This window comes from Ascidiimonas aurantiaca (assembly GCF_037646345.1).
Taxonomy (GTDB): Bacteria; Bacteroidota; Bacteroidia; order Flavobacteriales; family Flavobacteriaceae; genus Ascidiimonas; species Ascidiimonas aurantiaca.
Map to the genome: position 1 here is coordinate 115,344 of NZ_JBBEWR010000002.1, position 55,617 is coordinate 170,960.

At 39.9% G+C, this 55,617-nt stretch carries 65 protein-coding genes (1 of these 65 cut by a window edge); 49 read left to right on the forward strand and 16 right to left on the reverse strand.

What is annotated here, in order from left to right; all coding sequences use genetic code 11:
* From WAO84_RS02965 to WAO84_RS02990, 6 genes are all read right to left on the reverse strand, one after another.
* Nucleotides 1-130, reverse strand: partial view of a TrmH family RNA methyltransferase gene (locus tag WAO84_RS02965; RefSeq protein WP_340063964.1) — the 5' portion only. It extends 68 nt beyond the left edge of the window; the window shows 130 of its 198 coding nt (coding positions 1-130); the start codon lies at nt 128-130; its stop codon lies beyond the left edge, outside the window.
* A 158-nt stretch (nt 131-288) separates the two neighbouring features.
* Nucleotides 289-477: a hypothetical protein gene (locus WAO84_RS02970; RefSeq protein ID WP_340063544.1), complete on the reverse strand. Its 189-nt coding sequence runs from the start codon at nt 475-477 to the stop codon at nt 289-291.
* A gap of 639 nt (nt 478-1,116) precedes the next feature.
* Nucleotides 1,117-1,851, reverse strand: a complete 735-nt coding sequence (gene rlmB, locus WAO84_RS02975) for a 23S rRNA (guanosine(2251)-2'-O)-methyltransferase RlmB (protein WP_340063545.1) — start codon at nt 1,849-1,851, stop codon at nt 1,117-1,119.
* A 131-nt stretch (nt 1,852-1,982) separates the two neighbouring features.
* Entirely contained in the window at nt 1,983-2,849 is an 867-nt protein-coding gene (locus WAO84_RS02980; RefSeq protein WP_340063546.1) for a hypothetical protein, read from the reverse strand.
* Between the two features lie 20 nt (nt 2,850-2,869).
* Entirely contained in the window at nt 2,870-4,528 is a 1,659-nt protein-coding gene (locus tag WAO84_RS02985) for a SusD/RagB family nutrient-binding outer membrane lipoprotein (RefSeq protein WP_340063547.1), read from the reverse strand.
* Nucleotides 4,529-4,546: 18 nt separating this feature from the next.
* A complete protein-coding gene (locus WAO84_RS02990) occupies nt 4,547-7,831 on the reverse strand; it encodes a SusC/RagA family TonB-linked outer membrane protein (RefSeq protein WP_340063548.1) in 3,285 nt (1,094 codons plus the stop codon).
* Between the two features lie 554 nt (nt 7,832-8,385).
* Between WAO84_RS02990 and rpsL the strand changes: the two genes are divergently transcribed.
* The 42 genes from rpsL (at nt 8,386) to WAO84_RS03200 (ending at nt 34,924) form a co-directional block, all read left to right on the forward strand.
* Nucleotides 8,386-8,766 (forward strand): 30S ribosomal protein S12, encoded by a 381-nt coding sequence (gene rpsL / locus WAO84_RS02995; protein WP_340063549.1) that lies wholly within the window; start codon nt 8,386-8,388, stop codon nt 8,764-8,766.
* Between the two features lie 22 nt (nt 8,767-8,788).
* Nucleotides 8,789-9,265: a 30S ribosomal protein S7 gene (gene rpsG, locus WAO84_RS03000; protein ID WP_340063550.1), complete on the forward strand. Its 477-nt coding sequence runs from the start codon at nt 8,789-8,791 to the stop codon at nt 9,263-9,265.
* Between the two features lie 24 nt (nt 9,266-9,289).
* Nucleotides 9,290-11,416, forward strand: a complete 2,127-nt coding sequence (fusA, locus tag WAO84_RS03005) for an elongation factor G (RefSeq protein WP_340063551.1) — start codon at nt 9,290-9,292, stop codon at nt 11,414-11,416.
* 11 nt (nt 11,417-11,427) lie between these two features.
* Nucleotides 11,428-11,733, forward strand: a complete 306-nt coding sequence (gene rpsJ, locus WAO84_RS03010; protein WP_121062851.1) for a 30S ribosomal protein S10 — start codon at nt 11,428-11,430, stop codon at nt 11,731-11,733.
* Nucleotides 11,734-11,821: 88 nt separating this feature from the next.
* Nucleotides 11,822-12,439, forward strand: a complete 618-nt coding sequence (rplC, locus tag WAO84_RS03015; RefSeq protein ID WP_340063552.1) for a 50S ribosomal protein L3 — start codon at nt 11,822-11,824, stop codon at nt 12,437-12,439.
* A complete protein-coding gene (rplD, locus tag WAO84_RS03020) occupies nt 12,439-13,068 on the forward strand; it encodes a 50S ribosomal protein L4 (RefSeq protein ID WP_340063553.1) in 630 nt (209 codons plus the stop codon). Before rplC ends, rplD begins: the two co-directional genes overlap by 1 nt.
* A gap of 8 nt (nt 13,069-13,076) precedes the next feature.
* Entirely contained in the window at nt 13,077-13,367 is a 291-nt protein-coding gene (gene rplW / locus WAO84_RS03025) for a 50S ribosomal protein L23 (RefSeq protein WP_340063554.1), read from the forward strand.
* Between the two features lie 14 nt (nt 13,368-13,381).
* Nucleotides 13,382-14,206, forward strand: coding sequence for a 50S ribosomal protein L2 (gene rplB, locus WAO84_RS03030; RefSeq protein ID WP_340063555.1), 825 nt, complete (start codon nt 13,382-13,384; stop codon nt 14,204-14,206).
* 12 nt (nt 14,207-14,218) lie between these two features.
* Complete coding sequence (gene rpsS / locus WAO84_RS03035) at nt 14,219-14,497, forward strand: 30S ribosomal protein S19 (RefSeq protein WP_013621716.1); 279 nt, start codon at nt 14,219-14,221, stop codon at nt 14,495-14,497.
* A gap of 9 nt (nt 14,498-14,506) precedes the next feature.
* Entirely contained in the window at nt 14,507-14,914 is a 408-nt protein-coding gene (gene rplV / locus WAO84_RS03040; RefSeq protein WP_340063556.1) for a 50S ribosomal protein L22, read from the forward strand.
* An 8-nt stretch (nt 14,915-14,922) separates the two neighbouring features.
* Nucleotides 14,923-15,639: a 30S ribosomal protein S3 gene (gene rpsC, locus WAO84_RS03045; RefSeq protein WP_340063557.1), complete on the forward strand. Its 717-nt coding sequence runs from the start codon at nt 14,923-14,925 to the stop codon at nt 15,637-15,639.
* A gap of 19 nt (nt 15,640-15,658) precedes the next feature.
* Entirely contained in the window at nt 15,659-16,078 is a 420-nt protein-coding gene (rplP, locus tag WAO84_RS03050; RefSeq protein WP_340063558.1) for a 50S ribosomal protein L16, read from the forward strand.
* 13 nt (nt 16,079-16,091) lie between these two features.
* Entirely contained in the window at nt 16,092-16,283 is a 192-nt protein-coding gene (rpmC, locus tag WAO84_RS03055) for a 50S ribosomal protein L29 (RefSeq protein ID WP_340063559.1), read from the forward strand.
* A gap of 16 nt (nt 16,284-16,299) precedes the next feature.
* Nucleotides 16,300-16,557, forward strand: coding sequence for a 30S ribosomal protein S17 (gene rpsQ, locus WAO84_RS03060; RefSeq protein WP_340063560.1), 258 nt, complete (start codon nt 16,300-16,302; stop codon nt 16,555-16,557).
* A gap of 2 nt (nt 16,558-16,559) precedes the next feature.
* Entirely contained in the window at nt 16,560-16,928 is a 369-nt protein-coding gene (gene rplN / locus WAO84_RS03065) for a 50S ribosomal protein L14 (protein WP_340063561.1), read from the forward strand.
* Between the two features lie 11 nt (nt 16,929-16,939).
* Nucleotides 16,940-17,254: a 50S ribosomal protein L24 gene (gene rplX, locus WAO84_RS03070; RefSeq protein WP_340063562.1), complete on the forward strand. Its 315-nt coding sequence runs from the start codon at nt 16,940-16,942 to the stop codon at nt 17,252-17,254.
* Between the two features lie 2 nt (nt 17,255-17,256).
* The gene (gene rplE, locus WAO84_RS03075) at nt 17,257-17,808 is read left to right on the forward strand and encodes a 50S ribosomal protein L5 (RefSeq protein WP_340063563.1); all 552 of its coding nucleotides are present in this window, start codon (nt 17,257-17,259) and stop codon (nt 17,806-17,808) included.
* A 3-nt stretch (nt 17,809-17,811) separates the two neighbouring features.
* Entirely contained in the window at nt 17,812-18,081 is a 270-nt protein-coding gene (rpsN, locus tag WAO84_RS03080) for a 30S ribosomal protein S14 (RefSeq protein ID WP_340063564.1), read from the forward strand.
* 20 nt (nt 18,082-18,101) lie between these two features.
* Nucleotides 18,102-18,500: a 30S ribosomal protein S8 gene (rpsH, locus tag WAO84_RS03085; RefSeq protein WP_340063565.1), complete on the forward strand. Its 399-nt coding sequence runs from the start codon at nt 18,102-18,104 to the stop codon at nt 18,498-18,500.
* 18 nt (nt 18,501-18,518) lie between these two features.
* On the forward strand, nt 18,519-19,061 hold the full coding sequence (gene rplF, locus WAO84_RS03090; protein ID WP_340063566.1) for a 50S ribosomal protein L6: 543 nt from the start codon (nt 18,519-18,521) through the stop codon (nt 19,059-19,061).
* Between the two features lie 11 nt (nt 19,062-19,072).
* Complete coding sequence (gene rplR, locus WAO84_RS03095) at nt 19,073-19,429, forward strand: 50S ribosomal protein L18 (protein WP_340063567.1); 357 nt, start codon at nt 19,073-19,075, stop codon at nt 19,427-19,429.
* Between the two features lie 7 nt (nt 19,430-19,436).
* A complete protein-coding gene (gene rpsE, locus WAO84_RS03100) occupies nt 19,437-19,961 on the forward strand; it encodes a 30S ribosomal protein S5 (RefSeq protein ID WP_340063568.1) in 525 nt (174 codons plus the stop codon).
* A gap of 19 nt (nt 19,962-19,980) precedes the next feature.
* On the forward strand, nt 19,981-20,160 hold the full coding sequence (gene rpmD, locus WAO84_RS03105; RefSeq protein WP_340063569.1) for a 50S ribosomal protein L30: 180 nt from the start codon (nt 19,981-19,983) through the stop codon (nt 20,158-20,160).
* Between the two features lie 18 nt (nt 20,161-20,178).
* A complete protein-coding gene (gene rplO / locus WAO84_RS03110; RefSeq protein WP_340063570.1) occupies nt 20,179-20,631 on the forward strand; it encodes a 50S ribosomal protein L15 in 453 nt (150 codons plus the stop codon).
* 15 nt (nt 20,632-20,646) lie between these two features.
* Nucleotides 20,647-21,993 (forward strand): preprotein translocase subunit SecY, encoded by a 1,347-nt coding sequence (gene secY, locus WAO84_RS03115; RefSeq protein WP_340063571.1) that lies wholly within the window; start codon nt 20,647-20,649, stop codon nt 21,991-21,993.
* A gap of 3 nt (nt 21,994-21,996) precedes the next feature.
* Nucleotides 21,997-22,212, forward strand: a complete 216-nt coding sequence (infA, locus tag WAO84_RS03120) for a translation initiation factor IF-1 (protein WP_011710675.1) — start codon at nt 21,997-21,999, stop codon at nt 22,210-22,212.
* Between the two features lie 11 nt (nt 22,213-22,223).
* Complete coding sequence (gene ykgO, locus WAO84_RS03125; RefSeq protein WP_074978891.1) at nt 22,224-22,340, forward strand: type B 50S ribosomal protein L36; 117 nt, start codon at nt 22,224-22,226, stop codon at nt 22,338-22,340.
* 3 nt (nt 22,341-22,343) lie between these two features.
* The gene (gene rpsM / locus WAO84_RS03130) at nt 22,344-22,718 is read left to right on the forward strand and encodes a 30S ribosomal protein S13 (protein WP_340063572.1); all 375 of its coding nucleotides are present in this window, start codon (nt 22,344-22,346) and stop codon (nt 22,716-22,718) included.
* 13 nt (nt 22,719-22,731) lie between these two features.
* A complete protein-coding gene (gene rpsK, locus WAO84_RS03135; RefSeq protein ID WP_340063573.1) occupies nt 22,732-23,124 on the forward strand; it encodes a 30S ribosomal protein S11 in 393 nt (130 codons plus the stop codon).
* A 96-nt stretch (nt 23,125-23,220) separates the two neighbouring features.
* Complete coding sequence (gene rpsD / locus WAO84_RS03140) at nt 23,221-23,826, forward strand: 30S ribosomal protein S4 (protein WP_340063574.1); 606 nt, start codon at nt 23,221-23,223, stop codon at nt 23,824-23,826.
* 21 nt (nt 23,827-23,847) lie between these two features.
* Nucleotides 23,848-24,840 (forward strand): DNA-directed RNA polymerase subunit alpha, encoded by a 993-nt coding sequence (locus WAO84_RS03145; RefSeq protein ID WP_340063575.1) that lies wholly within the window; start codon nt 23,848-23,850, stop codon nt 24,838-24,840.
* A 27-nt stretch (nt 24,841-24,867) separates the two neighbouring features.
* A complete protein-coding gene (gene rplQ, locus WAO84_RS03150; RefSeq protein WP_340063576.1) occupies nt 24,868-25,386 on the forward strand; it encodes a 50S ribosomal protein L17 in 519 nt (172 codons plus the stop codon).
* A gap of 101 nt (nt 25,387-25,487) precedes the next feature.
* Nucleotides 25,488-26,606, forward strand: coding sequence for a glutamine-hydrolyzing carbamoyl-phosphate synthase small subunit (carA, locus tag WAO84_RS03155; protein ID WP_340063577.1), 1,119 nt, complete (start codon nt 25,488-25,490; stop codon nt 26,604-26,606).
* A complete protein-coding gene (gene eno / locus WAO84_RS03160) occupies nt 26,603-27,892 on the forward strand; it encodes a phosphopyruvate hydratase (RefSeq protein ID WP_340063578.1) in 1,290 nt (429 codons plus the stop codon). The genes carA and eno overlap by 4 nt, the downstream gene beginning before the upstream one ends.
* Nucleotides 27,893-28,044: 152 nt before the next feature.
* Entirely contained in the window at nt 28,045-29,328 is a 1,284-nt protein-coding gene (locus WAO84_RS03165) for a citrate synthase (RefSeq protein WP_340063579.1), read from the forward strand.
* A 75-nt stretch (nt 29,329-29,403) separates the two neighbouring features.
* Nucleotides 29,404-30,318, forward strand: coding sequence for a dimethylarginine dimethylaminohydrolase family protein (locus WAO84_RS03170; protein ID WP_340063580.1), 915 nt, complete (start codon nt 29,404-29,406; stop codon nt 30,316-30,318).
* Nucleotides 30,319-30,412: 94 nt separating this feature from the next.
* The gene (gene ctlX, locus WAO84_RS03175; protein ID WP_340063581.1) at nt 30,413-31,348 is read left to right on the forward strand and encodes a citrulline utilization hydrolase CtlX; all 936 of its coding nucleotides are present in this window, start codon (nt 30,413-30,415) and stop codon (nt 31,346-31,348) included.
* Nucleotides 31,349-31,765 carry an RrF2 family transcriptional regulator gene (locus WAO84_RS03180; protein ID WP_340063582.1) on the forward strand — a complete coding sequence of 139 codons (417 nt, stop codon included), beginning with the start codon at nt 31,349-31,351 and terminating at the stop codon, nt 31,763-31,765.
* A gap of 77 nt (nt 31,766-31,842) precedes the next feature.
* A complete protein-coding gene (locus WAO84_RS03185; protein WP_340063583.1) occupies nt 31,843-32,079 on the forward strand; it encodes a DUF2061 domain-containing protein in 237 nt (78 codons plus the stop codon).
* Nucleotides 32,080-32,084: 5 nt separating this feature from the next.
* The gene (locus WAO84_RS03190; RefSeq protein ID WP_340063584.1) at nt 32,085-32,717 is read left to right on the forward strand and encodes a phosphoadenosine phosphosulfate reductase domain-containing protein; all 633 of its coding nucleotides are present in this window, start codon (nt 32,085-32,087) and stop codon (nt 32,715-32,717) included.
* 33 nt (nt 32,718-32,750) lie between these two features.
* On the forward strand, nt 32,751-33,671 hold the full coding sequence (gene cysD, locus WAO84_RS03195; protein WP_340063585.1) for a sulfate adenylyltransferase subunit CysD: 921 nt from the start codon (nt 32,751-32,753) through the stop codon (nt 33,669-33,671).
* Between the two features lie 5 nt (nt 33,672-33,676).
* On the forward strand, nt 33,677-34,924 hold the full coding sequence (locus tag WAO84_RS03200) for a sulfate adenylyltransferase subunit 1 (protein WP_340063586.1): 1,248 nt from the start codon (nt 33,677-33,679) through the stop codon (nt 34,922-34,924).
* Between the two features lie 146 nt (nt 34,925-35,070).
* Here WAO84_RS03200 and WAO84_RS03205 read toward each other — a convergent pair whose 3' ends face one another.
* On the reverse strand, nt 35,071-36,534 hold the full coding sequence (locus tag WAO84_RS03205) for a MoxR family ATPase (protein ID WP_340063587.1): 1,464 nt from the start codon (nt 36,532-36,534) through the stop codon (nt 35,071-35,073).
* A 37-nt stretch (nt 36,535-36,571) separates the two neighbouring features.
* Nucleotides 36,572-37,696 carry a vWA domain-containing protein gene (locus WAO84_RS03210; protein WP_340063588.1) on the reverse strand — a complete coding sequence of 375 codons (1,125 nt, stop codon included), beginning with the start codon at nt 37,694-37,696 and terminating at the stop codon, nt 36,572-36,574.
* Nucleotides 37,697-37,866: 170 nt separating this feature from the next.
* Between WAO84_RS03210 and WAO84_RS03215 the strand changes: the two genes are divergently transcribed.
* Genes WAO84_RS03215 through WAO84_RS03225 form a run of 3 tightly spaced genes read left to right on the forward strand, consistent with a single transcriptional unit; the run spans nt 37,867 to nt 40,853 of the window.
* Entirely contained in the window at nt 37,867-38,550 is a 684-nt protein-coding gene (locus tag WAO84_RS03215) for an N-acetylmuramoyl-L-alanine amidase (protein WP_340063589.1), read from the forward strand.
* Complete coding sequence (locus tag WAO84_RS03220) at nt 38,540-40,003, forward strand: M14 family zinc carboxypeptidase (protein ID WP_340063590.1); 1,464 nt, start codon at nt 38,540-38,542, stop codon at nt 40,001-40,003. The genes WAO84_RS03215 and WAO84_RS03220 overlap by 11 nt, the downstream gene beginning before the upstream one ends.
* A complete protein-coding gene (locus WAO84_RS03225; protein ID WP_340063591.1) occupies nt 39,978-40,853 on the forward strand; it encodes a phosphodiester glycosidase family protein in 876 nt (291 codons plus the stop codon). Before WAO84_RS03220 ends, WAO84_RS03225 begins: the two co-directional genes overlap by 26 nt.
* Here WAO84_RS03225 and WAO84_RS03230 read toward each other — a convergent pair.
* Nucleotides 40,847-42,307, reverse strand: a complete 1,461-nt coding sequence (locus WAO84_RS03230) for a BCCT family transporter (RefSeq protein ID WP_340063592.1) — start codon at nt 42,305-42,307, stop codon at nt 40,847-40,849. The genes WAO84_RS03225 and WAO84_RS03230 overlap by 7 nt on opposite strands.
* A gap of 317 nt (nt 42,308-42,624) precedes the next feature.
* On the opposite strand from WAO84_RS03230, the gene WAO84_RS03235 reads away from it, so the two are divergent.
* Nucleotides 42,625-44,154 (forward strand): SulP family inorganic anion transporter, encoded by a 1,530-nt coding sequence (locus WAO84_RS03235; RefSeq protein WP_340063593.1) that lies wholly within the window; start codon nt 42,625-42,627, stop codon nt 44,152-44,154.
* Nucleotides 44,155-44,289: 135 nt separating this feature from the next.
* Here the strand turns inward: WAO84_RS03235 and WAO84_RS03240 are convergent, their stop codons facing one another.
* From WAO84_RS03240 to WAO84_RS03250, 3 genes are all read right to left on the reverse strand, one after another.
* Nucleotides 44,290-45,090: a hypothetical protein gene (locus tag WAO84_RS03240; protein ID WP_340063594.1), complete on the reverse strand. Its 801-nt coding sequence runs from the start codon at nt 45,088-45,090 to the stop codon at nt 44,290-44,292.
* A 233-nt stretch (nt 45,091-45,323) separates the two neighbouring features.
* Nucleotides 45,324-47,567 (reverse strand): TonB-dependent receptor, encoded by a 2,244-nt coding sequence (locus WAO84_RS03245; protein WP_340063595.1) that lies wholly within the window; start codon nt 47,565-47,567, stop codon nt 45,324-45,326.
* Nucleotides 47,568-47,688: 121 nt separating this feature from the next.
* Complete coding sequence (locus WAO84_RS03250; protein ID WP_340063596.1) at nt 47,689-48,090, reverse strand: hypothetical protein; 402 nt, start codon at nt 48,088-48,090, stop codon at nt 47,689-47,691.
* A 209-nt stretch (nt 48,091-48,299) separates the two neighbouring features.
* Between WAO84_RS03250 and WAO84_RS03255 the strand changes: the two genes are divergently transcribed.
* From WAO84_RS03255 to WAO84_RS03265, 3 genes are all read left to right on the forward strand, one after another.
* On the forward strand, nt 48,300-48,992 hold the full coding sequence (locus WAO84_RS03255) for a protein-L-isoaspartate(D-aspartate) O-methyltransferase (protein ID WP_340063597.1): 693 nt from the start codon (nt 48,300-48,302) through the stop codon (nt 48,990-48,992).
* Between the two features lie 437 nt (nt 48,993-49,429).
* A complete protein-coding gene (locus WAO84_RS03260; protein WP_340063598.1) occupies nt 49,430-50,092 on the forward strand; it encodes a LytR/AlgR family response regulator transcription factor in 663 nt (220 codons plus the stop codon).
* 138 nt (nt 50,093-50,230) lie between these two features.
* Nucleotides 50,231-51,385 carry an acyltransferase family protein gene (locus WAO84_RS03265; protein WP_340063599.1) on the forward strand — a complete coding sequence of 385 codons (1,155 nt, stop codon included), beginning with the start codon at nt 50,231-50,233 and terminating at the stop codon, nt 51,383-51,385.
* 13 nt (nt 51,386-51,398) lie between these two features.
* On the opposite strand, the gene WAO84_RS03270 is transcribed toward WAO84_RS03265, so the two are convergent.
* The 4 genes from WAO84_RS03270 to WAO84_RS03285 all read right to left on the reverse strand — a co-directional run bounded on the left by WAO84_RS03270 (nt 51,399) and on the right by WAO84_RS03285 (nt 55,481).
* Nucleotides 51,399-52,562 (reverse strand): retropepsin-like aspartic protease, encoded by a 1,164-nt coding sequence (locus tag WAO84_RS03270; protein ID WP_340063600.1) that lies wholly within the window; start codon nt 52,560-52,562, stop codon nt 51,399-51,401.
* A gap of 11 nt (nt 52,563-52,573) precedes the next feature.
* Nucleotides 52,574-53,254, reverse strand: a complete 681-nt coding sequence (locus WAO84_RS03275; RefSeq protein ID WP_340063601.1) for a hypothetical protein — start codon at nt 53,252-53,254, stop codon at nt 52,574-52,576.
* A gap of 114 nt (nt 53,255-53,368) precedes the next feature.
* Nucleotides 53,369-54,325 carry a LytR/AlgR family response regulator transcription factor gene (locus WAO84_RS03280; RefSeq protein WP_340063602.1) on the reverse strand — a complete coding sequence of 319 codons (957 nt, stop codon included), beginning with the start codon at nt 54,323-54,325 and terminating at the stop codon, nt 53,369-53,371.
* 442 nt (nt 54,326-54,767) lie between these two features.
* Nucleotides 54,768-55,481: a pirin family protein gene (locus tag WAO84_RS03285; RefSeq protein ID WP_340063603.1), complete on the reverse strand. Its 714-nt coding sequence runs from the start codon at nt 55,479-55,481 to the stop codon at nt 54,768-54,770.
* Nucleotides 55,482-55,617: the final 136 nt, after the last annotated feature.

Sequence of the window (55,617 nt, forward strand, 5' to 3'; positions counted from 1 at the left end):
GAGAACCTATGGTTCCCTTCATGGGTAAACGGGTCAATTGGTCTGCGGTTTTTAAAATGGCATTAGACACAACACTGTCTTCTACTCCCATGACTAGGGCAAGCGGAACAGTAAGATCGGACTCATAAATGGTATCTGAGGCTTTTTCTGTAGCGGCTACTACTTTTTACACCTGAAGCCCGTAGATAATGCAACTATCTCAAAAAGAATACGGAATACTGGAAAAGAACAGAAAAGAGAAAGAATAGTAAAAAACTTGTCTTTCTCCTTCAAAGAGTTAAACTGGTATTATCCCTCCCACACATATTGCCAACTACATTGTACTGAACCATCATCATTCCCATGCTCTGGAAAGTGTTCAGTATCTACCACATAGCCTCCTTCACAAACCCATTTACGTGACCAAGCACCCCCATTAATTCTTTGTAGTTGTTCTTTGCTTAAAAGTTGTCCAAGGTTTAAAAATTTTTCTAGCATAATAGATTTGGTTTAAAGTTTATACTATTGAAAGATAATAAAAATAAAAACTAACTAAAAACAGCAAATAACGAAAACTTATGATAAATCAATTAGCAAAAGAGATTCATTCGAATGATGTAGAAAAAGGATTCTTATGAGGACAAAAAACATTAGTAAAATGCCGGCTTTGATTCATTCAGAAATGAGCGAAGCGTTAAAAACTGATAAAAAATATAGGTATTGCGAATTAGACAATGAAAATTGGATGATTCATGGCGTGACTTTAAGAGAGTATTTGCAATGTGATGATATACGGTTATTATCTGTTTTTGAAATGTCAATTAAGACACTTTCGAGGATGAGCTTGCACATACCAAAAAGGGCAGAGGAGCACTGCATAGGGTGTTTAAAATACCTTATGCACAACCTGATGGTAGAACATTTCAATCAGGTGGGCGATGAAAATCACTTATATTCTAGGCAGGGGTCGGGTCTTTTTTACCTGTGTGCTATCCATCTACTTATGCAGCCAATACGTGGCAGGTTGTTGCTATCGAACACCATTGGACGGAATTATAATATATCCAAAACACTTATAGTAAAAACTATGGTTTAGTTTTTTAAAGCCAAAAAGAGCGAAGATCATTATCAGACAGGCTAATTTCTCTGGCGTAGTACTTCGTATAAGAATGCACCGCATGCTACGGAAACATTTAGAGAACCTATGGTTCCTTTCATGGGTAAACGGGTCAATTGGTCTGCGGTTTTTAAAATGGCATTAGACACACCACTGTCTTCTGCTCCCATAACTAGGGCAAGCGGAACGGTAAGATCGGACTCATAAATGGTATCTGAGGCTTTTTCTGTAGCGGCCACTACTTTTACTCCTGAGGCCTGCAGGTAGTACACAGCATCTTTTAAGTGGTTTACTTTACAGATGGGAATATTAAAAATAGCACCTGCAGAGGTTTTTACGGTATCAGCAGTAATGGGGGCACCACCTTTAGAGGGCAGTATGATGGCATGGACTCCCGTACATTCAGCAGTTCGTATAATAGCTCCCAGGTTTCTTACGTCGGAAAGGTGATCTAAGATAAGGAACAAAGGGGTAACGCCTGTTTCAAATACATGGGTTACCACATCTTCCAGATTGTGAAAGTCAACCGGAGCTATTTGCGCTACGATTCCCTGATGGTTCCCTTTGGTAAGTCTGTTGAGTTTTTCCAGAGGCACATAAGAGGTACTGATGTGGTGCTTGCGGATAAGAACCTCCAGTTCATTAAAAACAGGGCCGCGTAAGCCTTTCTGAACAAAAACCTTATCGATTGTTTTACCGGAGTTTATAGCTTCTATCACAGCACGAATGCCGTAAATGGTAGTTTGATGTTGCATAGGGCGCAAATATAGGTAAAAGCATAATTATACTTTTAGAAAGGAGCTTTATTGGAAACAAAAAGCTGCCCGGGAGGGCAGCTTCTCTACAGTATAATAAAAAATAATGGTTTGAATAAACTTTTACAAGCTTATCCATTACAAATGTTGAGGACAATTTCTCCCGGAGTTGGTCCGGGTCCATCGGCCGCAGCGGTTTCCCCGGTGGGCGCAATAAGGACGTACGAATGTTCATCTTCAAAGCTGCCTGGGGTGTATGTAAAGGTTAAAGAGGTGGTTCCCGGGGGAACGTTGATAGTAAATACACCTACACTTCCATCTTCTATAGTATAATCGGTACTTACCCCGTCAATGGTTACGGTAATAAATGCACCGTCCCAGCCGTCTCCAAAACTATCTTCTATGGTGAGTTCATAATCACCGGGAACGGGTGCTGTGGGTACACATTTTATATCCACACCATAACGAAACGGAGATCTGAAAAAGGATCCTGACTGCACAGTACCGGCAGCATCTGCAAAGCTAAAAGACCGGCCATCGGTTAAATTAAGAACAAACCGGAAATTAAAACGATCTCCGCCAAAGAACTGCCCGGTGCTTAACCCTACAGCATTTTTTACTTCCTCAAGACTAATGGAATACGTGGCTCTGGGCAGCCCGAAGGGCCCTTCGCTAAATGCACTGGCTTCAAGTGTGGTAAGCATAACTTCGTCTTTAGAGAAGTCCGTACCATCGGCATCATTATTATCGATAAAAGTAACCAGTACATCAACTGACTCCAACAGGCCCCCGTTTTGGGTATCCTGTTCTTCAAGTGTAACAATAAACTCTGAGCTTTCGTCAAAGACATTAAAGGTGCCACTGGTAATCTCAACTGTTCGTAAAATGGCACCTCTGGTTGTATTTTCAAACAACTTATCAATGGCATTATCGTCATTGCTGCAAGACAGTGCCAGGGCAGAGAGACCTAATGCGACTATTTTATTTATTTTTCTCATTTCTTGACAATTTTAAATTATTAGTTGGCAACGGGAAACCCTGGAGATCCCGGATTCGTATCCCAAAACACTTGTTCGGTAACATCGTTTCTAGGTTGAATAGATGAGTTGTTAAGTGCATTGGCCGGATAACGTAATGATCGCATAAACCCTCCTGGTTGTGGCTCTCTGTTAGGTTGTAAGGTGGTAGGGAACCCTGTTCTTCTATAAAAATTATAATTAGGGGTACCGTTTCCGAAAGCAGCAACCCAAAATTGTTCAGAAAGAATATTCCATCGATCCTCATCAGAGCCTGCTGCGCTAAAGTCTGCGTTAACATTATTTATATAATCTTGAATATCGGTGGATGTGGGTGCAAATGAAAGATCAGCGTCTCCATCCAGGCCTCCAAATGTTACTACTTTGGCTATAGATTTTTGCAATCCATCCAGCACAAACTGCTGTGCCCCGCCAGGGTCATTATTTATCATGGCTACTTCTGCCCTCATAAAATCTACCCAAGAGGCCAACATGATCGGAGTAATTCCTGCACCACCGCCACCCAGGCCTTGTTCTACTCCTTCAAAACGATCATCGTCAAACATACCGGCAGCAGGATACACACCGTAAATAGTTCTCAGCAGCCCGTCTGGTGGAATACCTTCATCATCACCGTGGTCGCGACCCCAATATCCATTGGGCAGACTACAGAACGTAAACCCTCCGTCAACGTAATGCAGAGGCGCATCTTGTAAAGAGCAGCGCAGACTTTCTTCATCTGGTGCCGTACCACCTTCTCCGGGCATAACGGCTACCTGGCGGTAGAAATAGTAGCGTAATCTGGGATCATTACTCTCCTGCATATAATTCATTAACCAGTTTGACATATAGGTTATTCCCCCGGTAGGAGTATAATTATCTGCATAACTGGGATGGCGATTGTCGGGTTGTGCTTCGTTGGTGCCCCAGGGAAACTCAAAATCATCTGCGGTATCTGTAATATAATCTCCGGAAGTAACTATGGCATTAAACTGATTTAGTGCATCGGGATTAACGAGACGACTCTGGAGATAGATCTTCATTTTGAGTGTATTCACCAGTTTTATCCACTTGTCATAATCATTATTGTAAAAGAAATCATTTTCTGGTTCTGATGACGGGTCATCCAGATTGAAGTTGATAATTGCCTGATCGAGAAGTGCTAAAGCGGCTGCATAAATATCTTCTCCGTTATCTAATTTAGGATTCAGATTTTCTGGTGCCTGAACAGCTTCTTCGTAGGGTACATCACCAAAATAATCTACCAGAGTAACCATAAGGTCGGCTTCTATTACATTGGCAATGGCAAGGTGTCTGTATTGTCCGGCTTCGGTTGCCAGAGGTTGCATTGCCCGTATATCGGCAAGGACCTCGCGGTAGGCATCATCCCATTCATCATCAAAATCTACGGGAGCGAAGGCGTTGAGATAGTTTCTTTCCAGTAATACATCCATACGTACAAGACGGCTTCCTGTAAAGCCAATATTGTCTATGAAATCTCCATATCTAAGCTGAATGGCGGTCAGAAAGAAGTCCACATTAGCCTGTTCCGGAGTGAGGAAGTTCGGGTTTTCTGTCAGATCAAGTTCGGTAGTTTCGCATGAGTTTAAAACCAAACCTGAAAACAGTATCAGCGTTATAAACTTATATATTCTTTTCATTGTTATTGTTTTTAAGTTTTAGAAAGTGGCTTTTAAACTAAACCCATATCTTCTGGAACTTGGACCGTTCAGGAAATCGAATCCCTGTGCATTACCCACACCGGCCCCCGCTACATTGGGATCAAAGTTTACACCATCGGGTGTGTTAATGGCATCAAACCAAAGGTTAAAACCTGAGACTGTGAAAGAGAGTGAGCCAAAAGGTGTTTTTTCAAGATATTTACTGGGTACTGAATAACCCAGAGAAACTTCCTGTAAGCGTATTACTGAGGCATCATAGATATTTAACTCGGCAGGGCCAAAAAGAACATTGTCAAAGTAATAGCCTGAATTGTTGATCTGTACATTATTAGGCTGTCCGTTTTCCTGTACTCCGGGAAGTATAAAGGTATTCTCTCTATCAACGGTATCTGTGGTTAGACCACGACCCAGCAGGGTAGCGATGGTTTGACTGTAAATATCACCGCCGTGAACGTATGTAAGAAGGAAATTGAAATTGAAATTTTTGAATGAAAAACTATTTGAAATGTTAAGGTTCCAGTCAGGAATGGCATCTCCAATAACAAAGTTCCCTTCTTCGATAATATAATTTCCCTGGCTGTTTACTACGAAGTTACCGTCATCGTCTCTTTGAATACGGCTCCCGACAATGGATCCCAATGATTCACCTTCTATGGCAGCATTGGCAGCAAGCCCGTTAATACCGGCATATACCAGTAATTGAGCGTCGTTTTGTCCCAGATCATTCACGACCACTTCGTTGGTGGTCCAGTTGGTGTTAATGCTCCAGTTGAGTCCGCCTTCTTCAGATGAGCGGAAAATATCAACCCCCAGGTCAATTTCAAGACCGTTACTTTCAATTTCTCCAATATTGGTTTGTGTAAAGGTGAAACCTGTAGAGGCATCAAGGTCCTGATCTACGATAAGATCACGGGTAATACGTGTATAATAAGAAGCATCTAATGAGACTCTGTTTTTAAATAAACGGGATTCAATACCTATTTCAATTTCATCAAGTCTTTCCGGTTTCAGATCGGGATTTCCTAAAAAAGGATCGGTGGTATTAGATACTATGAAAGAACCTCCGTCATCTACCCATCTTTGTGTATCAAGACGCAAACGGGAAGCCACGGGATATCCGGTAGGAAAGTTGGCAGAGGTTCCATACCCGGCACGTATTTTCAGGTAGTTTACATAATCGTTATTCTTTAACGCATCGACAATGCTTGTGGGAATAAACGAGAAGCTGGCACTTGGGTAGAATATGGAACGATTATCCTGTGTTAAATTGGAAACCCAGTCATTCCTTCCGGCAAGGGTAAGGTAGAGCCATCGGTCATAATCAAAATCTACCTGCCCGTAAATACCGGTTATATTTCGTTCCTGGAAAAACTGTATTTCATCTTGTAACTGGAAGTTAAAGTGTCTGAACACGTCAAATACCTGTTGGCCTGCACTCCTTACACCATTTCTATCGAGTACTTCTCTACGGGTAGTAGCCCCCAGGTTGAAAGACATACCTACTTTATCTGACAGTTGATATTGTCCTGAAAGTATGAAGTTGTGATCCCAGATGGTATTGGTGTCATTCCAGGTCTGGTATATTCCACTTCGCAGGATCACATCATCAGAGACCCCTCCTTTATTCTGTTGGTTTATATTATTGGTACTACTCACATCTACTCCCAAACGATAAAGGATGTTTAGGTTGTCATTGATTTCATATTGAATGGTACCGTTACCAAAAATACGGTTGGTTATTTGTTGAACTTTAGCGTTAAAAACGGTCCATAACGGGTGTTGTATACTGTTATTTTGACGGTAGTAAACACTGGCTCCGGTGAGTGGGTTTTCATAGGGAAGTCCCATCACATCCACACTTCTGGGAGTAAAAAAGATATTTGAGAATACTGAAGAACCGGTACTCCCTTCAAAACTTCCCACTACTCCAAAAACAGCATTCCCATCACCGGCAGCTACCGGAGGAGATCTGAAATCGGTACGTGTATAGTTTAGGGTACCGTTAACACTGAATTTATTGTTTAGATCGGCTTTACCACCAATACCAAAAGTATTTCTTATTACTTTGTTTTCTGGTGTAAAACCTTCATCATCCAGGTGGCTAAAGTTAATATTGAAGGCATACCTGCCGTCATCGGAAGCACCTCTGTAGTTAATAGCGGTTGTTTTTGCCACTCCGGTACGGAAGAAATCTTCGACACTGTTATAAGGTCTCCATTCGTAGCGAACTCCGTCAAATTCAGGAAATGCCTGAGGAATACCGGTAGATGCGGCAGCGGTTGAATAAGGGTGAGGTAAGGTGCCATTCTCATCAAATGAGGCGCTGTTTCCCCATCCGGCAATACCATCTCTTTGAAAACTGGGCCCCCAGTTACTAAAAAACCAACCGAAAGACTGATCAAAACCGTTCCCGTATTCATTTTGATAATCAGGCATAGAAGCGATTTCATTGAAGAAAAGCGAGGAGGTAACGGTTACTTCACTTTTTTTGCGTGAAGCTCCGGCCGCACCGTTTTTGGTAGTGATGAGAATCACCCCGTTTCTACCGGCTGTTCCATACAGGGTGGCCGCCGCCAGACCTTTTAACACGTTAATGGTTTCAATGTTATTGGGGTCCAGATCAAAAAAACGACTGGAACCTAAATTACCATTAAGGAAATCATTCCCTGCGTTATCATCACCATCGGCTGCACCTGCGGTGTTGGTATCACTATTAAAAGGTACACCATCTACAATAAACAGCGGTTGGTTACCACCGCTAAAAGAGCTAAGCCCTCTAATAATAATGTTGGTACCCGACCCCGAAATACCACTTTGTGCGGTGATTTGAATACCAGAAGCTTTACCGGTTAATACTCTACCAAGATCTCCCTCGGCCCGTTGCTCCAACTGATCGGCTTTTACCTCAGACACTGCATACCCCAGTGCCTGCTTTTCTCTTTTGATACCCTGGGCGGTCACGATGACCTCTTCAAGTGCCTGGGCATCTTCTTCCATTTGTACATTAATGGTATTGGAGGAACCAACGACTCTTTCTGCAGCTTTTTGGCCCACGTAGGTAAATAGAAGTGTTTGCCCTACTGAAGCCTGAATGGTATAATTACCATCAAAGTCTGTTTGAGTACCATTGGTAGTTCCCTTTACGATAATATTTACCCCCGGTAAAGGAACGCCTGCTTGGTCAGTAACCGTACCTGAGATAGTCTTTTCTTGCGCAAAGGAAACATGCACAATTAATAACGCCAGAAAAAGCGTTAGTAATCCACTAAACTTTGTTCTCATTTTTTAAATTATTTGAATTAGCTATGACCAAAAGTCATAAATTCAAGTTAAAATTCCAATTTTTTTGTGAAGAAAAAGTTAAATGGATTGAGAATTCATAATGATTCAAAAAAAACATTAATAAAATGATAATACAATAAAGGCCTGATTTTTACACATAAGATAGTGTTATATACATACTTAACTGTTTAAAAATGTAGATTTTACAATTAAACTTTAAGGTTTTTTCGTGTTAATAATTTATTAGTTAAAACGGAAAAACAAGAAAGAAATCTTTTTGGTAATGAAAAATGGGTTTTCTGAAAAATGAGGAAGAAGGGTGTTTTTTTTCAATAAAAAATGCTTTTTTTTGTATGCATATATCTTAATTGAGTGCTGTCTTTTTTTCTGTTTGAAATCAAAATGGAAGCCCACTGCTTTAAGCATCGTTTTTTATAATATTAATAGTCGTTGAAAATTAATCTCTTATGGTTTGAATAGTTTAAAAATATTTCTACCTTTGCAACCCTCAAAAACGAGGGTTTTTTATATTTATATTAACTGTAAAGTAATTTATGCCAACAATTTCACAATTAGTACGAAAAGGAAGAGCCAAGATTACCAAGAAGAGTAAATCGGCTGCTTTGGATTCGTGTCCTCAAAGAAGAGGTGTTTGTACGCGTGTTTACACTACTACTCCTAAGAAACCAAATTCGGCCATGCGTAAAGTGGCCAGGGTACGTCTTACGAATGGTAATGAGGTTAATGCGTACATACCCGGAGAAGGCCACAATCTGCAAGAGCACTCGATAGTATTGGTTAGAGGCGGAAGGGTTAAGGATTTACCCGGAGTTAGATACCACATTGTTCGTGGTGCGTTGGATACAGCCGGTGTTGCCGGCAGAACTCAGCGCAGATCTAAATACGGAGCTAAACGCCCTAAAGACAAAAAGTAATACAAACTTTTAACGAAAAGAAATGAGAAAAAGACAGGCTAAAAAAAGACCTCTGTTGCCAGATCCCAGGTTTAATGACCAATTAGTGACCAGGTTTGTGAATAACCTTATGTGGGATGGTAAGAAGTCTGTAGCGTTCAAAGTATTTTACGATGCTATTGACATTGTAGATGAAAAGAAGAACAACGAAGAAAAAACGGCCCTTGAATTGTGGAAAGATGCATTATCTAATGTAATGCCTCATGTAGAAGTGCGAAGCCGAAGAGTTGGGGGGGCAACCTTTCAGATCCCTATGCAAATACGACCAGATCGTAAAGTTTCTATGGCTATGAAATGGTTAATAGGGTATGCCAGAAAGCGAAATGAAAAGTCCATGTCGCAAAAACTTGCGGCCGAAATTCTTGCTGCTGCCAAAGAAGAAGGAGCGGCAGTTAAGAAACGAGTAGATACTCATAAAATGGCTGAGGCAAACAAAGCATTCTCTCACTTTAGATTTTAAAATTCCTTATAGAATTAAACAAAAATGTCAAGAGATTTAAAATTTACTAGAAATATAGGTATTGCTGCGCATATTGATGCAGGTAAGACCACTACTACCGAGCGTATTTTATTTTACACCGGAGTGAGTCATAAAATAGGAGAGGTGCATGATGGTGCAGCTACTATGGACTGGATGGAGCAGGAGCAGGAGCGTGGTATTACTATTACTTCCGCTGCTACTACTTGTACATGGAATTTCCCAACGCAACAAGGGCAATTGACCAAGGAATCAAATCCTTATCATTTTAATATAATAGATACTCCCGGCCACGTAGATTTTACTGTGGAGGTAAATCGCTCTTTGAGGGTTTTAGATGGCTTGGTGTTCTTGTTTAGTGCGGTTGACGGGGTAGAGCCTCAGTCAGAAACTAACTGGAGGCTTGCAGATAATTACAAAGTACCTCGTATGGGCTTTGTAAATAAAATGGACCGCCAGGGAGCAAACTTCCTTAATGTTTGTAAGCAGGTAAGGGAGATGCTTAAATCTAATGCAGTACCTATTGTTTTACCTATAGGTGATGAGGCAGATTTTAAAGGGATCGTAGATCTTATTAAGAATAGAGCCATTGTATGGCACGATGATAACTTTGGTTCTACTTATGATATAGTCGATATTCCTGAAGATATGACTGATGAGGTGAAGGAGTATCGCGCTGCACTTATTGAAGCGGTAGCAGAATATGATGAGGCACTTATGGAGAAATTCTTCGAAGACGAAGAGTCTATTACCGAAGATGAGATCCACAAGGCGCTTCGTGCAGCCGTTATGGATATGAGTATCATTCCTATGGTGTGTGGTTCTTCTTTTAAAAATAAAGGAGTTCAGTTTCTTTTAGATGCTGTTTGCCGTTATTTGCCTTCGCCTATTGACAAAGATGCTATTGTAGGAATCAATCCGGATACAGAGGAAGAAGTTTCCAGAAAACCCGATCCTAAGGAGCCTTTTAGCGCACTTGCTTTTAAGATTGCTACAGACCCTTATGTAGGGCGTCTTGCATTTTTTAGAGCGTATTCAGGTAGGCTGGATGCCGGTTCATATGTGCTGAATACACGCTCCGGAAATAAAGAGAGAATTTCACGTATTTACCAAATGCATGCCAATAAACAAAACGCCATTGAGTATATTGAGGCGGGAGATATAGGCGCAGCGGTTGGTTTTAAAGATATTAAAACAGGTGATACCCTTTCTAATGAAAAACATCCTATTGTTTTAGAAAGTATGGTATTCCCCGATCCGGTTATTGGTATTGCGGTAGAGCCCAAAACCAAAGCTGATGTTGATAAGCTGGGTATGGCACTCGGAAAGCTTGCCGAAGAAGATCCTACTTTTCAGGTGAAAACCGATGAAGCTTCCGGGCAAACCATTATATCTGGTATGGGAGAACTTCACTTGGATATTATTGTAGACCGACTGCGAAGAGAATTTAAAGTAGAAGTAAGTCAGGGACAGCCTCAGGTAGAATACAAAGAGGCAATTACAGCTTCGGCAGATCACCGTGAAGTTTACAAAAAACAGACCGGTGGCCGTGGTAAATTCGCAGATATTGTATTTACTATGGAGCCTGCTGAAGAAGGTAAATCAGGTCTTGAGTTCAAAAACGAAATCAAAGGAGGTAATATACCAAGAGAATATATTCCTTCTGTTGAAAAAGGCTTTAAAGAGGCTATGAAAAATGGTCCTTTAGCTGGTTTTGAAATGGATTCTATGAAAATTGTTCTTAAGGATGGTTCTTTCCACCCTGTGGATTCTGATTCACTTTCTTTTGAACTGGCAGCCAAAATAGGTTATAAAGCAGCAGCAAAAGCAGCCCGCGCTGTTCTTATGGAGCCTATCATGAAGCTGGAAGTACTAACTCCAGAAGAAAACATGGGGGATATTGTAGGTGATCTTAACAGAAGACGGGGGCAGGTTAATAATATGGATGACCGGGCCGGATCTAAAGTGATTAAGGCAGAAGTGCCTCTTTCTGAAATGTTTGGATACGTTACTTCCCTAAGAACACTTTCTTCCGGTAGAGCAACTTCTGTTATGGAATTTTCGCATTATGCTGAAACTCCTTCTAACATCGCAGAAGAAGTTATTAAAGCAACTAAAGGAGTAACCGCCTAATACTATTGAAAATGAGTCAGAAAATCAGAATAAAACTGAAATCATACGATCACAGCCTGGTAGATAAATCTGCAGAGAAGATCGTTAAAACGGTAAAAACTACCGGAGCAGTAGTAACGGGTCCGATTCCGTTACCAACACACAAGAAAATATTTACGGTATTGCGTTCACCGCACGTAAATAAAAAATCAAGAGAACAGTTTCAGTTAAGCTCTTATAAAAGACTTCTGGATATTTACAGTTCTTCTTCTAAGACCATTGATGCGCTTATGAAACTGGAATTGCCCAGCGGAGTAGAAGTGGAGATTAAAGTGTGATATCGTAAAGAATAAAAAGATTCAGGATCGATGGTCGTATTGATCCTGAATTCTTATGAATAATAACTATTTATTTAATATTTAATTTATGTCTGGGTTAATAGGTAAAAAAGTAGGCATGACCAGTATTTTTGACGAGAACGGGAAAAATGTTCCCTGTACCGTTATTGAAGCTGGTCCATGTGTAGTTACCCAAGTCAGAACCGAAGAAGTTGATGGGTACAATGCTCTGCAACTTGGTTTCGATGACAAGGCAGAAAAGCGTGCTAATAAGTCCGAAATGGGACATTTTAAGAAAGCAGGCGTATCTCCCAAGAAAAAAGTTGTTGAATTCCAGGGTTTTGAAGGTGATTACAAGTTAGGTGATACCGTTATGGTAGATCACTTTATAGAAGGAGAATTTGTTGATGTATCAGGTACATCAAAAGGAAAAGGGTTTCAGGGAGTTGTTAAAAGACACGGTTTTGGAGGAGTTGGTCAGGCCACGCATGGTCAGCACAACCGTCTCAGAGCTCCGGGATCTATTGGAGCGTCTTCATATCCTTCCAGAGTATTCAAAGGAATGCGTATGGCAGGAAGAATGGGCGGTGAGAAAGTAACAGTTCAAAACTTAAGAGTATTGAAAGTAGTTCCTGAAAAGAACCTTATTGTAGTAAAAGGTTGTGTTCCGGGACACAAAAATGCTTATGTAATCATTCAGAAGTAATGGAATTATCAGTATTAGATATAAACGGAAAAGAAACCGGTAGAAAAGTAACGCTTTCTGATGAGGTTTTCGGTATAGACCCCAACACGCATGCTGTTTATCTTGATGTAAACCAATACCTGGCCAATCAACGCCAAGGTACGCATAAAGCTAAAGAGCGTGCTGAAATTGCAGGGAGTACCCGTAAGATAAAGAAGCAAAAAGGAACAGGTACTGCCAGAGCCGGTAGTATAAAGAATCCTCTTTTTGTTGGTGGAGGTAGAGTTTTCGGGCCACGTCCTAGAAGCTATTCAAAAAGTCTTAATAAAAATGTAAAGAAAATTGCTCGAAAATCGGCTCTTAGTATAAAGGCCAAAGAGCAATCTATAGTGATACTTGAAGACTTTAGTTTTGAAGCTCCCAAGACCAAAGATTTTGTCAATGTTTTGAAAGCGTTGGGATTAGAAAATAAAAAATCTTTGTTTGTGTTGGGCGATTCAAATAATAATGTATATTTGTCGTCACGCAATTTAAAGACCTCTGAGGTTGTAACTAGCTCAGAATTAAGTACTTACAAAATAGTTAATGCAAATAATTTAGTGTTTGTAGAGGGTGCTTTAGAAGGAATTGAATCGAATTTAACTAAATAAGAAGCCAAATGAGTGTGTTAATAAAACCCATTATTACGGAGAAAATGACCGCTGAAAGCGAAGCGTACAATCGCTATGGTTTCATTGTAGATTCAAAAGCAAATAAGCTGGAGATTAAAGATGCCGTTGAGTCGGCTTATGGCGTATCTGTCGAAAAGGTAAGAACCATGAATTATGGTCCTTCCAGAAAAACCCGCTACACGAAAACCGGTATCCAACATGGAAAAACCAGTGGTTTTAAGAAAGCCATTATTCAGGTAGCAGAAGGTGATGCCATTGATTTTTATAGTAATTTATAAACTGAAGACAACAAATGTCAGTTAGAAAATTAAAACCGATTACCCCGGGGCAGCGTTTTAGAGTAGTAAACGGATTTGACGCGATTACTACTGATAAGCCGGAGAAAAGCTTGCTTACTCCGTTAAAAAAGTCTGGGGGAAGAAACAGTCAAGGAAAGATGACCATGCGCTACAAAGGTGGTGGTCATAAAAGAAAGTACCGTATTGTTGATTTTAAGAGAAACAAAGTAGGTGTTGAAGCTACGGTAGATTCCATTCAATATGATCCTAACAGAACTGCCTTCATAGCATTAATAGTTTATGCAGATGGAGAAAAGAGTTATATCATTGCTCAGAACGGATTACAGGTAGGTCAAAAAGTAATTTCCGGGACCGGTTCGGCTCCGGAAATTGGAAATGCGATGCCTCTTAGTGAAGTGCCTCTTGGTACTATAATTTCTTGTATAGAGCTTCGCCCCGGTCAGGGAGCGGTAATGGCTCGTTCTGCAGGTGCCTTTGCTCAGTTAATGGCGAGAGAAGGTAAGTATGCAACTATTAAGCTTCCTTCCGGAGAAACCCGTATGATAATGTCAGATTGTCTGGCTACCATAGGGGCGGTGTCAAATTCAGATCACCAGTTAATTGTGTCTGGAAAAGCCGGTAGAAGCAGATGGTTGGGTAGAAGACCAAGAACCAGACCGGTAGCTATGAACCCTGTTGACCACCCAATGGGTGGTGGTGAAGGAAGAGCTTCCGGAGGACACCCAAGATCAAGAAAAGGTCTGCCTGCCAAAGGTTTCAGAACACGTTCTAAAACCAAAGCGAGTAATAAGTATATTGTAGAACGTAGAAAGAAATAAAAGTAGAAAAAGATGGCACGTTCATTAAAAAAAGGACCTTACGTTCACTATAGTCTTGAAAAAAAGGTTCAGCAAAACGTAGAATCCGGTAAAAAAGCAGTTATCAAAACCTGGTCTCGTGCTTCTATGATTACCCCGGATTTTGTAGGTCAAACCATTGCTGTTCACAATGGCCGCCAGTTTGTTCCGGTATATGTTACCGAGAACATGGTGGGGCATAAGTTAGGAGAATTTTCACCAACACGTTCTTTTAGAGGGCATGCTGGTGCAAAAAATAAAGGAAAAAAATAACAGGAAGCCATGGGAGTTCGTAAAAAAGAAAGAGCAGCGCAAATAAAAGAAGCCAAACGTAATGTGGCATTTGCAAAGTTAAATAACTGCCCTACTTCGCCTAGAAAAATGAGGCTTATGGCTGATTTGGTGAGAGGTGAGAAAGTAGAAAAGGCACTTGCTATTTTAAAATTTAGTCAAAAAGAAGCATCCCGAAAACTGGAAAAACTTCTTTTGTCTGCTATAGCTAACTGGCAGGCTAAAAATGAAGAAACCACTTTGGAAGAGGCAGATCTTTTTATTAAAGAGATCAAAGTAGATGGAGGCGCCATGTTGAAAAGACTGCGTCCTGCACCTCAGGGGAGAGCACACAGAATAAGAAAGCGCTCCAATCATGTTACACTTGTGCTTGGAGAATCTAATAATACACAAAGCTAAGATAGATAATGGGACAAAAAACAAATCCAATCGGAAATCGTCTGGGTATTATCAGAGGATGGGAGTCCAACTGGTACGGAGGTAATGACTACGGCGATAAACTTGCCGAAGACGATAAGATACGCAAGTATGTTCATGCGCGTCTATCAAAAGCTAGTGTTTCAAGAGTGATTATTGAGCGTACACTTAAGCTTGTAACCGTTACTATCACCACTGCAAGACCCGGTATTATTATTGGTAAAGGCGGCCAGGAGGTAGACAAGCTGAAAGAAGAGCTTAAAAAGATCACAGAGAAGGAGGTTCAGATCAACATCTTTGAAATTAAAAGACCCGAGTTAGATGCCAATCTTGTAGCAGCAAGCATTGCACGTCAAATTGAGAGTAGAATATCTTACCGACGTGCTATAAAAATGGCTATTGCTGCCGCTATGAGAATGAATGCCGAAGGAATTAAGGTTATGATCTCAGGACGTTTAAACGGTGCTGAAATGGCACGTTCGGAAACGTATAAAGACGGAAGAATTCCGTTATCCACTTTCAGGGCTGATATTGATTATGCATTAGCCGAAGCGCATACTACGTATGGAAGACTGGGAGTAAAGGTGTGGATCATGAAAGGCGAGGTTTACGGCAAAAGAGAATTATCTCCTCTGGTTGGTATGTCCAAAAAGCAAGGAGCTAAAAACACAGGAGCCGGAGCTAAAAAAGCCCGCCGAAGAAAGTAATTTTTTAAAGTAAAGAAAAATGTTACAGCCAAAAAGAACCAAATACCGTAAAATGCAGAAAGGCCGTATGAAAGGGGTTTCTCAAAGAGGGAACCAGCTTTCAAATGGTATGTTTGGTATTAAATCATTGGATTCGTCATTTATCACAGCTCGGCAAATTGAAGCAGCTCGTATTGCAGCTACCCGTTATATGAAAAGGGAAGGGCAATTATGGATAAAGATCTTCCCGGACAAGCCTATTACCAAGAAACCTCTCGAGGTACGTATGGGTAAAGGAAAAGGTGCGCCGGAATATTGGGCCGCTGTGGTAAAACCAGGCAGGATCATGTTTGAAGTTGGAGGGGTACCTTTAGATGTAGCCAAAGAGGCATTACGTCTGGCAGCTCAAAAACTTCCAGTAAAAACCAAGTTTGTCGTAGCTAGAGATTATGCTGCTTAACAAGTATTGATTTATGAGACAGTCAGAAATTATAGAATTATCTACTGCTGAGCTAGAAGAAAAGCTTGGTGAATTCAAAAAGAATTACGCAGACTTAAAAATGGCTCATGCCGTAACACCTCTTGAGAACCCTCTTCAACTTAGAAAAGTAAGAAGAACGGTAGCAAGACTGGCCACTGAGCTCACAAAGAGAGAATTACAATAATTCGATCCTGCTTACGATGGAAAAAAGAAATTTAAGAAAAGAAAGAATAGGTGTGGTAACCAGTAACAAAATGGAGAAGTCCATAGTTGTTGCCGAGGTTAAAAAAGTAAAACACCCTATGTACGGAAAGTTCGTGTTAAAAACTAAGAAATACGTTGCGCACGACGAAAAGAACGATTGCAACATTGGAGATACCGTAAGGATCATGGAAACACGTCCGCTCAGTAAATCCAAAAGTTGGAGATTAGTTGAAATCATTGAAAGAGCGAAGTAATTATGGTACAACAAGAATCAAGATTAAAAGTAGCTGACAACACCGGGGCCAAAGAAGTTTTGACTATCCGTGTTTTGGGAGGTACAAAAAGAAGATATGCCTCTGTAGGTGATAAAATCGTAGTTACTGTAAAAGATGCTACTCCTAACGGAAGTGTTAAAAAAGGGCAGGTTTCTACAGCAGTGGTGGTTCGTACCAAAAAGGAAGTAAGAAGACCAGATGGTTCTTATATCCGTTTCGACGATAATGCTTGTGTTCTTTTGAATGCAACCGGCGAGATGAGAGGAACTCGGGTTTTTGGTCCTGTGGCAAGAGAACTTCGCGATAAACAATTTATGAAGATCGTATCATTAGCACCTGAGGTGCTTTAAGACATTTTAAAATGGTAAAGCTAAAGATAAAATCAGGAGATACCGTTAAAGTAATTGCCGGAGACCACAAAGGGTCAGAAGGTAAGGTACTCAGGGTAGATCGTGAAAAGAACAAGGCTATCGTTGAAGGCGTAAACCTGGTGTCTAAACACACCAAGCCCAGTGCTCAAAATCCTCAGGGTGGTATTGTTCAGAAAGAAGCTCCTGTTCATATTTCAAACCTGTCGCTGTTAGACCCTAAGTCTAAAGAGCCTACCAGGGTTGGAATAGAGGAGAGAGATGGTAAAAAAGTGAGAATCGCTAAGAAATCTAACGAAGTAATATAGTTATGGCTTACATTCCAAGATTAAAGCAAGAGTACAAAGAAAGAGTAGTCGGTGCGCTTATGGAAGAGTTTGCATACAACAACGTAATGCAGGTTCCTAAGCTTCAAAAGATTGTGATAAGCCGTGGAGTAGGTGCAGCTGTAGCTGATAAAAAGTTAATAGACCACGCTGTGGAAGAATTAACTACTATATCCGGTCAAAAAGCAGTTTCTACAGTTTCAAAGAAAGACGTAGCATCTTTTAAGCTTCGAAAAGGTATGCCTATTGGCGCCAAAGTAACCCTTAGGGGTGAAAGAATGTATGAGTTTTTAGACAGGCTCATTACTTCGGCTTTGCCAAGGGTAAGAGATTTTGGCGGCATTAAAGCTACCGGATTTGACGGTAGAGGAAATTATAACCTCGGTGTTACCGAGCAGATTATTTTCCCTGAGATAAATATCGATAAAGTGAATAAGATCGCTGGTATGGATATTACATTTGTAACCAGTGCTGCTACAGATAAAGAAGCAAAATCATTACTAAGCGAATTAGGATTACCTTTTAAAAAGAATTAAAGTATGGCTAAAGAATCAATGAAAGCCCGTGAGGTAAAGAGGCAAAAACTGGTTGCAAAATATGCTGAAAAAAGAAAGGCTTTAAAAGAAGCCGGAGATTATGAGGCATTGCAAAAGCTCCCTAAAAATGCTTCGCCTGTACGTTTACACAACCGTTGTAAACTTACCGGAAGACCCAGAGGCTATATGCGTACATTCGGGATTTCTCGTGTAACATTCAGAGAAATGGCAAATCAGGGCCTTATCCCGGGTGTTAAAAAAGCAAGTTGGTAAAAGTTTAAAAGGATATTAAGATGTATACAGATCCTATAGCAGATTATTTAACAAGAATTAGAAACGCTAACAGCGCTGGCCACAGAGTGGTTGATATACCGGCTTCCAAGCTTAAAAAAGAGATCACCAAGATCCTTTTTGATCAGGGATATATCCTGAGCTATAAGTTTGAAGATAAGGAAGTACAGGGTAATATAAAAATTGCTCTTAAGTACGATAAACTTACCAAAGAGCCCGTAATACGAAAATTGCAGCGTATAAGTAAGCCCGGTCTTAGAAAATATACGGGTGCAGACAGCCTCCCAAGAGTACTTAACGGCCTGGGAATTGCCATAGTCTCTACTTCGCACGGAGTAATGACCAGCAAGCAGGCACGTGAAGAGAACGTGGGCGGTGAAGTATTATGTTACGTTTACTAAAAAATAAAGACAAAAAAAATGTCAAGAATAGGTAAAAGTCCAATAAATGTTCCTGAAGGTGTCACCGTTACGATCAATGACGGCCTGGTATCTGTAAAGGGAAAATTAGGAGAATTGACCCAGGATATTAAAGATATTCTTGTAAAACAGGAAGATGGAGTAGTAACACTGGAGACTACAAGTAACTCTAAAGCTCAAAGAGCAAAACAAGGTTTATACCGATCTCTTATCAATAACATGGTAGAAGGGGTTTCAAAAGGTTTTACCAAAGAGTTGGAACTCGTAGGGGTAGGATACAGGGCCAGCAATCAGGGTCAAAAACTAGATTTAGCTCTTGGTTTTTCCCATAATATTGTTTTTGAACTGGCTCCTGAGGTAAAAGTGGAAACTATATCTGAAAAAGGTAAGAACCCTATAATCAAATTAACTTCACATGACAAACAGTTAGTAGGTCATGTCGCGGCAAAGATCCGTTCTTTCCGTAAGCCGGAGCCTTACAAAGGTAAAGGAGTTAAGTTTGTGGGTGAACAATTAAGAAGAAAAGCAGGTAAATCAGCTTAATAATTAGCAAAATGGCATTATCAAAGACTGAAAGAAGACAACGCATTAAAAAGAGGATAAAAAAGGTGGTTAGCGGTACTCCCGCAAGACCGAGGCTTGCTGTTTTTAGAAGCAATAAAGAAATTTACGCCCAGATAGTTGATGATACTACCGGTACTACTCTCGCCGCTGCATCTTCTCGCGACAAAGACATTAATGCCTCTGAAGGTAACAAAACCGAAGTTGCCAACAGAGTAGGAAAAGCGATCGCAGATAAAGCACTTAAAGCTGGAATAGAAACTATTTCATTTGATAGAGGCGGATATCTGTATCACGGAAGAGTAAAATCATTGGCAGAAGGAGCCAGAGAAGGCGGACTTAAATTTTAAATAAGTTATGTATCAAAATTATAAAAACGTAGAACTTGTAAAACCAGGCGGCCTTGAACTTAAAGACAGGCTCGTTGGGGTACAAAGAGTTACTAAAGTTACTAAAGGAGGTAGAGCTTTTGGTTTTTCTGCTATTGTAGTAGTGGGAGATGAAAACGGCGTAGTAGGTCACGGACTTGGTAAATCAAAAGAAGTGGCAGAGGCTATTTCGAAAGCAGTAGAAGATGCTAAGAAAAACCTGGTTCGTATTCCTCTTGTTAAAGGTACAGTGCCGCATGAGCAAAAAGGTAAATACGGCGGTGCCCGTGTATATTTACAACCTGCATCTCACGGTACAGGAGTAATTGCAGGTGGAGCGGTAAGAGCCGTACTTGAAGCCGTGGGTGTACATGATGTACTCTCTAAGTCTCAGGGCTCTTCCAACCCTCATAATGTGGTAAAAGCTACTTTTGATGCCTTGTTGCGTTTAAGAGATGCCAAAACAATTGCTGCGCAAAGAGGTATATCTCTCGAAAAAGTATTTAATGGGTAATTACAAGGATATATAAGAAATGGGAAAGATTAAAGTTACGCAGGTAAAAAGTAAAATTAAGCGTCCCGAGGACCAAAAAAGAACACTCGAAGCACTTGGACTTAGAAAAATGGGACACAGTGTAGAGCATGATGCTACACCGTCAATCCTTGGAATGGTAAATAAAGTTAAACACCTGGTTTCAATAGAAGAAGCCTAGACAATACGCAGTGTAGTCATGGATTTAAGTAACTTACAACCTGCAGAAGGTTCAGTTCATAAAAAAGGAAAACGTTTAGGAAGAGGGCAGGGCTCCGGAAAAGGAGGTACTGCTGCCAGAGGACATAAAGGCGCAAAGTCACGTTCCGGATATTCCAAGAAAATTGGTTTTGAAGGTGGACAAATGCCACTTCAAAGACGTGTTCCCAAATTCGGTTTTAAGAATTTTAACCGAAAAGAGTACGTAGGCATTAACCTAAATAAACTTCAGGATATGGTAGATAACGGGATCGTGACAGATACCGTAGATATGGATGTTCTGGTTGCAAATGGTTTAGCCAAAAACAGTGACCTCGTGAAAATTCTGGGAGGTGGTGAAATAAAGTCAAAACTAAAAGTATCCGTACACAAATTTACTGCCAGTGCCAAAGAGGCTATTGAAGCGGCAGGGGGTGAAGCAGTAACTTTATAAGCTAACGAACCGACCATGAAGAAATTTATTGAGACACTTAACAATATCTGGAAAATTGAAGAGCTCAAGGGGCGAATTATCGTAACTCTTGGTCTCTTACTGGTGTATCGCTTTGGCGCACACGTAGTACTTCCCGGTATTGATTCGGTTCAGTTAAGCGAGCTCACAAATAGAACAGATGGAGGTGGCCTACTGGGTATTCTCAATGCATTTACAGGAGGAGCTTTTGCAAATGCTTCCGTTTTTGCTTTGGGGATCATGCCTTATATTTCAGCCTCTATTGTAGTGCAGCTTATGGGAATAGCGATTCCGTATTTGCAGAAACTTCAAAAAGAAGGAGAGAGTGGCCGTAAAACCATTAATCAGATTACCCGCTGGCTTACCATTGGGATCTGTTTAGTACAGGCACCCGCATACTTGTATGGATTGGAAGCTCTGGGAGTGCCTTCATCAGCCTTTTTAATGGGTAGGGACCTCGATTTTATGATCCCTGCCGTACTTATTCTGGTAACAGGTACCATCTTTGCGATGTGGTTAGGAGAGAAAATTACAGACAAAGGTATTGGTAACGGGATCTCATTACTAATTATGGTGGGTATTATTGCACAACTGCCCGTTTCTTTTGCTCAGGAATTTGTGTCCAGAGTTTCAGAAAACAATGGGGGGCTTATGCTTATACTCATAGAGATCATTATCTGGTTTGTTGTAATACTCGCTTGTGTTATGTTAGTAATGGCAACACGTCAGATACCGGTACAATACGCAAGGAGAACAGCTTCAGGCGGATATGAAAAAAATGTGTTTGGTTCAAGACAATATATTCCGTTAAAGCTTAATGCATCCGGAGTTATGCCTATCATCTTTGCACAAGCCATAATGTTTGTGCCAAGTGCGCTGGCCAGCCTCTCCGAATCAGAAACAGCACAGTCCATTCAGGCAGCTTTTGGAGATATCTTCGGTTTGTGGTACAATATTGTTTTTGCATTGTTAATTATCGTATTTACATATTTCTATACGGCTATTACAGTACCAACCAATAAAATGGCAGATGATCTTAAAAGAAGCGGAGGTTTTATTCCCGGAATACGTCCCGGCAAGGAAACGGCCGATTATCTGGATAAAATAATGTCACTTATAACCTTTCCCGGTTCTGTGTTCCTTGCTCTTATTGCCGTATTACCGGCAGTAGTAGTGAAAATAGTTGGAATACAACAAGGCTGGGCCCTGTTTTACGGAGGTACATCGCTCCTTATTATGGTAGGGGTGGCAATTGATACGATGCAACAGGTAAATTCATATCTGTTGAACAGACATTATGACGGGTTAATGAAAACCGGTAAAAACAGAAAAGTAGTTGCATAATTTATGGCAAAACAGGCTGCAATAGAACAAGACGGAACAATTATCGAAGCATTATCTAACGCTATGTTCAGGGTAGAACTTGAGAACGGACACGTAGTAACCGCTCACATATCTGGTAAAATGCGCATGCATTATATCAAGTTACTTCCCGGTGATAAGGTAAAGTTGGAGATGAGCCCGTATGACCTGACAAAAGCTAGAATAACATACAGATATTAAAGAGAAGTTAGATGAAAGTTAGAGCATCACTTAAAAAAAGAAGTCCCGAGTGCAAAATTGTGCGTCGTAAGGGGAGATTATACGTAATCAATAAAAAGAATCCTAGATTTAAACAAAGACAAGGATAAGTTATGGCAAGAATCGCAGGAGTAGATATTCCAAAGTATAAAAGAGGGGTTATTGCATTAACCTATATATTCGGTATTGGAAAAAGCAGAGCACAGCAAATACTTCAAACCGCTCAGGTAGATGAACACAAAAAAGTATCAGATTGGGATGACAATGAGATAGGTCGCATTCGTGATGCAGTTTCATCTTTTAAAATAGAAGGTGAGTTACGTTCTGAGATCCAGCTTAATATTAAGCGATTAATGGATATTGGTTGTTACAGAGGTATTCGTCACAGAATTGGCCTGCCTTTAAGGGGCCAGCGTACCAAAAACAACTCAAGAACTAGAAAAGGTAAGAGAAAAACAGTTGCCAATAAAAAGAAAGCAACTAAATAATACGTAGTACACAATGGCAAAGTCAAATACTAAAACTTCCAAAAAGCGTAAGGTAATAGTAGAATCTGTTGGTGAAGCTCATGTCTCTGCAACATTCAATAATATTATTATTTCCCTAACTAACAAAAAGGGAGATGTAATATCATGGTCATCTGCCGGGAAAATGGGATTTAGAGGTTCTAAGAAAAACACACCTTATGCTGCTCAGGTAGCGGCAGAAGATGCTGCGAAATCTGCACAGGAAGCCGGACTCAGAAAAGTGAAGGTCTATGTAAAAGGACCAGGTAACGGAAGAGAGTCTGCTATCAGGACAATCCATAATTCGGGAATTGAAGTAACAGAGATAATTGATGTTACTCCATTACCACATAATGGATGCAGACCTCCTAAAAGAAGAAGAGTATAATTTATTTACAACTTTTTAATATCAACAAAGGGTTCAATAAACGATTATCGAAGGATAAGCCTTAATTCATAATCAACCCGCATTAATTTTTATAATATGGCAAGATACAGAGGTCCAAAAACCAAAATCGCACGTAAGTTTGGTGAAGCGATTTTCGGGGACGACAAATCTTTTGAAAAAAGAAATTACCCTCCGGGACAGCACGGTAATAACAGAAGGAGAGGTAAAAAGTCAGAATATGCTGTCCAGTTAATGGAAAAGCAAAAAGCCAAGTACACCTACGGTATTCTTGAAAGACAATTCAAGAATATTTTTGAAAAAGCAAACAGAAGTAAAGGAGTTACCGGTGAGGTACTTCTTCAACTTTGTGAATCGCGTCTTGATAACGTAGTTTTTCGCTTGGGAATATCTCCTTCCAGAAGAGGTGCCAGACAATTGGTATCACACAGACACATAACTGTAAACGGTGAAATCGTAAACATACCTTCTTTTACAGTAAAACCCGGAGATGTAATAGGAGTAAGAGAAAAATCAAAATCTCTTGAAGTAATTGAAAACTCTCTGGCAGCTAACAGTGCTGTATATGAGTGGATAAGCTGGAACGAGGATAAAAAAGAAGGAATATTTGTTACTGTTCCCGAAAGGATCCAGATTCCTGAAAATATAAAAGAACAGTTAATCGTCGAGTTATACTCTAAATAATAATCAGACAGCAGTCCTATTATGGCAATATTTAATTTTCAGAAGCCCGATAAAGTAATAATGATCGATTCATCCGATTTCGAAGGGAAATTTGAATTTCGCCCTTTGGAGCCCGGATACGGTTTAACCATCGGTAACGCGCTTCGCAGAGTGCTTCTTTCTTCACTTGAAGGCTTTGCAATCACTTCTGTACGTATGGATAAAGTTGAGCATGAGTTCTCAACCATTGAAGGCGTGGTAGAAGATGTTACCGAGATCATACTGAACCTCAAGCAGGTACGCTTTAAAAGGCAAATAGATGATATAGATAACGAAACCGTTTCTATATCTGTAACAGGAAAAGAGCAACTTACTGCTGGTGATTTCCAAAAGTTTATTTCCGGATTTCAGGTGCTAAACCCCGATTTGGTAATCTGTAATATGGAACCCAGCGTTAACATAAGCATGGAAATTACTATAGAGAAAGGGAGAGGGTATGTTCCTGCAGAAGAGAACAAGAAAACCAACGCTCCACTTGGAACTATAGCTACCGATGCTATCTTTACACCTATTAAGAACGTAAAATACAGCATCGAAAATTACAGGGTTGAGCAAAAAACTGACTACGAAAAGTTGGTTTTTGAAATTGTTTCCGACGGTTCTATACATCCTAAGGATGCTCTAACAGAAGCGGCTAAAACCCTTATTCATCATTTCATGTTGTTTTCTGACGAGCGTATTACATTGGAAGCCGATGAGATCGCACAGACAGAAACTTATGATGAAGAATCTTTGCATATGCGACAGTTGCTTAAAACCAAACTGGTAGATATGGACCTTTCCGTACGAGCGCTCAACTGTCTTAAAGCAGCCGAAGTAGATACTCTGGGTGACCTGGTATCTTTTAACAAGAATGATCTGATGAAGTTCAGGAACTTTGGTAAAAAATCCTTGACCGAGCTCGAAGAACTCGTGAACGTTAAAGGGTTGAGCTTCGGAATGGATCTGTCAAAGTATAAATTAGATAAAGATTAACTCTTCTGAGTTGAATAGTTAGGAAAGATGAGACACGGAAAAAAAGTAAATCATTTAGGCAGGAAATCAGCACATAGAAAATCGATGCTGGCAAATATGGCCTGCTCACTTATAGAACACAAGCGTATTAATACTACCGTTGCAAAAGCGAAAGCGTTAAAACAATTTGTAGAGCCACTAGTTACCAAATCAAAAGAGGATACCACTCACAATAGACGTGTGGTTTTCTCAAGATTGAGGAACAAGTATGCAGTTGCAGAACTCTTTAGAGAGGTAGCCGCTAAAGTAGGAGATCGTCCCGGAGGATATACCAGGATCATCAAACTCGGTAACAGGCTAGGTGATAACGCAGAGATGGCCATGATAGAATTGGTTGATTATAACGAAATATATAACGCAGGTAAAACAACCAAAAAGAAATCTACTAGAAGGGGTCGTTCTAAAAATACAGAAACCGCTGAAAAGGTGGAAGAAACTACCGAAACAACGGCAAACACCGAAGCACCGGTGGAAGATAAAAAGGAATCACCTTCAGAAGATAAATAATCATGGTGATATACCATATAGTAAAAAGGATAGACTCTTTAGTTTATCCTTTTTTTTATGTTATTTTGTGAAACTTTACTAATACCGTATAGATAATCGCAATGAAATACGAATCGAAAAAAAAAGCCCTTATACTCTTAGCTGATGGAACCATTTTTTATGGAAAAGCAGTAGGGCGGGAAGGCAGCGCCTTCGGAGAAGTATGTTTCAATACGGGAATGACCGGTTACCAGGAGATCTTTACTGATCCCTCGTATTTTGGGCAGATAATGGTCACCACCAATGCCCATATTGGAAACTATGGAGTGAAAGATGAAGAAAACGAATCTGACGGGATAAAAATAGCCGGTCTGGTATGTAAAAACTTCAGCTATCACTATTCACGACCCGCAGCCGATGACAGCCTGCTTTCGTTTTTCGAAAAGCATAACCTTATGGCGATCTCAGATGTGGACACAAGAGCACTGGTGAGCTATATTAGAGATCACGGAGCTATGAATGCCGTAATTACTACCGAAGTTGATAAACTGGATGAGTTAAAGGAGCAACTCAGTAAAGTTCCCGACATGAAGGGACTGGAACTGGCATCCAAAGTATCTACCCAAAAGCCCTATTACTTTGGTAATGAAAACGCAACCTATCGCATTGCTGCTCTGGATATAGGTATTAAGAAAAATATTCTTCGCAACCTGGCTAATAGAGATGCATATGTAAAAGTATTTCCCTACAACACCAGTTTTGAAGAAATGCAAGAATGGGACCCGGACGGATATTTCCTTTCTAACGGCCCCGGTGACCCTGAGCCACTTAAAGAGGCACAGGAACTGGCTAAACAGATCATAGAAAGAAATTTACCGCTTTTTGGTATTTGTCTGGGGCATCAGGTTATTGCTCTGGCCAATGGCATTTCCACATATAAAATGCATCACGGTCACAGAGGTATTAACCACCCGGTTAAGAACCTGATGACCGGTAAGGGTGAGATCACTTCTCAAAATCACGGTTTTGCCATTAATCGTGAAGAAACCGAAAAACACCCGGATGTAGAAATTACACACGTACACCTAAATGACCATACCGTAGCCGGAATACGTTTAAAAAATAAAAACTGTTTTTCGGTACAATATCACCCGGAGGCGAGCCCCGGGCCACACGATGCTTCGTATTTATTTGATCAATTTATAGAAAACATTAAAAAACATAAACTAGAGACCGTATGAGCATTATCGTTAGCATTCATGCCAGACAAATTTTAGATTCACGGGGAAATCCTACCGTAGAAGTGGATGTATTGACAGAAAGCGGTATTCTGGGAAGAGCTGCCGTACCTTCAGGAGCATCTACCGGCGAACATGAAGCCGTAGAACTAAGAGACGGAGGGAATGCATATATGGGCAAAGGCGTTTCAGGAGCAGTAGATAACGTAAATAACCATATTGCAGCCAAACTAATTGGCATGTCTGTTTTTGAACAGAACCGCATAGACCATACCATGATAGCGCTGGATGGTACCCCTAATAAGTCCAAACTCGGGGCCAATGCTATTTTGGGAGTTTCCTTGGCAGTGGCCAAAGCAGCTTCTAATGAACTAGGGATGCCTTTGTATCGTTATGTGGGAGGCGTTAGTGCACATACACTTCCCGTTCCTATGATGAATATTATTAATGGGGGGTCTCACTCCGATGCACCTATTGCCTTTCAGGAATTTATGGTGATGCCCGTTAAAGCCAAAAACTTTACACATGCCATGCAAATGGGTACAGAGATATTTCATCATCTTAAAAAAGTATTACACAGCAGAGGGCTTAGTACCGCTGTTGGAGATGAAGGAGGCTTTGCCCCTAAACTGGAAGGGACAGAAGATGCTCTGGAAACCATTATAAAATCTATAGAAAATGCGGGTTATAAACCCGGAGATGAAGTAATGATTGCCCTGGATTGTGCATCTGCCGAATTTTACAAAGACGGGAAATACGATTACACCATTTTTGAAGGAGAAACAGGAGCCGTTCGCTCATCAAAAGAGCAGGCGCAATATCTGGCAGATCTTTCAGAACAGTATCCAATAATTTCTATTGAAGACGGTATGGATGAGAACGACTGGGAAGGCTGGAAACTGTTAACCGAAAAAGTGGGCAAAAAAGTACAACTCGTAGGAGATGACCTTTTTGTAACCAATGTAGTTCGTTTGTCAAAAGGTATTGACAATGGTATAGCCAATTCTATCCTTATCAAAGTAAATCAGATAGGTACCTTAACAGAAACCATTGCAGCCGTTAATATGGCCCATAATGCCGGTTATACCTCGGTAATGTCACATCGCTCGGGAGAAACAGAAGATACTACCATTGCAGACCTTGCAGTAGCTTTAAATACCGGACAAATTAAAACAGGTTCTGCCTCCCGCTCAGACCGTATGGCAAAGTATAATCAACTTTTAAGAATAGAAGAAGAGCTTGGAGAAGTAGCTTATTTTCCTCAAAAAAAGGCTTTCAAAGTTTCTTAAAAACGCAAAAGATCTTTCGATAAGCGGATACGGTAAAAAGTATCCGCTTTTTTATTGCATTTTAAACAAAAAACGTGGGGGCTTAACCCAATTTTAACACTTTATTCCTTAATTTCGCAACACTTACAAATACTAATAAAATCACTTCTTAAATGTCAGATACAGCTACCATAGAATACAAAGGAAATAAATACAAGTTTCCTGTAATAGAGGGTACCGAAAACGAATTGGCCATCGATATTAAAACACTACGGGCATCTACCGGAATGATCACTATTGATCCCGGTTATAAAAATACCGGATCATGTGAAAGTGCGGTTACGTTTCTCGATGGAGAAAAAGGTATTTTGCGTTATCGAGGCTACTCTATTGAAGAACTGGCTGAAAAAGCCGATTTCCTTGAAGTAGCGTATTTGTTAATTTTTGGGGAGCTGCCTACCAAAGAACAACTAGCCAGGTTTGATGCCGACATAAAAGCAGAATCTTATGTAGATGAAGATGTTAAAAAGATACTGGATGGTTTCCCCAAATCGGCGCACCCTATGGGAGTTTTGTCGTCACTTACCAGTGCCCTCATTGCGTTTAACCCCATTTCAGTGAATGTTTCTTCAGAAGAAGCCATGTATCGGGCCATTGTAAGGATCTTAGGAAAGTTTCCTGTATTAGTAGCATGGACCCTTCGCAAAAAAGAAGGCCTCGCTCTGGATTATGGAGATGACTCTCTTGGGTATGTAGAGAATGTGGTAAAGATGATGTTTAAAAAGCCCAATAGAGAATACAAGAAGAACCCGGTAGTTATTGAGGCTCTCGATAAGCTTTTAATATTACATGCAGATCATGAGCAAAACTGTTCTACATCTACCGTTCGTATTGTAGGTTCTTCGCATGCCGGATTATTTGCGTCCATATCTGCCGGTATCTCTGCCCTGTGGGGGCCATTGCACGGCGGAGCCAACCAGGCAGTAATAGAAATGTTAGAGGCCATACGTGAAGATGGTGGTGATACCAAAAAGTATATGGGGAAAGCAAAAGATAAGAACGATCCTTTCCGCCTTATGGGCTTTGGTCACAGAGTATATAAAAATTTCGATCCGCGTGCCCGTATAATCAAGAAAGCGGCCGATGAAGTACTGGGTGATCTGGGAATAGACGACCCTATATTAGATATTGCCAAAGCCCTGGAACAGGAAGCGTTGAATGACAACTATTTTGTAGACAGAAAACTTTATCCCAACGTAGATTTTTACTCTGGTATTATTTACCGGGCTCTGGGTATTCCAACAGATATGTTTACCGTAATGTTTGCTATGGGACGTTTACCGGGCTGGATCGCTCAATGGAGAGAAATGCGCCTTAAAAAGGAACCTATCGGGCGTCCGCGTCAGGTATATGTTGGTTACAACCAAAGAGAATTTAAACCTATCCAGGATAGATAGGATTATATAAAAAACCTGGTAAAAAGCAGTCTGTTCATATGGCTGCTTTTTTTATATTTGACCAAATAGTATGCTATGTTGAAGCTTAATATTAAAGATGAGACTTCCCGTTTAAGAGCCGTAGTATTGGGAACGGCGATGCAAAACGGGCCCACTCCAAAAGCAGAAGAGGCGTATGACCCTAAATCACTTGAGCACATTCTCGCCGGAACCTATCCTGTAGAAGCCGATATGGTTGCCGAAATGGAGGCTCTGAATGCTGTTTTCCAAAAATACAGTATAGAAGTGTACCGACCTAAGATTATTGCCGATTGTAACCAGATCTTTACACGTGATATTGCCTTCGTTATTGATGATTTTTTCTTTAAGTCTAATATTCTCCCGGATAGAGAACAGGAACTGGAAGCTATTCAGTACATAGTAGATATGGTAGAGAGTTCTAAAGTGATCAAACCTCCGGAAGAAGCACATGTAGAAGGAGGCGATGTTATGCTGTGGAACGATCATATTTTTGTGGGTACGTACAAAGGAAAAGATTATCCCGATCAAATCACAGCGAGAACCAATATGGAGGGGGTACATTTTCTACGAGAGTTTTTTCCGGATAAAACCGTTAAAGAGTTTGATCTGATTAAATCAAATACAGAAGCACGTGATAATGCTTTGCACCTGGATTGTTGTTTTCAACCCGTAGGTAAAAACAAGGCTATTATTTATAGGGAAGGGTTCAGAGACCCTGCAGATTATGACTATCTTCAATCGCTCTTTGGGAAAGAAAATTTATTTCACATTACCAGAGATGAGATGTACACTATGTTCTCTAATGTTTTTTCGGTTGCTCCAGACGTGGTGGTTTCTGAAAAACATTTCACCCGACTCAATACCTGGCTTCGGGAAAATGATTTTACTGTAGAAGAGGTGCCATATTCTGAAATAGCCAAACAAGAAGGGTTGTTGCGTTGTTCTACACTGCCCTTGATCCGTGATTAAAAAGTAAGGAGATATTTTATAAAACAGGATCATTTCACGATAGGAAATCGCTAATTTTGCCATCTACAAAATCCAAAATAAATAAGATACAACAATGAAACAGGTAACTAATACCATTCTTATGATTCGCCCTGCCAGTTTCAGAATGAACGAGCAAACAGCAGTCAATAATTACTTTCAGGAAGAACTGGATATCAAAAACAAAGAGATAGCAGTAAGAGCCAGAAAAGAATTTGATGATTTTGTGAAGCAGTTACGAACAGCAGGGATTACCGTAATTGTTGTAGAAGATTTGGAGAAACCAGATACACCCGATGCTGTTTTTCCCAATAACTGGATCTCCTTTCACGAAAATGGTTCTGTTGCCATCTATCCTATGTTTGCAGAAAACCGAAGAAAAGAAAGAAGAGAAGATATTCTGGATTTGCTGGAAGAAGAGGGTTTTGAAATTACCAATGTAGTTGATTATACAGATGCAGAAAACGAATCGGTTTTTTTGGAAGGAACCGGAAGTCTCCTACTGGATCGTATAAACCGTAAAGCCTATTGTGCCCTGTCTCCAAGAGCTGATGAAGAGCTGTTTATAGAATTTTGTGAAGATTTTGAATACACTCCCGTTATTTTTAATGCATTTCAATCAGCAAAAGGAGAACGATTACCTGTTTATCACACTAATGTAATGATGTGCCTGGGTGAGAACATGTGTGTAATTTGCCTGGATGCTATTGATGATAAAAAAGAACGTAAAAACGTCGTAAATCATCTTAAAGAAGATGGAAAGCAGATTATTGAAATAAGTGAATCGCAGATGCATCATTTTGCCGGTAATATGCTACAGGTTGTAAATAACGAAAATATCAAGTATATTGTAATGAGCAAGGCGGCTTACCTTAGCTTAAACGAGCAGCAGCGATCTGACCTTGAAAAACACGGGAAACTTTTGTACAGTGACCTTACCACCATAGAAACCTGTGGAGGTGGTAGTGCCCGATGTATGATGGCAGAGGTATTTCTTCCCAAAGTAAATTAAATGCTTTCAAAAAAAACAAAATACGGATTAAAGGCACTCGCATATCTCGCCAAAAAAGGCGCTAATCAACCAGTACTTATCTCAGAGATATCACAACAGGAACGTATTTCCAAAAAATTTTTAGAGGCCATTTTGCTTCAACTCAAAAAAAATGGCTTTCTGGGTTCAAAAATGGGAAAAGGAGGAGGATATTATCTTTTAAGAGATCCTGAGACCATTACCATTGCTTCAGTTTACAGAGTGCTCGAAGGGCCTATAGCCATGTTACCCTGTGTGAGTATAAATTACTACGAAAAATGTGACGACTGTATAAGTGAAGAAGAATGTGTACTCCATAAAATGATGTTAGAAGTTCGAGATAATACCTTGCAAGTGTATGAAAATAAGACAATTATGGATTTGGTTTTAAAAAAATAAAAAAAAATTATTAAATTATTCTACTAAATCGATAGACTAATAGTATATTTGAATTGAATAAAAGCAATAACAAGATTATGTTGATTGATTTATTTCGTTCAGAAAACCATAAACTCAATGCCGGCAGCCATCGTGTATCGGTACTTAAGGCACTTTCCTGGCGTATTATAGGTACATTAGATACGATGATCATATCGTACTTTCTTACCGGAGATATTAAAATAGCTTTTGGCATTGGAAGCATAGAGGTAATCTCAAAAATGATCCTGTATTATTTCCATGAGCGTGCGTGGACAAAATTCACCAAAAAATAACTCCTATGAACATTGAACAACTTAATAGAGAGTTCAAAGAAAAAAAACCGGTCGAGATCATTGAGGCTATGATAGCTTATGCTAAAAAGCCGTTGGTGACTACCAATTTCAGACCGTATGAAGTTGCTATTTTGCATGCATGTACAAAAGCAAAAGCAGATATTCCGGTTATCTGGTGCGATACGGGATATAATACTCCTCAAACCTATAAACATGCAGAGCGTTTAATAGCCCAATTACAGCTTAATATACATTTGTATGTGCCGTTGCGCACCGCTGCGCACAGAGATGCTACCATGGGAATACCGGGGGTAGATGCTCCTTTACATAAACAATTTACCTATGAAGTAAAACTGGAGCCTTTTCAAAGAGCGATGGAAATACATAAACCCGATGTCTGGTTTACCAATCTCCGAAAAGGTCAGACCGCGTTTAGAGATTCACTCGATATTGTGACCAGAGGAAATGACGGGGTAGTAAAAGTAAGCCCTTTTTTTTACTGGTCTGATGATGAATTAGACCTGTACTTAAACAAAAATAAACTGGAGAATGAATTCACTTATTACGATCCTACCAAAGTATTGGAAAACCGTGAATGTGGCCTCCATCTGGCAACCACAGAAGAAAACCACACATAAATGTAAAAAGTTATAGGAACTCAACAGAAAAAAATGGTGACTCCCAAAAGCAGCAATATCACAAAAACACATCTTCAGACACTTGAGGATGAAAGCATATATATACTCCGCGAAGTAGCGGCTCAATTTGAGAAGCCCGTATTATTATTTTCCGGAGGTAAAGACTCTATTACCCTGGCACATTTAGCCCGCAAAGCCTTTTATCCGGCGCGCATACCTTTTCCTTTCCTGCATATAGATACCGGGCACAATTTTCCTGAAACCATACGTTTTCGGGACCGTCTTATCGGGCAATTGGGTGTACAGCTCATTGTACGCTATGTTCAGGATTCAATAGATCAGAATAAAGTTAAAGAAGAGACCGGTAAATATGCCAGTCGTAATTCTCTGCAAACTGTAACCTTGCTGGATGCCATAGACGAATTTGGTTTTGATGCCTGCCTGGGAGGTGCCCGCAGAGATGAAGAAAAAAGCAGGGCTAAAGAACGCATTTTTTCCGTGCGGGATGATTTTGGACAGTGGGATGCCAAAAACCAGCGACCCGAACCTTTTCAAATACTCAACGGAAAAATAGATTTTGGACAGAACGTGAGAGCATTCCCCATTAGCAACTGGACCGAAGAAGATATATGGAAATACATACTTCAGGAAAACCTGGACCTTCCCGAGATCTACTTCGCACATGAACGAAAGCTTGTAAAACGTGACGGCTCATATCTGGCCCATTCCAATTATTTGAATATAGTAGATACAGATGAAATTGTTGTTGAAAAGGTACGCTTTCGTACTGTAGGGGATATGACCTGTACGGCCGCGGTACGTTCAACCGCTGGCAATATTGAAAAAATAATCGAAGAGAACAAAGCATCGGGCCATTCTGAAAGAGGAGCCAGGATCGACGATAAACGAAGCGAATCTGCCCTGGAGCAACGTAAGAAAGGGGGCTATTTTTAGGAATTATGGATATACTTAGAATTAGTACGGCAGGAAGTGTAGATGATGGTAAAAGTACCCTTATTGGGAGGCTATTGTTTGATAACCACGCACTCACTAAAGAACAACAAGAGCTTGTAAGGCAAAAAACCATTGAAAAAGGGATGTCTGATCTGGACTTTTCGGTAATTACTGATGGCCTCATAGCAGAAAGGGAACAGGGCATAACCATAGATGTTGCCCATATCTATTTTTCAACCGGACAACGCAAGTTTATTATTGCCGATAGCCCGGGGCACGTTGAATATACCAGAAACATGGTTACCGGCGCATCGAATGCAGAGATATCTATCATTCTCATTGATGCCCGTAAAGGGCTCCTGGAGCAGAGTTACCGACATTTTTTTATTAGCCAGTTGCTGCGTATGGAGAATGTGATCTTCTGTATCAATAAAATGGATCTGGTAGATTACAGCGAAGACATTTTTCTGAAAATAGCGGCTGATATCAAACATATGGTAGATAGTTCTCAATACCATATACCAGAGATACATATTATTCCCATAAGTTCTCTTAAAGGAGATAATGTAGTACATGCTTCCGGCAATACCCCCTGGTATCAGGGCGCTACACTCAACACATTGCTGCATACCATAAGTTCATCTTCTGCAGGTCTCAGAAGCTTTCGTATGGAAGTACAACAGGTACTTCACGTTCAGAATGATGAGTTTGCTGATTTTAGGGGAATTACAGGGCGCATTAATGAAGGTGAAATAGAAACAGGAGCATCTGTTAAGATCCTTCCATCGGGAAAAGAAGCAAAGATAAAAGAAATACGAAAGTTCGAATCTATTATGAAAAAGGCACAAAAAGGGGACTCTGTGGTCATAAGACTGGACCGTGATGTAGATGTTAGCAGAGGGGCTCTGTTGGTTAAACCGGGAGAAGAACCCGGGGAAGCCAGAACGGTTAATGCCACGGTAGTTTGGCTGGATGAAGAAGAGGGGCGTACCGGAAACAAATACCATATTCAGGCCGGAAGCCGCCTCAACCAGGCAAAACTTCAGCAAATCCAGTATATGGTGCCTCCCGAAAATCCGGGCCTGAAACTGGAAACATCAAAACTGGCCCTCAACGATATTGCTAAGATAGAACTACGGTTGGCAAGTCCTCTTTACCTCGATACCTTTACTGATAACAGAGCCAATGGCGTGTTTATCCTTATCAATGCACAGACCCATAATACCTGTGCAGTAGGTTTTGTAGAAAACTAATGATTTAAGAAAACAATTTTTTAAGAATTGTTTATTTATATGCTGTTTTTTGAATTTTTCTGAAAAGAGGACTGCAACTGCGCAGTCCTCTTTGTTTTAAGCCTTCTACGAATAAGCCCCGGAATTTGGTACGTATGCCTTCGGGACTATAATCCCCTTATAATATTACTATACACATCTTTAAACTGATAGCCTTCTGTAAAACGTTGTTTATTGAGTTTGTTATAGCTTACGAGCCCCCAAAGTAGAAACTCCATCATAAAATAACGATCGTTAGATGGGATATCGGGTTGAAATGTATTTACAAGTTCCCTCAGAGGTTTAACTTCATCCAGTATCTTTTTGTATTCTTCATCATTGAGGTCATCGTGCAGATCAATGTTATTTTCTTCAAAAAACCATTCGATCAAAGGCTGATATGGGCTGTTTTCATCTGGTTTTTCCAGTTTTTCAATTTTTGGAAAGTACAACGCGAACAGGGTTTTAACACTATCTTCTATCAAATTTAGCGCTACTGCATCGGCACCTTCCTGTTCGCCTTCATATACGAGTTCTACTTTCCCGGTTATGGAAGGGATCACTCCGGTAAAATCTCCCAAACGTACGGTGGTTTCTGCATCTCCGTTAAGTAGTGAGCGTCTCTCGGCAGTACTCATAAGATTCTCATAAGCAGTGATACTCATACGGGCACTTACACCGCTCTTTTCATCAATAAACTCACTTTCGCGTGCTTCAAAACTAATTTGCTCGAGCAAATCACCTGCTAACTGAGGGATGTGTATCTTTTTAATTTGTTCGGGATTGATGCCGGCTTCCTGGGCAGTGATCTTTTTGGCAACAGCAATATCATGCGGATAGTGTGTGAGTATCTGAGAACCGATTCGATCCTTTAAAGGGGTAACGATACTTCCTCTATTGGTATAATCCTCAGGATTGGCTGTAAAAACAAATTGAATATCTAAAGGCAGGCGTACTTTAAAGCCCCGTATTTGCACATCGCCTTCCTGCAGTATATTGAACAGGGCCACTTGTATCCTGGCTTGCAGATCAGGCAGCTCATTAATCACAAAAATACAGCGGTTGGCTCGCGGTATCATTCCAAAATGTATAACACGGTCATCTGCATAGGATAGTTTAAGGTTGGCAGCTTTAATAGGGTCAACATCACCAATAAGATCTGCTACGGTAACATCTGGCGTGGCCAGTTTTTCAAAAAATCGTTCCTCTCGGTGTATCCAGCTTATGGGCGCCTGGTCTCCTTTTTCTTCTATAAGGTCTCTTGCATATCGTGAAATGGGCAATAAAGGGTCATCATTAATTTCCGATCCGCTTATTACCGGTATCCACTCATCCAGGAGTCTTGTCATTAAACGTGCCAGTCTTGTTTTTGCCTGCCCGCGTAAGCCCAGTAAATTTATGTTATGACAGGACAAAATGGCTCTTTCAAGCTCTGGGACCACTGTGTTTTCATAACCATAAATGCCTTCAAAAATGTTTTCCCGGTTCTTTATTTTCTGTATAAGATTTTCCCTGAGTTCCTGTTTTATGCTTTTCGTCTGGTAGCCGGCTTCTCGCAATTGCCCCAGCGTCTTAATTGTTTTAAAGTTCATATAGCAATTTATCTTTCAATACTTTTAAAAATCTAATTTATCCCCGTATGCGTTTCCTTCGGTTTTGTTCATAATCTTCAAAGATCATTTCACCCAATCCCCGCAATCCGGTATAAAAAGCCTTTCCTCTGTTCGCTTCTGTAAAGTGTTTTACAAAACGTTTTAAATACGGGTCCTGGGCAATCATGAAGGTAGTAATTGGAATATGTAGTTTTCTGGCCATTCGTGCCATATCATAACATTTCCCTACAATATAGCTGTCCAGCCCGGCGCTATTCATATAATAAGAGCCGTCTTTTTCTCTAATACAACTGGGTTTGCCATCGGTGATCATGAAAATTTGTTTGTTAGTATTTCGCTTTCGCCTTAACATATCCATGGCCAGTTGTAGCCCTGCTACCGTATTTGTATGATAGGGCCCTACCTGAAGATAAGGAAGGTCCTTAATAGAAATGGGCCAGGCATCATTACCAAAAACCAGAATATCCAGCGTGTCTTTAGGATATCTTGTAGTAATCAATTCTGCCAGGGCCATAGCTACTTTTTTTGCCGGTGTTATTCTATCTTCTCCATAGAGGATCATACTATGACTTATATCGATCATAAGTACAGTACTCATTTGCGCCTTAAAACGGGTTTCTTCTACTACGAGGTCTTCTTCTGTGAGTTGAAAATTATCAATGCCGTGATTGGTTTGGGCATTTTTCAGGCTTTCTGTCATAGATATTTGTTCAATACTGTCTCCATAACGGTATTCACGATATTCACCTGCATGCTCATCTCCGGTGCCTGTGTAGGATGTTTTATGATTCCCGGCTTTGCTCCTTTTTAGTTTTCCAAATATCTGCTCCAGTGCCTGCTGCCTGATAGCTCTTTCAGTTTTGGCTGTAATAGCCATACTGCCCTGGCCATTAGTGTCGAGCTCCTCACGTAAATATCCTTTCTTCTTAAGATCCTCAATAAAATCGTCAAGTGTGTATTCTTCATTGGTAAGATGGTATTCCTCATCCAATTGCCGGAGCCAGTCCAGTGCCTCATCTACATCTCCTGATGTGTGGGTTATAAGCTCCTTAAAAATATCAAACAATTTATCAAAAGGAGCCTGATAAGGGGTTTCATATTTTTCAAATCTAAACCCTTTTCTATTATGCATTTTTTTCATGACCCTTAAAATTACCAAATTTTTAGATAGCGGTGCCAGCCTGCCGCACCTTATATCCTAAAAGTTTTGTTAATTAATACATAGCTAGGCAATCCTCCTGAGAGGTATTTGAAGTAATAATTATTATTAGTAACTTCACCAACATTCTGTATTTCTTAAATTGAAAATTCATGTCATTTTTTTTGAGAGGCATCTTTATAGTAACAGGTGCACTGCTTTTGGCATCGTGTAGCGCTGCCCGTATAGTTGATAAACCCGTAGTTTTTAATGAACAGCGAAAACAACTTACCCTGGAGTATCTTAAGGAGCGTTACCGGCTGGAACAGTCAGAACCGCAAATATTACCCAAAATGATTGTTTTGCATTGGACGGCTATTCCTGATCTCGAGAGGTCGTTTAAGGCATTTCGAGATCCTGTATTACCTAATTGGCGACCTGAGATTGCAGGCGCCGGTGCTTTGAATGTTTCTGCTCATTTTCTTATAGATCGTGATGGAACTATTTACCGGCTGGTACCGGAAGAGGTAATGGCACGGCATGTTATTGGACTCAACCATTGTGCCATAGGGGTCGAGAATGTAGGAGGTACTCAGGATACACCCTTAACAAAGGCACAGGTAAGAGCTAATATCAAGCTCATAAAATACCTCAAAAAAAAGTATCCCATAGACTATCTCATTGGTCATTATGAATATACTTTGTTTGAGGGGCACGAGCTCTGGCTGGAAACCAACGATGCCTATCGTACAGAAAAAACCGATCCCGGACCGGCTTTTATGAATGAAGTACGCAATGCCGTTAAACAATTGAATTTTAAACTCCTACCTCAAAAAAACACTCAAAATGGCAACTAAAAAAGGTTTTTTATACGGTATAGCTTCTTTATGCTTCACCTTGGCCTATGCGCAGGATTTTGAAGAAGATCTATACAATTCCTACGATCGTTTTAAAGAAAAGAGTCTTACTGAAAGAAGGTTTAAACATGTAGATTTACAACCTTTAATTGAGAATTTATCAGGACATGACCTTATAGATAAAAGCACTGTGGGATACTCTATAGAAGGCCGCAAACTTTCCCTTTTAAGCATGGGTAGTGGTACGGTTGATGTTTTTCTATGGTCGCAGATGCACGGTGATGAGCCCACGGCTACTGCTGCTGTTTTTGATATTCTTAATTATTTTACCGATACACAAAAAGATGCCCGAAAAACCCGAATGCTTGAAAACCTTCGTATTCACTTTTTGCCTATGCTCAATCCCGATGGGGCTGAGGTATATAAACGCCGTAATACACTGGGAATTGATGTTAATCGGGATGCCTTACGACTGCAGTCGCCTGAAGGAAGGACCCTAAAGCGTGTAAGAGATAGTTTAGAGGCCGATTTTGGTTTTAACCTGCATGACCAGAGTATTCATTACAATACTTCAAGAACCGCCAATACAGCCACTGTTTCTTTTTTGGCACCGGCCTATAATTATGAAAAATCGGTAAATAAGGTTAGAGGTGATGCCATGAAAATCATTGTTCATATGAATGAAGTATTGCAAAGGTATATACCGGGAAAAGTAGGAAGGTATAACGATGATTTTGAACCCAGGGCATTTGGCGATAATATCCAGAAATGGGGAACCAGCACCATACTTATTGAGTCAGGAGGGTATCCGGGCGATATAGAAAAGCAATACATCAGAAAGTTGAATTTTGTGTCGATCCTTTCGGCCTTAGATGCCATTGCATCTGGAGACTACTCACAAAAACCTTTGCCTGCCTATGAAGATATCCCGCATAATGACCGCAAATTATTTGACCTCAAGCTCACCGGGTTCACATATCCTATTCAAGATAAAACATATATACTTGATATAGGTATACACCATTCGGAAACACAGGATACAGAAACCCAAAAACTGTATTATAACGGAAGGGTATCTGACCAGGGGGATCTGTCCACCTTTTTCGGATATAAAGAAAAAGATATGAACGGTTATACATATGTACCTGCAAAAGTGTATCCTGAAAAGTTGGCAGATATGGGAGCATTGGGAAAACTTGATATAAAAAGCCTTCTTCAAAAAGGATATGCTTATTTGAAAATAGAGAATGTGCCTGAAGACCAAGTTTTTACCGATTTCCCTATGCATCTTGTTCCCGATGGCTTTGAGCCTTCATCGCTGTTAAACCCGGGAGTAAATGCTACTTTTTTCCTGGCTAAAAATAACAGTATTCACTATGCGGTGATCAATGGTTTTTTGATAGATGTGAATAATGTAGAGTCAAACAATGGAAACGGTCTCATCATCAGGTAAATTTTTACAACATTTATTGGCTAATTACACTTTGCGTCTGCACTTTCTCTGGTTGGTTTTTACTGCGGGAGTGTTTACTTCATCAGCTCAGGAGCTTTTAGGTGATACGGGTAATTTTCGGTTTTGGGAAACACAACTCACTGCGCAGGGGCAACCCCAAAAGGTATTTGTTCTGGAGATAGCCAAAACTGCTCTTAACGGGCACAATCTTACTCTGGCGTATGCCCGTGACTCTTTGGTCACTACAAGTATGATGGCAAAGAGCGCACAGGCTGTTGTTGCTATTAACGGAGGCTTTTTTAATGTAAACGAAGGATATCCCGTTACTTATACTGAAATTAACGGAATCCCTATAGGTTTTACAGAAAGTACGGAACAAAGGCAGCAGGAACCCGATTATTTTCTCAACGGATCGGTAATAGCAGATACTATGGGAAACTTAAAAATAGAAGCAGTTAAAACCGATAAATTCTATCAAAACTCCAAAGAAGAAAAACTTGTACTGGTAGCAGGCCCTTTGCTGGTAGCCAATTCTGTAACTACCGTACTGCCGGATATCGCCTTTGTAAATAAAAGGCACCCGCGAAGTTGTCTTTGCGAAAAGGAAAAGACATTTTATTTTATTGTGGTCGATGGAAGAAGTGAGGTATCTGTAGGGATGAGTTTAAGAGAGTTACAGCAATTCCTGGAGAAATTGGGATGCAAAAATGCACTCAATCTCGATGGAGGAGGTTCATCAACACTATGGGTTGATTTTCCTGAAAAAGAAGGTGTATTGAACCGACCCAGTGATGCAGCCGGGGAAAGGCCTGTACATAATGCATTAATACTGGTTCCTGAAAATCAATGACGCTTTCGTTGAAAGTCCATTAAAAAAATAAGGGTCATTACTACCATAAACAAAGCAAACGGCAGGGAAGTAATAATGAGTAGTTTTTGAAGCGCCTGAAGAACATCTGTATCGGGCCGGGCATTTCCAAGAATTAGAATGGCTACCGCAAACACTGCAATAAATACACTCCATATAAGCCGGTGCTTTCGCGAGGGTTTTTTACTTCCTTTATCGGTAAACATACTAAGTACGAATACTGCCGAATCTACAGAAGTTACCAGAAAACTAATAAGCAGGAAAATAGAAACGGCGTTTACCAGTCCCTGAAAGGGGTAATTTCTAAGAAATATAAAAAGGGAAGTGAATACATTGTCAAATTCACCTTTATAGGTTCCCCAGTTGTCAATGAGTTGAAAGGCAGATTCCCCAAAGACCGAAAACCAGAAAAAAGTACCTAATGAGGGGATGATCATTACACCCAGTAGTAAAGATCTAAGTGTGCGGCCGCGTGAAATACGTGCGATAAAAATACCGGTAAACGGGGCCCATGCCAGCCAGAAGGCCCAGTAATAGTAAGTCCAATCCGTTAAAAATGCCTTTCCCGGGTTAAAGGGACCGGCGGCTATGCTCAAAGGAATAAAATCTATAATATATTGATAAGTGGCTCTGCCAAACGATGTAATAACGGCGGTTATATTACTTTGAGTAAAAATAAAAGCCAGCAGAATAAGGGTTACCGCAATGTTAAGCCTGGATATTACTTTGATACCTTTATTAACACCGGCCCATACCGATAAAAAAGCTAAAAAGCAGATGAGGAGGGTAAGGAATATGGTGAACTTAATTCCAAAACCGGCATCAAACAAATGGTTAAGTCCCCCGTTAATTTGTGTAGTTCCTAAACCTATGGCCCCAATAAGCCCGAATACCGTAGTGATAACAGCGAGTATATCGATCCCGTTTTTGGCTATGGGAAGCCGGATACGGTTCTCTATGGCCGAACTTACCAGTACTTTTTTCTTATGAATAAAGATGTAGTACCCGATAATCATGGCAAAGAGTGCATAAAAAGCCCAGGGCGTAAACCCCCATTGGTAAAAGGTGTATTCAAGGGCAATAATGCGAGAAGGAACGTCACTTTGAAAAGGTGGATGATGTTTCATATACACAGGTTCCTGTACTGCCCTTAATAAAATGCCGGCTCCCATACCTGCACTGTATAGCATGGCTACCCAGGACCATAGGGAATGCTCCGGTTTTTCAGTTTTCCCCCCTAATCTTTTTCTACCCAGAGGAGAAAGTGCAACTCCCACAATAAAAAGTACACAAAACAGGCCCAACCACAGATAAAAATTACCAAACCAGTTACGTACCCATATAGAAACATTTTCTATAAGCTCATAATACGTTTCAGTAATAAAAAAAGAAGGAAGGGTAAAAATCAAAAGAATACCTAAGGAAAGGTATAACAAAACATTTTTTCGATATTTTTTTATAAAACTAATGGTTAGTGTTTTAGTAAAATCGGGCTGTATATTTATCGGGCATATACCTGTATTATTCCCTGATCATCTTTTGGAACAAAACAGTCGCATCGCTAAAGTAATAAAATTCACCGTCTTTTATGAAAAACAAAGCGACCGGGTTACGCAAAATATTGTTGTAAATACCTGTTTTTAGATTTTTGCAGCAAGTATAAAAGCATTAGTTTTGTGCCCTTTAAAAATAAGAGCTGTGTATTATATTTTGCATGGCATCAGATATTTACGAGACAATCTAACCCCATGCTATGAAAAAATATTTCAATTTATTTGACCTCACCCAAAAGGTACATTATAAAACTGAAATACTTTCAGGAATCACGGTAGCGCTGGCTTTGGTACCGGAAGCAGTAGCTTTTGCTTTAATAGCGGGTTTGTCTCCCTTAACCGGTTTGTACGCCGCTTTTGTAATGGGGCTGGTTACCTCAATTTTTGGTGGCAGGCCGGGAATGATCTCAGGGGCCACGGGAGCAGTAGCCGTAGTTTTGGTTACACTGGTGAAAAGTCATGGGGTAGAGTATGTATTTGCTACCGTTTTTCTGGCTGGTATATTGCAGGCAACCGCCGGGTTTTTAAAACTTGGAAAATTAATGCGTCTGGTGCCCCATCCGGTAATTTTCGGTTTTGTGAACGGGCTGGCTATCATCATTTTTATGGCGCAGTTGGAACAATTTCGTGATGCTTCGGGCAACTGGCTAACAGGCAGTGCGCTATATATAATGCTCGGTTTGGTATTGGTTACCATGTTCGTTATCTGGGGCCTTCCAAAGATCAGTAAGGCCGTTCCGGCATCATTGGTAGCAATACTCGCTATTTTTGCGCTGGTAACGGTATTGGGTATTGATACCAAAACAGTAGGGGATATAGCTTCTATAAAAGGAGGGTTCCCGCCATTTCATATTCCCCAGGTACCTTTTCATATAGAAACTTTGCAAATTATTTTCCCGTATGCCCTTATTGTAGCAGGAGTAGGGCTTATTGAGAGCCTCCTTACGCTCAATATTGTTGATGAGATAACAGAAACCAGAGGAAGAGGCAATAAAGAAGCCGTTGCGCAGGGTATGGCCAATATGCTTTCGGGCATATTTTCGGGTATGGGAGGGTGTGCTATGATAGGACAAAGCCTTATTAATATCTCAAATGGGGCAAGAGCACGCCTGTCTGGTATAGTAGCAGCCGTGATGTTGTTGATTTTTATCATGTTTGGTGCTGCCCTTATAGAACAATTGCCAATAGCAGCTCTTACCGGACTTATGATCATGGTGGCCATAGGTACTTTTGAGTGGGCTAGCATACGAACATTTACCCGTATGCCCAGATCAGATATTTTTGTCATGGTGCTCGTAACACTGGTAACCTTGTTTTTACACAATCTGGCACTGGCTGTTATTTTAGGTGTGGTTATTTCTGCTCTGGTATTTGCATGGGATAACGCTAAGCGAATACGGGCCAGAAAACGAACAGATGAAAATGGAACCAAATATTATGAGATATACGGGCCTTTATTTTTTGGTTCGATCAGTGCTTTTAATGAAAAGTTCGATATCGCAAATGATCCGGAGGAGGTAGTGATCGACTTTAAAGAAAGCCGGGTAGTAGATATGTCTGCGATAGAAGCCCTTAATAAAATTACAGAACGTTATCACAAGGTAGGTAAAACCATTCACCTTAAGCACCTGAGTCCGGATTGCCGAAAATTACTCAAAAATGCTGAAAAGATTATTGAAGTGAATGTATTAGAAGACCCTACTTACAAAGTAGTTGTTGACGATATTTAAATCGTAAGGATATAAAAAAGCGCCTTTTCAAAAAGGCGCTTTTCCAGGTCTTAATTTAACAAAAGGTTTAGTTTTAGGGTTGGTAATCATGAGAACCTTAAATACCTTTCGTCTGGTTGAAACCAGAGAAACTTTTTACCAGGAGAGTCCATGATAAGAAGATACCTGATCGTTCCATGATCTTCTCCACAACCACCATCCTGATAGTGTGTACCACCGGAGGTTGCGAATACCGAAAGCGGTACCTGTAAAGCGACCAAAAAGGAAGTTAAGAGAACGTCCTTCATAACAAATGTGCTGGCGAAGGCTTACATAAATGTTTCGCTCAAAAGGTTTGACTAATATAAGAGAAGACATTTGGTCATTGTTACCGGAACCTACCCAATGATTGCCCGTATTCCTTGCATTGAGTCTTCGTAAGGTGGTCATCTCGGTATTATAGTTAATATGCCGGTAGAAATAATAATCGCCTGTACCGGGCAAGAACCAGCTATTACAATTTCTGGCAGTTTGATCCGGGGTGCTGGCCAGATCTGCTGGCGCCTGTTGTTCTTTTATCAGGTAGTTGTCCAATTCTTCCTGTGTGTCAAAAACGGTAATATTGATCTCTGTTTTATTTTCTACAGGATCTTCAAAATACAATACTCCCGGACCTTTCTCATCACTGAATAATTGCTCTGCCTGACCTACATCTCCTTTGGTGTTTACTACCGTCTTTTCAATTTCATTTAAGGTGTAGATAACCTGAAATGTCTGGCCCTTGTAGGTGTAATTGTGGGTAATGTCAATAGCTTCCTGTGGTACCTCAAGTGTGGTTGAATTTACCGCTTCTGCAGAAGCTTCAATTTCGGGGTTAGTTACAGGTGATTCTTCTTGTTGGCAGCTTGTGGCTGCGACAAACATTAGCAAAACAGCTAACGACTTTAAATAACTCATTTTCATAGTTTTGATTTTTAGTGATTAATTTTAATTAAGTTAATTCTTACTATAAAAATAAGTTAAATATTATGTTTCAACAATTCTATTTTTGATTTTTTCGATGAGTTACCGATTAATCTTCCGCACCCTTATGAGCGGTTTGTTTCTAGGCAGGATCACCTATAAAAAGAGACGGTCTTTCTAGACCGTCTCTTTTTTACAAAGTGAGATTTTGTTTAATACTGCTGCTATTATAGTATGTTGAGGTTTGCCGCAAATGAGATGTTACGCCCCGGCGCAAATATACGCTGTTGTGCATCAGACCTGAAAGCTCTGTTCAAATGTTCAAAATAGGCCTCATCAAAGAGGTTTTGTACCTGTACAGAAATACGCAGGTTTTTGGTAAGCTCATATTGTACAGCTATATCCATGTTGGTAAATGAGGGAGTTTCCGGTTCTCCAAATTCAGGGGAAACCCTGTTCTGTTCTAATACATGGCGTAAGGTAAAGGAAGGTTTTAGTTTTCCTTTAAAATAATTGCCACTTAGCGTATAGCGAATGTCCAGAGGCGGTATTTCGGGTAGGGGTTCATCTCTTTCCAGATCTTCCCCAAGAGTGTAGGCACCACTGAGTTGATGCTGAAGACCTGCAAAGAGTTCCTGATTCCATGTGATCTCAAATCCGGTTTTAAACGCCTCATCAATGTTAATAAACTGGCGTACTCCCGGACTGTTTCCCAGGCGTGGTTCCAGATCAGGGTCAATTATAGATGAGATAAAGTCCTGCAGATACGCGGCAAATACGTTGAAGGTAATTTGTGTTTTATTCTTTTTGAGATGTAAAGTAATATCTGCCTGATTGTTTATTTCAGGGTCAAGCAAAGGGTTTCCCAACATTTCAAAGCGATCTTGTCCCACCGGGAAAAAGTTTATATAACGCTCGGTGATGCTTCCGCTTCGTTGTGCCCGGGATAACCATATACCTAATGAATATTCAGAATTAAAAGACTTTACGGCTCCTAAGCTTATACTGGGATTTATTTGTGTTTCGCCGGTATCTGAATAAATAGAGTTAAATTCAGATTGTTCATCATTTATTCTGGCATCATTCAGGTTTATTCTACCTGAAAGTATATATTGCCAGGTCTGGTTTTGAATACGGTACTCAGCAAACAGGCCACTTTTAAAAATACGGCTGTTCTGCCATGCATTGTCAAAAAATGTACTTCCTGCATTTGGGCCCATAAGAGGTGTTCGTGCTCGTACGCCTTCGGCTTTATCCAGGCGAACATCTGCTCCCACATATAAGGTTCTGTTTGAAAATGTCCATATTCCTTCAGTTCGTGCTCCATAAGTATGTGTTTTCGCATTTGTTTCGGCATCTGTCATCCTGGAAGCGGGATCTCTAAGGGTGTTGCTCATTAAGTGGTTTACAAAAGTGCCATAAACGGTACTGTTCCAGGAGGTAAGATGTTTATTGTTTATAGTAACGTCATGTCTTGCATTGAAAAGCCACGTGTCATCCTCTAACATGTCCATAGGCAGGGCGGGAAAATCTACATCTCTTGCCCTGTTGTAGGTAGTTGAAAAGGTGAGTTGTTGGTTTTCGGAAAGCTGCCAGCCCAGGTTAATACCAAAACTGCCTCTTGAAAAATTTGCGGGTACCTCTTCTCCGTTCCCGTCTTGGTAATCATCTCCGTTAGCATAAGATGCAAAAATCCCCATATCTGTTCTTTTTCCGGTAATATTGAATTGTCCTTCATTCCGGCTTACATTTCCGTTTGCATCATAGCCGGATGAGACCCTTCCGGTTAGGGTAATTTTTTCGGTAAACCAAGGTGTAACAGGTACAAAATTAATGGTAGCTCCTACTGCGTTACCGTATCGTAAGGCATGCGGCCCCTTTAATATTTCTACCCGTTGCATCATATTTACAGGGATCTGACTGCTCGGAGTGTCCATTCGGTTGGGGCAGGCCGCTATGGCAGACTGCGCTCCATTGATTACAATGTTGAGCTGGTCGTATTTAAAACCGCGTATTACCGGGTCAAATGCATAACTGCCACTTTTACGAATACTATTTATGGCCGGACTTTGGTTTAGCAGAGCACCGCCATCATGTTGCATCTTGTCCAGATAGCTTAGGTTTAATACCTCTTTTTCTCCTTTTTCAGGACGTATGGCAATAACCGTTACCGGTTGTAACTGGGTAGTGATAGGATATAAACGTATATCTCCACTTTTCAGGATCTCGGTGACCTCCTGTGGTTTAAGTTCTATACGGCCGTACTGTATATGCGAGATGATCAAAGAAGTATTTGCTCTAACTATAATTTCAATATGTCCTTTTTCATTGGAGACACCTTTTTGATCTCCATAAATAAAAGTGGCTCCGGTTACCTGGGTGCCGGAAGCAGCGTCTGTCAATTGTATTTTTTGTTGTGCATACAATAAAAACCCTGTACAACACAGAATTATTGAAAAAAGTATTTTCATGTTTAGTGTTTCTTTTTGTTATAGAAGCATCCATCGGGAAACTTTACTGTGTGTTCCCGTGAATGCCAGGCATTGGCAGTGGTCTTAAAAATTGTGCATGCCGAAGCCTCGATAAGTTTTGTTATGATAAATGCTTATAAACAAAAAGGAACTTAGGAGGAGGGTCAATCACTTCTGATAGTTCCATACCCGAAATGTCAAGATATAAGAAATTGGATTTAAGTACGCTGCTAAGTTTTAACAGACTTTCCAATTTTAGACAACCATTAAAAAAAAGTGGGACAAAAAGCTCAAAATTTATAGTGAAATCACCATTATTTGAATCGGCAGGTTGTTCTGTAGAAGTAAGTTTTTGGGCCAGATAGCATTTCCCGTCACAGTTAAGTTCCGGCTTTTCTTTATTCACACAAAAATTTTCTATGATGTAAACAATGTTGTAATGGTAATCGATCAGATTTACCAATAGTATTGTTGGCCTCAGAATAAGGGATAGCAGCAATACCAGAGAAAAGATTAATTTCATAAATTATAGAAACTTCTCATACAATAAAAGAGTGCTTTTGTAAAAGCAGGTCAAAAGTAAAACATTTTAGAAAGTGATGAAATGACCTTTATCATTCAATGAATTTAATACTAATGGGATAGAAACGGTTGGTGCAAAGTAATAGCAAGGCTTGAGAAGGTTGGTCTTTGGATATCAAATTCGTAAATTAAAGGTTCAAAAAATACAATATGAAGGTCGTAATTTTTATTTTATGCCTGGCAGGGACGGTGCAGAATACACTGGCACAGACACTTATGGATGAACAAAGGGAAAAAATGATACGTGAGCAGTTAGTAGCAAGAGGGATTACCAGCAATACTGTACTCAACGCTATGAGAGATGTTCCCAGGCATGTATTTGTACCGGAGAATGAGAGAGCCTCAGCATATACTGATGGGCCCTTGCCCATAGGAGAAAAGCAAACCATATCACAACCGTATATGGTGGCATACATAACACAGGCCTTGCAACTAAAACCAACCTACAGGGTACTCGAAATAGGTACAGGTTCGGGATATCAGGCAGCTGTACTTGCTGAGATCGTTGATAGTGTGTACACTATTGAAATTGTCAGGAAGCTTGGGATGGACGCCCGTTCAAGGCTGGATTCTCTGGGCTATTCTAATATTGAAGTGCAAATAGGCGATGGATACCACGGTTGGCCTGCAAATGCTCCTTTTGATGCCATAATGGTCACTGCCGGGGCCGAAAGTGTTCCTCCGGCACTCGTAGATCAATTAAAAGATGGTGGAAAAATGATTATTCCCGTAGGGCCACATCGCGGAGTACGAAAGCTTTTGCTAATCACTAAAAAGGGAAATAAAATAAAGACCAGGCATCTTATGAATGTACGTTTTGTCCCTTTTACAAGACATCAGTAATTCAAAAAAAATGGTCTAGTTCATCGTGTGGAAAAGACCCGATGCAATAATGAAGCATTTATAAGTGAAATAAAAACAGGGAACTTTGATGAATACCTGCTAAAACACCATACAGACCCTGTAAAACGATAATACGGAGGAATATACTTTTTTACGTTTTTAGCTTTTTGAAAGGCCCATTACGATGTATATTTTTTTAATTTGCCGGCGAATATAATTATCCGCTAACAAAAGCTTTGACAACACTAAAAACATATCTAAATAAACGCTACCCTTATTACTACAAAGGATCTGACCTTTTCGTAATTGCGGTCACGATAGCTGTACTAAGCTTTGTATTTACTTATTTTTTTGAACCTTTTGAAGTAAACAGAGCGGAGCATAAAATTAATTTTTTGTGGATATGCGTTATCCATTCGGTTACCCCTTTTGTTATCATGTTACTTTATTTTGGGATACGTAATGTTTTTGTTACCGAAGAAACTTCCTGGGTAATGGGAAAAGAGGTTCTTCACCTTATCATAGTGTTGCTTTTAATGGGTGTGGGGAGTTTTTTGGTTCGCGATATTATTTATACCAATCCCGATAACTGGTCCTTACGATATTTATTTGAGGAAATACGTAATACCTTCCTGGTAGGTATTCTCATTATAGGATTTTTTCTGCCGTTAAACCTGGAAAGGCTCATTCATAAATTTGAAAAAAGTGCATACCGTATAAAGCTTTCCGGAAAAAAGAAGATCACTAATGAACAGACCCAATCGGTTTTTGTAACTTCTCATATTCCTTCGGAAAGTTTCCAGTTGAATACAGACCAATTTCTTTTTGCCAAAGCAGACGGCAACTATGTTGAAGTGTTTACTCGGCAGGGATCAGATGTTACTAAACAGATCATTCGGTTAACTCTAAAAGAACTAAATCATCAACTGGAAGCATATCCTTTTGTTTTTCAAACGCACCGTTCTTATTTAATAAACCTAAACGCTATTGTTTCAGTATCAGGAAATGCTCAGGGGTACGATTTAGAACTTAGCAATTATTCGGGCCTTATTCCCGTGGCAAGGTCTCGTATCGGGAAATTCAACACCCTTCTTTCATAACAGGTTAAAAACAATGAGAAAACGTGGCATTTGCTATAGCCTCTTGTTACTCATCACATACTTTTGTCATTCATCACTTTGCATGTATTTACCTCTAAATATCCTATAGTTTTGCCTTGTAAATTTTAAACCAAAAAAATGCAAAGTGATCTGAGAAGATACGATATAGACTGGTGGCGGGTAATAGCAATATTGGCAGTGTATCTGCATCATATAGGAATGCCGTTTAATGGAGACGGTTTTCATATTATGAACGAAGAGTCCAGTAAACTGTTAGATGACCTCATGGTTTTTTTCGAGCAGTTTCGACTTCCCATGTTATTTCTTATTTCGGGTACGGGAACCGTATATGCATTTTCTAAACGAAACTGGATACAGTTTATAAAAGAACGCTCATACCGGTTATTGATCCCGTTGTTTTTTGGTATCTTGTTTATTGTGCCGCCACAAACCTTTTTTGAGAACAGAGAACAGTTTACATCCTATTTTAGTTTTTACAATGATCTTTTATCTCATATAGAAGTAAATCACTTGTGGTTTATAGGGAATTTGTTTTGGATGTCAGCAGCGTGTATCCCGATTATTTTATATCTGAGATCTTCAAGGTCAGATATCTTAAAAAAGTACTTAAGTTTCATGGCCACTAAGAAATACGGTATTCTCCTATGGGGTGTTTTACTCATTCTTATCAAGATACTATCAAAAAAATACTATCCCGGTGATTCCAAAAGTATCTTGAATTTATCTTCGACCTTGTATTTCGGGTATTATTTTATTGCAGGTATCGTATTTGCCTCTTCGGGAATACTCTGGCAATATTTGTTAAAGCACAGAAAAACCAATTTTTACCTGGCATTGATATGTTCAATGGTATTTTACACGTACTACTACCTTCCCGATGAGATCGTTTCACCATATTTATCCCTAACTACGCAATGGAACATCTGGTATGCAGTATCGGGTATTACCGGTTGGTCATGGATCATTACGGCATTGGGCTACGGGCAGGTATGGTTCAATAAAAGGAGTATGTTGCTTTCAAAAATGAACGAAGCTATATATCCTTTTTACATTTTACACCAAACGGTAATCGTACTGCTGGCATACTATCTGGTCCAATTAGATCTTTCTATAGGGGTGAAGATGTTATTGTTGTTAGCACTTTCTTTCCCTGTTATTGTTTTGATATACCGTTTTATAGTGTATCCTTTTCGTATCACAAGGGTCCTTTTTGGCATGAGATCAAAACCTAAAGTAAAAGAAACAGCACTCGCAGATGTTAATCCAACATAAAACCTAGCCATACTTATTGTACCACCAATGTAACCATTTTATCAGATACTGTTTTAACGGCAAGTGTATCTTTACTAATTAAAGAAGATATGTTCATTATGTAATCACAATGTGAGTGAAAGAGATCTTTTGGCATATACCCATTTACGGCTTTTAGAGTATCTCCAATTTTTAACGGAAAAGAGGGGGACGTTCGGTTAACTACCCAAAGTGAATCGTTTAGAATGCCAGGGATAAATGCTTTTGCTCTTTCAATATGTATTTCTTTGAAAGGTTGAAGAGTGATCTCCTGTTGGTCGTAATCTATTAAAACAATACAACTTTTAAGAAATTCATTACCTAACAGTGCTTTGCCGATAGCTGAGAATTCAACAGGCATGTTTTGAGAATATCCGCCAATGGAAACTTCCAGGTCTTTTATGGTGAGGGTATCTCGGTTACTGCCATAGATGCCCGAAGTTGACCGGTCAAATACAATTCGTTCATTCTTTGACGAGAAAGCTTTTTTAAATTTATCCGGTAGTACGAGCCCGCCGTTATAACCTACATCAAAAAGTATGTTTTCAACCGTTCGTCCTTCAATCTCTAAAGTAATTTTGGGTGTACCCGAAAGCGTTGGTTTCTCAAAAGGGATACTGTAAGCGGTTCGGTTCGGTACTTTGGGAAAAGGGGTGTCAGAAAAATATATTTGTTCGTTTTGATAATCAATTTTCCAGTGAGCCAGTTTAATCAAATTAGCGCCAATAATGCCGTGTGCCGCTACACATGGACTTGCAGAGGTTTTATCATATACCACCTTTCCGGCACCTATGTTGTAAAACGAGGTATTGCCCAGCCGAATAGAATCTATACGGGTTACTTCAATATCCCTGGTCACGCCTTGAGCAGTGGAATTTTTTTTTGTGGTAACTGTTGGCAACCCAAGTGTCTCGGCCAGATTGTTTTCAAGTTTACTGTTAAAAGCCCCGGTGTCAAAAATAAATTCCTTTTCAGTGGGGTCATCGTTTACATATGCTTTAATTACAATAATGTCCTTGCGTAATTCAAAAGGAATCACCTCCACAAATTCTTGTTTTCGTAATTCTCCGTTAGAAAGCAGCCGTACGTTGGCCATGTACGAGCAATTACTTAGTAATAAAGGAACAATTAAAATATAAAAAAGGCGTGTAGATCTCATTATTAAATTTTTTAAGAGGCTGTTGAACGATTAAATTTTTTTTCAGTTTTTTGAAGCCAATACACTATCGCAGGAATTCCAATAAGCGAAGGTAGTGCAAAAGCCAGATATGGGTTCATAAGGTCATAACGGGTTACTACGGTCGATAGAAATGCCGTGAATGTGGCAATATAGCCCCCCATCATATTACCAATATGTGACACGTACCAGTGATAAGGTTTCTTCGGTTTTTTAATAAAAGGCATGAGATTGGTGTAAGTAAGGTATAATCCGCCTAAACCAAAACCAAGAGACAACAAGGGACCGCCCAAATGTGCATTTGTTCGCCACAGATAAGTAATTCCCAAAATAACAAATAACAAATTGGCAAAACCGTTCAAAAACCCAGCCAGCCAGTCATACCACTGAGGGCGTTGGTTTTTATGCAGTTTTTTCAATTTCAAAATACGAATACCACAAAAAACACTGTAATAGCTTAAAAAAGCAATTAAAAACAAAAAACGATTGTATTTATAACTGGCAACCAGAATACCTGTGATAAAAACAAAAGTCATTGCCCAAAAATAGAAACGGCCAAAAGTGATATGGCGTGTACCACCTTTCTTTGACAAAATAGAAACCAACCCTGTGAAAAGTGCCACTGTTCCTGTTACAATATGAACATATAATATAAATTTAAAAAAGTTTTCCATAGTGGCGATGCCTGATTTGTTTTGGCAAATTTGGATATTTCTCCGCGAAAAACACCTTTAAAATCAGTGCTTTGGTATAAAAGGGACGTAAATGGTACAAACAGGAAGCCTGGTTTAACCGGCAGTTTTGAGGAAGTTTTGCAGGGCTTCGGTTTTTGCTCTCGATACCGGAATATCGATATCGCTATTTCGTACCGTTAATACTAGATTTCGTGCATTTCCCTGAACACTTATAATATGATCAACATTCACAATGTAACTTTTTTGACAATGAAAGAATGAGGAGGCAGGTAAAAATTCCAGTATAGATCTGAGGCTATTACGTATCAGTTTTTTTTGAATACTAAGAGTACCTGAACTGTAATACACCTCAATATAGTTTCCTTCCGATTTTAAGTAAATAAGCTCTTCAGGAAGTAGTTTAAGCTCTATTTTACCATTTTCACCCGGGATCAAAATATATTTTTCCTTTTGCTGTATAACCCCATTTTCTTTATTGTCATAGTTTTCTTTTCGCGCTTTAAGTTGTTTTGAAATAGAAACTGCCTGTTTTAACTTCTTTTTCTGATGCATAAACTGCTCAAAAAATACGAGAATACTAATAGGTATCACACTTATGGCCATCGTTTTAAGAAATACCTGAAAAAACAAAGAAATACCCGTTTCATTAGTAATACTGCTAACTAGTAAAAACATATAAGTGAGTAGAATAATTAAAAGTAAAGTGCCCCATATGAGGAGTATTTCTTTACCTAAAACCCAATTTTCCGGTTTTGACCATTTTGGAAAAAACCGTTGTATAAAAGTTACCATTAACCAGATACTGGAAGCTGCAATTACACTATTTATAAGAGCCAGCCAAACTCTGTGCTTCAGTGGTAATGTGTGATAACCAAAAGGAGAAAGCACCACTAAAACAAAAAAAGTAGCCACCCCTGTAATGAGAACACTGTTACGGTTAAAAATAAAAGGGTGTGGTCTTTTAAATAGCGCTTTTAAGTTCATGCCTGCAAAATACGTTTTTTTTAGAATGGGATCTTCAAGTGAACAGCTTACCTGCCCTATGTTCATGCTTAGAAATTATTATTTTAAAGCACCCTATTTTTCGGTTACTGGGTGTGGTGAGTACCGCTAATACCTTTGTGAAGTATAAAATTCTAAAAATACCTGAATTTGGGCAGGATAGAAGTTTTGTGTTACACACTACTTTAAGTCTCCAGAGTAGCATCTGCTTTTACTGCGCAGAGGCTTCTAACAGGTATGATAGAAAGCGCCTTATTGATCACTTAGTATAAAACATAAAAACCGAAGAAAACCGAAAGAGACTAAAGTTAAGAAACCGGGTTTCATATATGAAAAAGGAGATAAACCTTATGTTAATCTCCTTTTAGTTCTGAACCTTCTGCTTACAATTATATACCTTTTTTTCTTCTTTAAAAATACTGGGAAAGATATGGTTTACCATTATTTTTGTAAGTGAGGCTGTTTTTAACAATTAATTATTTATCAAAAATCAGCTCATGGGCACTTCTATAAGGAGTAACTCTGTAGCACTATCAGCTTTTATATCCAACTGGTTAATATCCCATACCCCAAATCCGTCTCTTCTATCTAAAGACTGATCATTAATGGTAACTTTGCCATCAATAACAAAGGCATAAACACCATTGTTTTGAGGGTCATTTAAATGATAGGTAAGTGATGTATCCTTTTCTAATGAGGTCATAGAGAACCAGGCATTTTGATGGATCCAGACACCTGCATCATCTGCATGAGGGGACAGTATTTGTTGTAATTTGTTTTTCCGGTCTTCAAGATTGAGAGTGATCTGATCATACCTGGGTTCCACACCCTTTTTGTCGGGGAAAACCCATATTTGAAGAAATTTTACGGGTTTGTCCTTATTAGCATTGTATTCACTGTGCATGATACCACTACCGGCGCTCATTACCTGAATATCTCCCTGTTTAATAACAGCGGTTGTACCCATACTGTCTTTATGTTCCAGATCGCCTTCCAGAGGAATGGAAATGATCTCCATATCCCTGTGAGGGTGGGTGCCGAATCCCTGCCCTTCGGAAACAGTATCATCATTAAGGACCCGTAACATCCCAAAGTTGTTTCGCTCGGGGTGGTGATAGTTAGCGAAGCTAAAGGTGTGTTTGGATTGTAACCATCCGTGATTTGCATTACCTCTTGTGTCTGCTTTGTGTACTACTGATTTCATTTTTTTTTCCTCCTTTTAAATTATGTATTACAATTTTTTAGGGCTTAAATATATCTTCTTTTGTCGGTTGTTTTTATAAAATCTTACAAAGACCAAATACATTGTAATTGTGTAAAATCTAAAACCAGCTAAGGTT

Excerpts from the sequence above, each read along its gene's own strand:
- WAO84_RS02970 (WP_340063544.1), bottom strand. The coding sequence starts at position 477 with ATGCTAGAAAAATTTTTAAACCTTGGACAACTTTTAAGCAAAGAACAA.
- rlmB (WP_340063545.1), bottom strand. The coding sequence starts at position 1,851 with ATGCAACATCAAACTACCATTTACGGCATTCGTGCTGTGATAGAAGCT.
- WAO84_RS02980 (WP_340063546.1), bottom strand. The coding sequence starts at position 2,849 with ATGAGAAAAATAAATAAAATAGTCGCATTAGGTCTCTCTGCCCTGGCA.
- WAO84_RS02985 (WP_340063547.1), bottom strand. The coding sequence starts at position 4,528 with ATGAAAAGAATATATAAGTTTATAACGCTGATACTGTTTTCAGGTTTG.
- WAO84_RS02990 (WP_340063548.1), bottom strand. The coding sequence starts at position 7,831 with ATGAGAACAAAGTTTAGTGGATTACTAACGCTTTTTCTGGCGTTATTA.
- rpsL (WP_340063549.1), top strand. The coding sequence starts at position 8,386 with ATGCCAACAATTTCACAATTAGTACGAAAAGGAAGAGCCAAGATTACC.
- rpsG (WP_340063550.1), top strand. The coding sequence starts at position 8,789 with ATGAGAAAAAGACAGGCTAAAAAAAGACCTCTGTTGCCAGATCCCAGG.
- fusA (WP_340063551.1), top strand. The coding sequence starts at position 9,290 with ATGTCAAGAGATTTAAAATTTACTAGAAATATAGGTATTGCTGCGCAT.
- rpsJ (WP_121062851.1), top strand. The coding sequence starts at position 11,428 with ATGAGTCAGAAAATCAGAATAAAACTGAAATCATACGATCACAGCCTG.
- rplC (WP_340063552.1), top strand. The coding sequence starts at position 11,822 with ATGTCTGGGTTAATAGGTAAAAAAGTAGGCATGACCAGTATTTTTGAC.
- rplD (WP_340063553.1), top strand. The coding sequence starts at position 12,439 with ATGGAATTATCAGTATTAGATATAAACGGAAAAGAAACCGGTAGAAAA.
- rplW (WP_340063554.1), top strand. The coding sequence starts at position 13,077 with ATGAGTGTGTTAATAAAACCCATTATTACGGAGAAAATGACCGCTGAA.
- rplB (WP_340063555.1), top strand. The coding sequence starts at position 13,382 with ATGTCAGTTAGAAAATTAAAACCGATTACCCCGGGGCAGCGTTTTAGA.
- rpsS (WP_013621716.1), top strand. The coding sequence starts at position 14,219 with ATGGCACGTTCATTAAAAAAAGGACCTTACGTTCACTATAGTCTTGAA.
- rplV (WP_340063556.1), top strand. The coding sequence starts at position 14,507 with ATGGGAGTTCGTAAAAAAGAAAGAGCAGCGCAAATAAAAGAAGCCAAA.
- rpsC (WP_340063557.1), top strand. The coding sequence starts at position 14,923 with ATGGGACAAAAAACAAATCCAATCGGAAATCGTCTGGGTATTATCAGA.
- rplP (WP_340063558.1), top strand. The coding sequence starts at position 15,659 with ATGTTACAGCCAAAAAGAACCAAATACCGTAAAATGCAGAAAGGCCGT.
- rpmC (WP_340063559.1), top strand. The coding sequence starts at position 16,092 with ATGAGACAGTCAGAAATTATAGAATTATCTACTGCTGAGCTAGAAGAA.
- rpsQ (WP_340063560.1), top strand. The coding sequence starts at position 16,300 with ATGGAAAAAAGAAATTTAAGAAAAGAAAGAATAGGTGTGGTAACCAGT.
- rplN (WP_340063561.1), top strand. The coding sequence starts at position 16,560 with ATGGTACAACAAGAATCAAGATTAAAAGTAGCTGACAACACCGGGGCC.
- rplX (WP_340063562.1), top strand. The coding sequence starts at position 16,940 with ATGGTAAAGCTAAAGATAAAATCAGGAGATACCGTTAAAGTAATTGCC.
- rplE (WP_340063563.1), top strand. The coding sequence starts at position 17,257 with ATGGCTTACATTCCAAGATTAAAGCAAGAGTACAAAGAAAGAGTAGTC.
- rpsN (WP_340063564.1), top strand. The coding sequence starts at position 17,812 with ATGGCTAAAGAATCAATGAAAGCCCGTGAGGTAAAGAGGCAAAAACTG.
- rpsH (WP_340063565.1), top strand. The coding sequence starts at position 18,102 with ATGTATACAGATCCTATAGCAGATTATTTAACAAGAATTAGAAACGCT.
- rplF (WP_340063566.1), top strand. The coding sequence starts at position 18,519 with ATGTCAAGAATAGGTAAAAGTCCAATAAATGTTCCTGAAGGTGTCACC.
- rplR (WP_340063567.1), top strand. The coding sequence starts at position 19,073 with ATGGCATTATCAAAGACTGAAAGAAGACAACGCATTAAAAAGAGGATA.
- rpsE (WP_340063568.1), top strand. The coding sequence starts at position 19,437 with ATGTATCAAAATTATAAAAACGTAGAACTTGTAAAACCAGGCGGCCTT.
- rpmD (WP_340063569.1), top strand. The coding sequence starts at position 19,981 with ATGGGAAAGATTAAAGTTACGCAGGTAAAAAGTAAAATTAAGCGTCCC.
- rplO (WP_340063570.1), top strand. The coding sequence starts at position 20,179 with ATGGATTTAAGTAACTTACAACCTGCAGAAGGTTCAGTTCATAAAAAA.
- secY (WP_340063571.1), top strand. The coding sequence starts at position 20,647 with ATGAAGAAATTTATTGAGACACTTAACAATATCTGGAAAATTGAAGAG.
- infA (WP_011710675.1), top strand. The coding sequence starts at position 21,997 with ATGGCAAAACAGGCTGCAATAGAACAAGACGGAACAATTATCGAAGCA.
- ykgO (WP_074978891.1), top strand. The coding sequence starts at position 22,224 with ATGAAAGTTAGAGCATCACTTAAAAAAAGAAGTCCCGAGTGCAAAATT.
- rpsM (WP_340063572.1), top strand. The coding sequence starts at position 22,344 with ATGGCAAGAATCGCAGGAGTAGATATTCCAAAGTATAAAAGAGGGGTT.
- rpsK (WP_340063573.1), top strand. The coding sequence starts at position 22,732 with ATGGCAAAGTCAAATACTAAAACTTCCAAAAAGCGTAAGGTAATAGTA.
- rpsD (WP_340063574.1), top strand. The coding sequence starts at position 23,221 with ATGGCAAGATACAGAGGTCCAAAAACCAAAATCGCACGTAAGTTTGGT.
- WAO84_RS03145 (WP_340063575.1), top strand. The coding sequence starts at position 23,848 with ATGGCAATATTTAATTTTCAGAAGCCCGATAAAGTAATAATGATCGAT.
- rplQ (WP_340063576.1), top strand. The coding sequence starts at position 24,868 with ATGAGACACGGAAAAAAAGTAAATCATTTAGGCAGGAAATCAGCACAT.
- carA (WP_340063577.1), top strand. The coding sequence starts at position 25,488 with ATGAAATACGAATCGAAAAAAAAAGCCCTTATACTCTTAGCTGATGGA.
- eno (WP_340063578.1), top strand. The coding sequence starts at position 26,603 with ATGAGCATTATCGTTAGCATTCATGCCAGACAAATTTTAGATTCACGG.
- WAO84_RS03165 (WP_340063579.1), top strand. The coding sequence starts at position 28,045 with ATGTCAGATACAGCTACCATAGAATACAAAGGAAATAAATACAAGTTT.
- WAO84_RS03170 (WP_340063580.1), top strand. The coding sequence starts at position 29,404 with ATGTTGAAGCTTAATATTAAAGATGAGACTTCCCGTTTAAGAGCCGTA.
- ctlX (WP_340063581.1), top strand. The coding sequence starts at position 30,413 with ATGAAACAGGTAACTAATACCATTCTTATGATTCGCCCTGCCAGTTTC.
- WAO84_RS03180 (WP_340063582.1), top strand. The coding sequence starts at position 31,349 with ATGCTTTCAAAAAAAACAAAATACGGATTAAAGGCACTCGCATATCTC.
- WAO84_RS03185 (WP_340063583.1), top strand. The coding sequence starts at position 31,843 with ATGTTGATTGATTTATTTCGTTCAGAAAACCATAAACTCAATGCCGGC.
- WAO84_RS03190 (WP_340063584.1), top strand. The coding sequence starts at position 32,085 with ATGAACATTGAACAACTTAATAGAGAGTTCAAAGAAAAAAAACCGGTC.
- cysD (WP_340063585.1), top strand. The coding sequence starts at position 32,751 with ATGGTGACTCCCAAAAGCAGCAATATCACAAAAACACATCTTCAGACA.
- WAO84_RS03200 (WP_340063586.1), top strand. The coding sequence starts at position 33,677 with ATGGATATACTTAGAATTAGTACGGCAGGAAGTGTAGATGATGGTAAA.
- WAO84_RS03205 (WP_340063587.1), bottom strand. The coding sequence starts at position 36,534 with ATGAACTTTAAAACAATTAAGACGCTGGGGCAATTGCGAGAAGCCGGC.
- WAO84_RS03210 (WP_340063588.1), bottom strand. The coding sequence starts at position 37,696 with ATGAAAAAAATGCATAATAGAAAAGGGTTTAGATTTGAAAAATATGAA.
- WAO84_RS03215 (WP_340063589.1), top strand. The coding sequence starts at position 37,867 with ATGTCATTTTTTTTGAGAGGCATCTTTATAGTAACAGGTGCACTGCTT.
- WAO84_RS03220 (WP_340063590.1), top strand. The coding sequence starts at position 38,540 with ATGGCAACTAAAAAAGGTTTTTTATACGGTATAGCTTCTTTATGCTTC.
- WAO84_RS03225 (WP_340063591.1), top strand. The coding sequence starts at position 39,978 with ATGGAAACGGTCTCATCATCAGGTAAATTTTTACAACATTTATTGGCT.
- WAO84_RS03235 (WP_340063593.1), top strand. The coding sequence starts at position 42,625 with ATGAAAAAATATTTCAATTTATTTGACCTCACCCAAAAGGTACATTAT.
- WAO84_RS03240 (WP_340063594.1), bottom strand. The coding sequence starts at position 45,090 with ATGAGTTATTTAAAGTCGTTAGCTGTTTTGCTAATGTTTGTCGCAGCC.
- WAO84_RS03245 (WP_340063595.1), bottom strand. The coding sequence starts at position 47,567 with ATGAAAATACTTTTTTCAATAATTCTGTGTTGTACAGGGTTTTTATTG.
- WAO84_RS03250 (WP_340063596.1), bottom strand. The coding sequence starts at position 48,090 with ATGAAATTAATCTTTTCTCTGGTATTGCTGCTATCCCTTATTCTGAGG.
- WAO84_RS03255 (WP_340063597.1), top strand. The coding sequence starts at position 48,300 with ATGAAGGTCGTAATTTTTATTTTATGCCTGGCAGGGACGGTGCAGAAT.
- WAO84_RS03260 (WP_340063598.1), top strand. The coding sequence starts at position 49,430 with ATGTTACTTTATTTTGGGATACGTAATGTTTTTGTTACCGAAGAAACT.
- WAO84_RS03265 (WP_340063599.1), top strand. The coding sequence starts at position 50,231 with ATGCAAAGTGATCTGAGAAGATACGATATAGACTGGTGGCGGGTAATA.
- WAO84_RS03270 (WP_340063600.1), bottom strand. The coding sequence starts at position 52,562 with ATGAGATCTACACGCCTTTTTTATATTTTAATTGTTCCTTTATTACTA.
- WAO84_RS03275 (WP_340063601.1), bottom strand. The coding sequence starts at position 53,254 with ATGGAAAACTTTTTTAAATTTATATTATATGTTCATATTGTAACAGGA.
- WAO84_RS03280 (WP_340063602.1), bottom strand. The coding sequence starts at position 54,325 with ATGAACATAGGGCAGGTAAGCTGTTCACTTGAAGATCCCATTCTAAAA.
- WAO84_RS03285 (WP_340063603.1), bottom strand. The coding sequence starts at position 55,481 with ATGAAATCAGTAGTACACAAAGCAGACACAAGAGGTAATGCAAATCAC.